Source organism: Planktotalea sp. (assembly GCF_965659345.1).
GTDB lineage: Bacteria > Pseudomonadota > Alphaproteobacteria > Rhodobacterales > Rhodobacteraceae > Planktotalea.
In genome coordinates, this window is sequence record NZ_CBFHVK010000009.1 from 54,450 (window position 1) to 112,120 (window position 57,671).

Annotated in this window: 52 protein-coding genes and 3 tRNA genes (2 of these 55 cut by a window edge); 19 read left to right on the top strand and 36 right to left on the bottom strand. The window is 53.0% G+C overall.

The genetic code is table 11. From position 1 onward, the window contains the following. Nucleotides 1-703 carry the 3' portion of a YeeE/YedE family protein gene (locus ACTG3Z_RS08975; RefSeq protein WP_375265830.1) on the top strand. It extends 350 nt beyond the left edge of the window, so the window shows 703 of its 1,053 coding nt (coding positions 351-1,053); its start codon lies beyond the left edge, outside the window; its stop codon occupies nt 701-703. Nucleotides 704-754: 51 nt separating this feature from the next. Here the strand turns inward: ACTG3Z_RS08975 and ACTG3Z_RS08980 are convergent. Continuing rightward, nucleotides 755-839 (bottom strand) — tRNA-Leu (locus ACTG3Z_RS08980). A gap of 196 nt (nt 840-1,035) precedes the next feature. On the opposite strand from ACTG3Z_RS08980, the gene ACTG3Z_RS08985 reads away from it, so the two are divergent. The 7 genes from ACTG3Z_RS08985 to ACTG3Z_RS09015 all read left to right on the top strand — a co-directional run bounded on the left by ACTG3Z_RS08985 (nt 1,036) and on the right by ACTG3Z_RS09015 (nt 6,395). Beyond that, entirely contained in the window at nt 1,036-1,527 is a 492-nt protein-coding gene (locus ACTG3Z_RS08985; RefSeq protein WP_375265829.1) for a Hint domain-containing protein, read from the top strand. Nucleotides 1,528-1,736: 209 nt separating this feature from the next. Next, nucleotides 1,737-2,075 (top strand): P-II family nitrogen regulator, encoded by a 339-nt coding sequence (locus ACTG3Z_RS08990; protein ID WP_375265828.1) that lies wholly within the window; start codon nt 1,737-1,739, stop codon nt 2,073-2,075. Nucleotides 2,076-2,121: 46 nt separating this feature from the next. Beyond that, complete coding sequence (glnA, locus tag ACTG3Z_RS08995) at nt 2,122-3,528, top strand: type I glutamate--ammonia ligase (RefSeq protein ID WP_375265827.1); 1,407 nt, start codon at nt 2,122-2,124, stop codon at nt 3,526-3,528. A gap of 176 nt (nt 3,529-3,704) precedes the next feature. After that, nucleotides 3,705-4,046, top strand: coding sequence for a hypothetical protein (locus ACTG3Z_RS09000; RefSeq protein ID WP_439142654.1), 342 nt, complete (start codon nt 3,705-3,707; stop codon nt 4,044-4,046). A gap of 71 nt (nt 4,047-4,117) precedes the next feature. After that, entirely contained in the window at nt 4,118-4,927 is an 810-nt protein-coding gene (locus tag ACTG3Z_RS09005; protein ID WP_375265825.1) for a lytic murein transglycosylase, read from the top strand. A gap of 156 nt (nt 4,928-5,083) precedes the next feature. Continuing rightward, entirely contained in the window at nt 5,084-5,785 is a 702-nt protein-coding gene (locus ACTG3Z_RS09010) for a hypothetical protein (protein WP_439142655.1), read from the top strand. 163 nt (nt 5,786-5,948) lie between these two features. Beyond that, nucleotides 5,949-6,395 (top strand): glyoxalase superfamily protein, encoded by a 447-nt coding sequence (locus ACTG3Z_RS09015; RefSeq protein ID WP_375265823.1) that lies wholly within the window; start codon nt 5,949-5,951, stop codon nt 6,393-6,395. 57 nt (nt 6,396-6,452) lie between these two features. On the opposite strand, the gene ACTG3Z_RS09020 is transcribed toward ACTG3Z_RS09015, so the two are convergent. The 12 genes from ACTG3Z_RS09020 to ACTG3Z_RS09075 all read right to left on the bottom strand — a co-directional run bounded on the left by ACTG3Z_RS09020 (nt 6,453) and on the right by ACTG3Z_RS09075 (nt 15,199). Further along, nucleotides 6,453-6,529: transfer RNA gene (locus ACTG3Z_RS09020), tRNA-Arg, on the bottom strand. Between the two features lie 157 nt (nt 6,530-6,686). Continuing rightward, nucleotides 6,687-7,907, bottom strand: coding sequence for a cysteine desulfurase (locus ACTG3Z_RS09025; protein ID WP_439142657.1), 1,221 nt, complete (start codon nt 7,905-7,907; stop codon nt 6,687-6,689). Further along, nucleotides 7,900-8,487, bottom strand: a complete 588-nt coding sequence (locus tag ACTG3Z_RS09030) for a YIP1 family protein (protein WP_439142658.1) — start codon at nt 8,485-8,487, stop codon at nt 7,900-7,902. Before ACTG3Z_RS09030 ends, ACTG3Z_RS09025 begins: the two co-directional genes overlap by 8 nt. Further along, on the bottom strand, nt 8,487-8,969 hold the full coding sequence (locus tag ACTG3Z_RS09035; RefSeq protein ID WP_439142659.1) for a YIP1 family protein: 483 nt from the start codon (nt 8,967-8,969) through the stop codon (nt 8,487-8,489). The genes ACTG3Z_RS09030 and ACTG3Z_RS09035 overlap by 1 nt, the downstream gene beginning before the upstream one ends. Continuing rightward, nucleotides 8,969-10,249, bottom strand: a complete 1,281-nt coding sequence (sufD, locus tag ACTG3Z_RS09040) for a Fe-S cluster assembly protein SufD (RefSeq protein ID WP_439142660.1) — start codon at nt 10,247-10,249, stop codon at nt 8,969-8,971. Before sufD ends, ACTG3Z_RS09035 begins: the two co-directional genes overlap by 1 nt. After that, on the bottom strand, nt 10,250-11,005 hold the full coding sequence (gene sufC / locus ACTG3Z_RS09045) for a Fe-S cluster assembly ATPase SufC (protein WP_375265818.1): 756 nt from the start codon (nt 11,003-11,005) through the stop codon (nt 10,250-10,252). 32 nt (nt 11,006-11,037) lie between these two features. Beyond that, nucleotides 11,038-11,628: a hypothetical protein gene (locus tag ACTG3Z_RS09050; RefSeq protein ID WP_439142661.1), complete on the bottom strand. Its 591-nt coding sequence runs from the start codon at nt 11,626-11,628 to the stop codon at nt 11,038-11,040. Between the two features lie 11 nt (nt 11,629-11,639). Beyond that, the gene (locus ACTG3Z_RS09055; protein ID WP_375265815.1) at nt 11,640-11,954 is read right to left on the bottom strand and encodes a heavy metal-binding domain-containing protein; all 315 of its coding nucleotides are present in this window, start codon (nt 11,952-11,954) and stop codon (nt 11,640-11,642) included. Next, nucleotides 11,951-12,127 carry a hypothetical protein gene (locus ACTG3Z_RS09060; protein ID WP_375265814.1) on the bottom strand — a complete coding sequence of 59 codons (177 nt, stop codon included), beginning with the start codon at nt 12,125-12,127 and terminating at the stop codon, nt 11,951-11,953. Before ACTG3Z_RS09060 ends, ACTG3Z_RS09055 begins: the two co-directional genes overlap by 4 nt. A 10-nt stretch (nt 12,128-12,137) precedes the next feature. After that, nucleotides 12,138-13,673 carry a Fe-S cluster assembly protein SufB gene (gene sufB, locus ACTG3Z_RS09065; RefSeq protein ID WP_439142663.1) on the bottom strand — a complete coding sequence of 512 codons (1,536 nt, stop codon included), beginning with the start codon at nt 13,671-13,673 and terminating at the stop codon, nt 12,138-12,140. A gap of 24 nt (nt 13,674-13,697) precedes the next feature. Beyond that, complete coding sequence (locus tag ACTG3Z_RS09070) at nt 13,698-14,741, bottom strand: cysteine desulfurase family protein (protein ID WP_439142664.1); 1,044 nt, start codon at nt 14,739-14,741, stop codon at nt 13,698-13,700. Beyond that, a complete protein-coding gene (locus ACTG3Z_RS09075) occupies nt 14,741-15,199 on the bottom strand; it encodes an Rrf2 family transcriptional regulator (protein WP_375265811.1) in 459 nt (152 codons plus the stop codon). Before ACTG3Z_RS09075 ends, ACTG3Z_RS09070 begins: the two co-directional genes overlap by 1 nt. Nucleotides 15,200-15,391: 192 nt before the next feature. Here ACTG3Z_RS09075 and ACTG3Z_RS09080 point away from each other — a divergent pair, with 192 nt between their 5' ends. The 3 genes from ACTG3Z_RS09080 to ACTG3Z_RS09090 are packed head-to-tail and all read left to right on the top strand — an operon-like array spanning nt 15,392 to nt 16,863. Beyond that, entirely contained in the window at nt 15,392-16,045 is a 654-nt protein-coding gene (locus ACTG3Z_RS09080) for an alpha/beta hydrolase (RefSeq protein ID WP_439142665.1), read from the top strand. A gap of 9 nt (nt 16,046-16,054) precedes the next feature. Then, nucleotides 16,055-16,291 (top strand): hypothetical protein, encoded by a 237-nt coding sequence (locus ACTG3Z_RS09085; protein ID WP_439142666.1) that lies wholly within the window; start codon nt 16,055-16,057, stop codon nt 16,289-16,291. Next, entirely contained in the window at nt 16,288-16,863 is a 576-nt protein-coding gene (locus ACTG3Z_RS09090) for an HD domain-containing protein (protein WP_439142668.1), read from the top strand. The genes ACTG3Z_RS09085 and ACTG3Z_RS09090 overlap by 4 nt, the downstream gene beginning before the upstream one ends. Nucleotides 16,864-16,920: 57 nt before the next feature. On the opposite strand, the gene mfd is transcribed toward ACTG3Z_RS09090, so the two are convergent. After that, a complete protein-coding gene (gene mfd / locus ACTG3Z_RS09095) occupies nt 16,921-20,373 on the bottom strand; it encodes a transcription-repair coupling factor (RefSeq protein ID WP_439142669.1) in 3,453 nt (1,150 codons plus the stop codon). 30 nt (nt 20,374-20,403) lie between these two features. After that, the gene (locus ACTG3Z_RS09100; protein WP_439142670.1) at nt 20,404-20,931 is read right to left on the bottom strand and encodes a component of SufBCD complex; all 528 of its coding nucleotides are present in this window, start codon (nt 20,929-20,931) and stop codon (nt 20,404-20,406) included. 131 nt (nt 20,932-21,062) lie between these two features. Between ACTG3Z_RS09100 and hemB the strand changes: the two genes are divergently transcribed. The 5 genes from hemB to ACTG3Z_RS09125 all read left to right on the top strand — a co-directional run bounded on the left by hemB (nt 21,063) and on the right by ACTG3Z_RS09125 (nt 26,901). Next, nucleotides 21,063-22,064, top strand: coding sequence for a porphobilinogen synthase (hemB, locus tag ACTG3Z_RS09105; protein WP_439142671.1), 1,002 nt, complete (start codon nt 21,063-21,065; stop codon nt 22,062-22,064). A 123-nt stretch (nt 22,065-22,187) separates the two neighbouring features. Beyond that, nucleotides 22,188-22,763: a YSC84-related protein gene (locus tag ACTG3Z_RS09110; protein ID WP_439142673.1), complete on the top strand. Its 576-nt coding sequence runs from the start codon at nt 22,188-22,190 to the stop codon at nt 22,761-22,763. 106 nt (nt 22,764-22,869) lie between these two features. Further along, nucleotides 22,870-25,632, top strand: a complete 2,763-nt coding sequence (gene gyrA / locus ACTG3Z_RS09115; RefSeq protein WP_439142674.1) for a DNA gyrase subunit A — start codon at nt 22,870-22,872, stop codon at nt 25,630-25,632. A gap of 11 nt (nt 25,633-25,643) precedes the next feature. Beyond that, on the top strand, nt 25,644-25,820 hold the full coding sequence (locus ACTG3Z_RS09120; RefSeq protein WP_439142675.1) for a hypothetical protein: 177 nt from the start codon (nt 25,644-25,646) through the stop codon (nt 25,818-25,820). Nucleotides 25,821-26,178: 358 nt separating this feature from the next. Continuing rightward, entirely contained in the window at nt 26,179-26,901 is a 723-nt protein-coding gene (locus ACTG3Z_RS09125) for a LysR family transcriptional regulator (protein ID WP_439142676.1), read from the top strand. Between the two features lie 569 nt (nt 26,902-27,470). Here the strand turns inward: ACTG3Z_RS09125 and ACTG3Z_RS09130 are convergent. The 3 genes from ACTG3Z_RS09130 to ACTG3Z_RS09140 form a co-directional block, all read right to left on the bottom strand. Then, a complete protein-coding gene (locus tag ACTG3Z_RS09130; RefSeq protein WP_439142677.1) occupies nt 27,471-28,940 on the bottom strand; it encodes a carboxypeptidase M32 in 1,470 nt (489 codons plus the stop codon). Beyond that, the gene (gene ctaA, locus ACTG3Z_RS09135) at nt 28,940-30,079 is read right to left on the bottom strand and encodes a heme A synthase (RefSeq protein ID WP_439142679.1); all 1,140 of its coding nucleotides are present in this window, start codon (nt 30,077-30,079) and stop codon (nt 28,940-28,942) included. The genes ACTG3Z_RS09130 and ctaA overlap by 1 nt, the downstream gene beginning before the upstream one ends. A gap of 82 nt (nt 30,080-30,161) precedes the next feature. Beyond that, nucleotides 30,162-30,905 (bottom strand): RNA methyltransferase, encoded by a 744-nt coding sequence (locus ACTG3Z_RS09140; protein ID WP_439142680.1) that lies wholly within the window; start codon nt 30,903-30,905, stop codon nt 30,162-30,164. 237 nt (nt 30,906-31,142) lie between these two features. On the opposite strand from ACTG3Z_RS09140, the gene ACTG3Z_RS09145 reads away from it, so the two are divergent. After that, a complete protein-coding gene (locus ACTG3Z_RS09145; RefSeq protein WP_439142682.1) occupies nt 31,143-31,778 on the top strand; it encodes a thiamine phosphate synthase in 636 nt (211 codons plus the stop codon). On the opposite strand, the gene ACTG3Z_RS09150 is transcribed toward ACTG3Z_RS09145, so the two are convergent. Then, complete coding sequence (locus ACTG3Z_RS09150; RefSeq protein ID WP_439142683.1) at nt 31,775-32,593, bottom strand: DUF2059 domain-containing protein; 819 nt, start codon at nt 32,591-32,593, stop codon at nt 31,775-31,777. The two genes, ACTG3Z_RS09145 and ACTG3Z_RS09150, sit on opposite strands and share 4 nt — an antisense overlap. A 167-nt stretch (nt 32,594-32,760) precedes the next feature. Here ACTG3Z_RS09150 and ACTG3Z_RS09155 point away from each other — a divergent pair. Beyond that, nucleotides 32,761-32,851 (top strand) — tRNA-Ser (locus ACTG3Z_RS09155). Between the two features lie 777 nt (nt 32,852-33,628). Here the strand turns inward: ACTG3Z_RS09155 and ACTG3Z_RS09160 are convergent. The 7 genes from ACTG3Z_RS09160 to ACTG3Z_RS09190 form a co-directional block, all read right to left on the bottom strand. Next, complete coding sequence (locus ACTG3Z_RS09160) at nt 33,629-35,980, bottom strand: bifunctional DNA primase/polymerase (protein ID WP_439142684.1); 2,352 nt, start codon at nt 35,978-35,980, stop codon at nt 33,629-33,631. Beyond that, nucleotides 35,977-36,330, bottom strand: a complete 354-nt coding sequence (locus tag ACTG3Z_RS09165; protein ID WP_439142686.1) for a hypothetical protein — start codon at nt 36,328-36,330, stop codon at nt 35,977-35,979. Before ACTG3Z_RS09165 ends, ACTG3Z_RS09160 begins: the two co-directional genes overlap by 4 nt. A 1-nt stretch (nt 36,331) precedes the next feature. Continuing rightward, nucleotides 36,332-36,517, bottom strand: coding sequence for a helix-turn-helix transcriptional regulator (locus ACTG3Z_RS09170; protein WP_439142687.1), 186 nt, complete (start codon nt 36,515-36,517; stop codon nt 36,332-36,334). A 57-nt stretch (nt 36,518-36,574) separates the two neighbouring features. Continuing rightward, nucleotides 36,575-37,021 carry a hypothetical protein gene (locus tag ACTG3Z_RS09175; protein WP_439142688.1) on the bottom strand — a complete coding sequence of 149 codons (447 nt, stop codon included), beginning with the start codon at nt 37,019-37,021 and terminating at the stop codon, nt 36,575-36,577. After that, the gene (locus ACTG3Z_RS09180) at nt 37,018-38,313 is read right to left on the bottom strand and encodes a tyrosine-type recombinase/integrase (RefSeq protein WP_439142689.1); all 1,296 of its coding nucleotides are present in this window, start codon (nt 38,311-38,313) and stop codon (nt 37,018-37,020) included. Before ACTG3Z_RS09180 ends, ACTG3Z_RS09175 begins: the two co-directional genes overlap by 4 nt. Nucleotides 38,314-38,672: 359 nt before the next feature. Further along, nucleotides 38,673-46,106: an Ig-like domain-containing protein gene (locus ACTG3Z_RS09185; RefSeq protein WP_439142690.1), complete on the bottom strand. Its 7,434-nt coding sequence runs from the start codon at nt 46,104-46,106 to the stop codon at nt 38,673-38,675. Then, on the bottom strand, nt 46,106-46,294 hold the full coding sequence (locus tag ACTG3Z_RS09190; RefSeq protein ID WP_439142691.1) for a hypothetical protein: 189 nt from the start codon (nt 46,292-46,294) through the stop codon (nt 46,106-46,108). Before ACTG3Z_RS09190 ends, ACTG3Z_RS09185 begins: the two co-directional genes overlap by 1 nt. A gap of 627 nt (nt 46,295-46,921) precedes the next feature. Between ACTG3Z_RS09190 and ACTG3Z_RS09195 the strand changes: the two genes are divergently transcribed. Beyond that, nucleotides 46,922-47,965: a LytTR family DNA-binding domain-containing protein gene (locus tag ACTG3Z_RS09195; protein ID WP_439142692.1), complete on the top strand. Its 1,044-nt coding sequence runs from the start codon at nt 46,922-46,924 to the stop codon at nt 47,963-47,965. A gap of 152 nt (nt 47,966-48,117) precedes the next feature. Here ACTG3Z_RS09195 and lpxB read toward each other — a convergent pair whose 3' ends face one another. From lpxB to ACTG3Z_RS09245, 10 genes are all read right to left on the bottom strand, one after another. Then, nucleotides 48,118-49,275, bottom strand: a complete 1,158-nt coding sequence (gene lpxB, locus ACTG3Z_RS09200) for a lipid-A-disaccharide synthase (protein WP_439142694.1) — start codon at nt 49,273-49,275, stop codon at nt 48,118-48,120. 3 nt (nt 49,276-49,278) lie between these two features. Further along, on the bottom strand, nt 49,279-50,079 hold the full coding sequence (locus ACTG3Z_RS09205) for an LpxI family protein (RefSeq protein ID WP_439142696.1): 801 nt from the start codon (nt 50,077-50,079) through the stop codon (nt 49,279-49,281). 1 nt (nt 50,080) lies between these two features. Then, a complete protein-coding gene (gene lpxA, locus ACTG3Z_RS09210; RefSeq protein WP_439142697.1) occupies nt 50,081-50,881 on the bottom strand; it encodes an acyl-ACP--UDP-N-acetylglucosamine O-acyltransferase in 801 nt (266 codons plus the stop codon). Further along, on the bottom strand, nt 50,878-51,336 hold the full coding sequence (fabZ, locus tag ACTG3Z_RS09215) for a 3-hydroxyacyl-ACP dehydratase FabZ (RefSeq protein WP_375266984.1): 459 nt from the start codon (nt 51,334-51,336) through the stop codon (nt 50,878-50,880). The genes lpxA and fabZ overlap by 4 nt, the downstream gene beginning before the upstream one ends. A gap of 81 nt (nt 51,337-51,417) precedes the next feature. Then, nucleotides 51,418-52,065 carry an OmpH family outer membrane protein gene (locus ACTG3Z_RS09220; RefSeq protein ID WP_439142699.1) on the bottom strand — a complete coding sequence of 216 codons (648 nt, stop codon included), beginning with the start codon at nt 52,063-52,065 and terminating at the stop codon, nt 51,418-51,420. A gap of 34 nt (nt 52,066-52,099) precedes the next feature. After that, nucleotides 52,100-54,448 carry an outer membrane protein assembly factor BamA gene (gene bamA / locus ACTG3Z_RS09225; RefSeq protein ID WP_439142701.1) on the bottom strand — a complete coding sequence of 783 codons (2,349 nt, stop codon included), beginning with the start codon at nt 54,446-54,448 and terminating at the stop codon, nt 52,100-52,102. 116 nt (nt 54,449-54,564) lie between these two features. Continuing rightward, nucleotides 54,565-54,714, bottom strand: a complete 150-nt coding sequence (locus ACTG3Z_RS09230; protein WP_439142702.1) for a hypothetical protein — start codon at nt 54,712-54,714, stop codon at nt 54,565-54,567. Nucleotides 54,715-54,821: 107 nt separating this feature from the next. Beyond that, complete coding sequence (gene rseP, locus ACTG3Z_RS09235) at nt 54,822-56,165, bottom strand: RIP metalloprotease RseP (RefSeq protein WP_439142703.1); 1,344 nt, start codon at nt 56,163-56,165, stop codon at nt 54,822-54,824. 49 nt (nt 56,166-56,214) lie between these two features. Next, complete coding sequence (gene dxr / locus ACTG3Z_RS09240; RefSeq protein ID WP_439142704.1) at nt 56,215-57,381, bottom strand: 1-deoxy-D-xylulose-5-phosphate reductoisomerase; 1,167 nt, start codon at nt 57,379-57,381, stop codon at nt 56,215-56,217. A 9-nt stretch (nt 57,382-57,390) separates the two neighbouring features. After that, nucleotides 57,391-57,671, bottom strand: the 3' portion of a protein-coding gene (locus ACTG3Z_RS09245) for a phosphatidate cytidylyltransferase (RefSeq protein WP_439142705.1). The gene runs 538 nt beyond the window's last position; the window shows 281 of its 819 coding nt (coding positions 539-819); its start codon lies off the right edge, out of view — the gene reads right to left on this strand; it ends in the stop codon at nt 57,391-57,393.

Consider the following 57,671-nt stretch of genomic DNA (forward strand, 5'->3'; position numbering starts at 1 on the left):
CGATCTGAGGTCCTTTGTTATTGTGATTGTGATGGGCTTGTCCGCATATTTCGTGATGTCGGGTCCGCTTGCACATTTGCGCGTCTGGGCCTTCCCCGTTGAAACCGGCGCAGCATCGCCGCAAGGGTTCACCCAACTCTTTGAGCGGTCTGGAATTCCACCGCTTGTGACAGGTTTGCTATTCGGCGGTGCGCTTTTAGGTGCAGCGCTTTGGCAAAAAGAAATGCGCGCGTCCTACGCCCACATCATTTGGGGATCAGTCGTAGGTTTGGCGATTTTTTCGGGCTGGCTCGGAACACATTGGATTGCCCAGAACGGATTTGCGGTCGAACCGATCGAGACACACTCTTTCGCGGCTCCTATTGGCGATACGATCTATTATTCAATGACTGCATCTGGGAACACGCTCTCCTTCAGTGTTGGCTCCATCGTTGGCGTTGTGATCGGGGCGATCCTTGGCTCCTATTCTAAAGGGCATTTCCGCTGGGAAGCCTGCGAAGACCCGCGCGAATTGCGCCGTCAATTGCTTGGTGCGTCCTTGATGGGGCCTGGCGCGATTTTGGCGGTTGGATGCAGCGTCGGCCAAGGCATTTCTGCGTTTTCTGTCCTAGCCTACAGCGCGCCTGTGGCCTTGATCGCTATTTTCTGTGGCGCAGCCTTTGGCCTGAAGCAATTGATCGTTGGATTCGCACCAGCGCAATAAGCTGACGCGCAACAAGAGCTTCACGACGTAACACATTGAAAATGAATGAAATGGTGCGGGTGAAGGGACTCGAACCCCCACGCCTCGCGGCGCCAGAACCTAAATCTGGTGCGTCTACCAATTCCGCCACACCCGCACTTAAGCGCCTCATAGCAAAGCCAATCAGATATGGCGAGCGGAAAATGCAGCTTTACCAAATCTCAATGTGTCACTGCGATACAACGCTCATGGATTCGCCTATTTATAAGAGACTAGCCGCGCACAAAAAAACGCGTTACGTTTGCAGCCATAAGGTCGAAAATGACCATCAGAGCAGACATAGGATACCGCCAATGGAGCCGAAACTGGCCCGGCGCATTCACGAGGAACAGGCCTCGAAAGATCAAAACGCGCGGGCTGTTTCCGCGCAATCGGGTCTTTGCGCAGATACAATTATTCTTACGATGGACGGCGAATTGCTGGCACGCGATATCGCGCCTGGTGATCGCATTATCACCCGCGATGCGGGAATGGTGAAATTGCTTGGCGTCCGGCGCAAGCGTGTCGTGTGCGACGCGGTAGAAATCAAAGCAGGATCGCTTGGTCATACACGCCCTTCGCATGACATAACCCTGCCCTGTGGAACTGAAATCCTTATCCGCGACTGGCGCGCAAATGCGATCTACGGCACGGCTCAGGCGCTTATTCCTTCGCACGAGCTACAAGATGGTGAGTTCATAAGGCTCGTACATAAGCAAGAGCTGGAAATCATCGAGTTCATATTTGACACGCCGCATATCATCTATGCAGGCGGGCTCGAAGTTGGCTGTCAAAGCAAGTCCTAGCGCCACTTTTCGCCCCCAAAAGCACGCTTCGAAACACTGAAATCTGGCTTACAGTTTTTAATTAGCCTATTTTTTGTGCGAACTGCACACTTTTCAATCGCCAGATAATATCTACGCGCGAAGTTTGCGCGTAAAAAAGGCATTGTGTTTGTGACTTCTCACACAAAATGATCTGACCGTGGCAAGCCGTGCAACGGGAGGGATTAGATATGAAGAAAATCGAAGCAATCATCAAACCATTCAAGCTCGATGAAGTGAAAGAAGCGCTTCAAGACGTGGGTGTGCAAGGTTTGAGCGTAATCGAAGTGAAGGGTTTTGGCCGTCAAAAAGGTCATACAGAACTCTATCGCGGCGCAGAATATGTCGTGGACTTCCTTCCCAAGGTGAAGATCGACGTTGTGCTCGACGACGATCAAGTTGACGCAGCAATCGATGCAATCGTGAACGCTGCAAAGACAGATAAGATCGGTGACGGCAAGATTTTTGTCAGCTCGGTTGAACAAGCCATTCGCATCCGTACCGGTGAATCCGGTTCAGACGCGCTCTGAACTCCCTATTCCAACTCTATCTCTTAACTAAAAAGGACGAAGGCCCATGAGTATTGAAGCCGTTCTAAAACAAATCAAAGATGAAGACGTTGCTTACGTTGACATTCGCTTCACCGACACGCGCGGTAAAGTGCAACACGTCACGGTTGATTGCGATCTTGTTGACGAAGATTTTCTCGAAGAAGGTTTCATGTTTGATGGCTCCTCCATCGAGGGTTGGAAATCTATCGAAAACTCCGACATGAAATTGATGCCAGACACGACGTCCACATACTTGGACCCGTTCTACGCTGAGAAAACGCTTTGCATTCACTGTTCCATCGTTGAGCCAGACACAGGCGAAGCATATGAGCGTGACCCACGCGGCACAGCGCAAAAAGCTGAAGCATATCTCAAAGCATCAGGCATCGGTGATGTTGCATACATGGGCCCAGAGGCGGAATTCTTCCTCTTTGACGACGTGCGCTACTCAAACACGATGAACAAAGTGTCCTTCGAGGTCGACGCAACTGACGCGGCTTGGAACACAGATACAGAGTACGAAATGGGCAACATGGGTCACCGCCCTGGTGTCAAAGGCGGTTACTTCCCAGTTAACCCAATCGACGAAGCGCAAGACCTGCGCGGCGAAATGCTCTCCACGATGAAGCGTCTCGGCATGAAGGTCGACAAGCATCACCACGAAGTTGCATCCTGCCAGCACGAACTTGGTTTGATCTTTGACAGCCTCACAAAGCAGGCCGATGAGCTTCAGAAGTACAAGTATGTGATCCACAATGTGGCGCACGCTTACGGCAAGTCCGCAACATTCATGCCAAAGCCAATTTACGGCGACAACGGCACAGGTATGCACGTGAACATGTCCATCTGGAAAGATGGCAAGCCATTGTTCGCAGGCGACAAATACGCGGATCTGTCACAGGAAGCGCTGTATTTCATCGGCGGCATCCTGAAGCACGCGAAAGCCCTGAACGCCTTCACAAACCCGTCCACAAACAGCTACAAGCGTTTGATCCCGGGCTTTGAAGCACCAGTTCTTCGTGCGTATTCCGCACGCAACCGCTCCGGCTGTGTGCGTATCCCATGGACAGAAAGCCCGAAAGCAAAGCGCGTCGAGGCACGTTTCCCAGATCCATCTGCCAACCCATACCTGTGCTTCGCAGCACTGTTGATGGCGGGCCTTGACGGCATCAAGAACAAGATTGATCCCGGCGAAGCGATGGACAAAAACCTCTATGACCTTCCTGCGGAAGAGCTCGCGGATATCCCAACAGTTTGTGGTTCCTTGCGCGAAGCGCTTGAAGAGCTTCAGGCAAACGGCGATTTCCTTCTTGAAGGCGACGTCTTCACCAAAGATCAGATCGAAGGCTATGTCGCTCTGAAAATGGAAGAAGTCGAAATGTACGAGCACACGCCGCACCCAGTTGAGTATGGCATGTACTACTCCTGCTAATTCGCAGTAAATTTCTACAAAAGAGCGCTCTTCGGGGCGCTCTTTTTCGTTAATGATTTAGACAAAACTGCCTTAATCGCTCCATTTTGGGCGCACAAATTCCATTTTGGAAACAAAACTCGCCCTAATTGTTTGGCTAACCTTAGGTCATCAGCAGTTCTTTTAAGAGGTAAATTATGACGTATGCACCAAACATGAATTCTATTTCGCCCAGAGGCGGAGCCTATGCCGTTGATCAAAAAGAGATTGAACGGGTGCTTCGCAATCTTATGGCGCGACAAAGCGGTGGTATTGATGAAAAATCAGCGGGCCGCCTTCCTGATGCCGTTCAGCGCACTTCATTTGAAGGGTGGCAACGCGGTCAGCTTGAATTTGCACGCCGTGTCGCAGAGATCAGCATGAAGCATGCCGCACGTACCAAAGCCAAGTTTAGTTGGAAGCACCACTCAATCGGTCTTCTGCGTCGCCTCGCACTTGTTGTGATGGTCGCAACAATTTTGGTGGCACAATATATTTGAACGTTTTTTATTGCTCCCAAATCATGCAACGGTAACATAGCACCCAAATAAGCGTGGTTTGGGAGAGTATTATGAAACGGTTTTTGGCCGCAGTCGTATTATCATTGGCGGCACAAAGTTCTAGCGCAGCTGAATGCATTACGAACAAAGCGAATTTTAACAACTACAAGCAAACCCTCGCTGGGCTGGCGCAGTCACAGGGTATAGGGCAACGCGGTTTGAACGCGTTAGGCGCAGCAAGATTGTCTGGCATAACATGGCGATTTGAATCCAATCCACGAAATCAAACTGGAACACTACAAAGCGATCCCGCCCGTTTTCTGTCTAAACGCTCAGGTGGCTCTGCCGATGCCTTTATCAGTCGCACACGTAACAAGATCGCCAGCAATAAAAATACGTTTGCAGCTTTAGAGAAACGATTTGGCGTGCCATCCAGTCTTTTGGCCACGATTTGGGGTCTAGAGACAAGTTGGGGTGGTTATCTTGGCAAAACACCAATCGTTGACGGCGCGGTCACCTTGTCTTCGTATTGCCGACGTCACCCAAAGTTCCAGTCACATTCAATCGCCGCTTTGAAGATGATCGATGCTGGCATGGTGCCCGCTCAGAAAGGTGGTGGGCCCTCTGGAGAGCTTGGCCATATGCAGTTTTTGGCAGGCAACTGGCTTCGCTTTCGCGTGGACGGCAATGGCGATGGACGCACAGATCCCTATAATGCTGTAGATGCTTTGGCCACGGCAGCAAATATGCTGCGCCAAAACGGCTGGCGCGCGGGCCAGCCTTTTGGTGAAGGCACCGCAAACTACAATGCACTCAAAAGCTGGAACGACAGCGGTAATTATTTGCGTGCCATTGTATATGCAGCACAACGCGCAGGATAAGCTGAAGACGTGTGATATTGAGGGAGGATGCGATCGCGGTCGCGCCCTCCAAATACAACCCAAAGCGTTTATATTTATCAAATTGCACCCCAAGACATAATCCCGCCATCTTCGTTAATCATATGCTTTACCAGGCAATTAACTGGTGAGGGACAGATGGCATTTAAATCTTGCACAACTATTGCAGCAATTGTTTTGAAAGACACAACAGAACTTACGCTGGACAAACTCGCAGATGAGATTTTGCAAAGCAAAATCGCCAAACATGCAGGATCTCGTTCGTTAACTTGGGACTGCGATGATCTTGTTTTTCTGGATTTTGATGGCTTACGCATCGGGCTCTCTGAAATTCATGAAACGGCAGATACACCAAATACAATCTGTATCGCAGTAGGTCCTGTGAACTCCGACAGGCTCCCCAGACATCTCGATTCCGGCCATGTAGCGCATGAGCTTGTCAAAAAAATCACCCGTGTTCTGAATGCGCGGGCTGTCCTTTGGCAAGAGTATGAACGCCCATTAAACAACGCAGTTATTGATGATTTCCACTTCGAGCTAGACAAAATGTTAGGGTATCTAAATCTACAGATGCACGGCACACAAACGCCAAAGCACCAAGAGCAATCGATACCAACGAAAAACCGCGCGGAGTTGTTAAAAGATGATCTGGCTTTGGAAAAACTGCGCAACACCCTTCGTAAGCGTGGATTGGTTGGAGATCCGGTAAGTCTGCCATTGCACGTTTCGCTCTATATCTTTGCGGTGACGTTCTTTTTCATGATCCCTGCCCTTGGCTCAACTTTGTTGTCCTACATTTGGTTGCGCGGCGGGGTAGACAAACCAACACAGTCTACTTAAGTGAGCTTTCAAGGAGCGCTGCCTCCTGCCGTTCGCGAGGTTGACCTTTTGGTAAATGCAGCACATCGAACTATACCGCCCTTTTGACTTCTGGTCACAAGCAGGTGGCAATGCGAACACCCCCGACGCAGCCGTGACCCATAGATCAAATGGGAAAAGAACGATGAAACAAGCAGAAATTGGCGCAGCTGTGCCAAACGTTGACGCTCTTAAAGCGCAGGCAAAACGACTTCGCGCTGCGATGAACGAAAAACAAACCCCGATCACCCAAAGCATGGCGCTTGAAGCCATCGCGCGACAATGGGGCTTTCGTGATTGGAATACGCTTAGCGCAAAAGCCAAATCAAACTTGCCACGCGCATGGTTTGTTGGACAGCGGGTCACGGGACGTTACCTTGGTCACGCGTTTGACGGCCATCTCAAAGCTGTGCGCAGTGCGAGCGGCGGGTATTGGTACGTAACGGTCATTTTTGACCAGCCTGTTGATGTCGTCACATCCGATGCGTTCAGCTCATATCGCAAACAGGTGAATGTGGTGCTGAATGAGGATGCGGTGACACAAGCCAAAACATCCGACGGCGTTCCACATATGGAACTACGCGCTGCGTAAATATAGGCTGAGCATAGCTGAAAAGTTGTGCTCAGTTTACTTGCATTTTCAAAGAGTTGGCGCACCCAGCAGGATTCGAACCTGCGGCCTCTGCCTTCGGAGGGCAGCGCTCTATCCAGCTGAGCTATGGGTGCGTACACCGCGCGTGTATAGCTTTGCTGCACCAGTCCCGCAATGCCTAAAACCTTGCCCGTATTGCACTAAAGTCCTAAAGGACCTTATCATCTCTAGCGCAGTTTAAAGTAACATAAGCGCTGCAATGGCCGGCTCATTCATCATCGCTAACGAGCCTTAACCAAACAGATCATGGGCAAGCTCTAGCGCGTCGACCAATGTGTCAACTTCCGCACGCGTATTATACATCGCAAAAGATGCGCGGCATGTTGCGGACTCGTCCAAAAACTCCATCAAAGGTCCGGTGCAATGCTGGCCTGCACGCACGGCGACACCCTTTTTATCAAGGATCGTCGAGATGTCATGCGCATGCGCAGCACCGTCCATGGTAAAGCTGAAAATTGCGCCCTTATTCGCAGCATTGCCCTGAACAGAAAGCCAGTTAAGCCCATGTAGCCGTTTGCTTGCATAGTCGCGCAGATCGTTTTCATGGGTGGCAATCGCCTCCATTCCGACGTTCATCATATACTCAAGCGCGACGCCAAGGCCGATCATCTGAACAATGCCGGGTGTTCCCGCCTCAAACATCATTGGCGGATCATTGTAGCTTACTGCGTCCTTGGTGACCTCACGGATCATATCGCCCCCCCCGATAAAGGGACGCATCTCAGCCATGCGCTCGCGCTTCATAAAGATCGCACCAGACCCTGATGGCCCATAAAGCTTGTGCCCGGTGATGGCATAAAAATCGCAACCAATATCGTCGACATTTACAGGCATATGAACAGCAGACTGCGACCCATCAACCAAGACGGCAATACCGCGTTCATGCGCAGCCTGCGTGATCGTTTTCACGTCGACAACAGTGCCAAGTACGTTGGACATATGGGTCACGGCAACCAGCTTTGTTCGCGGTCCCATAGCGTCAATGACAGCCTGTGGATCCAAAGCTCCGCTTGCATCAACATCCACCCATTTTATCACCACGCCCTGACGCTCACGCAAGAAATGCCACGGCACAATGTTTGCATGATGCTCCATCACGGAGAGGATGATTTCATCGCCTGCATGTAGGTTTGGCATCGCCCAGCCATAGGCAACCGTATTGATCCCTTCGGTCGTGCCCGAGTTGAAAACGATCTGTTCCGCGTCAGCGACGTTAAGAAATTTGGCAATGGTGCCACGCACAGCTTCATATTTGTCCGTGGCAAGGTTGCTCAAAAAATGAAGTCCTCGATGTACGTTCGCGTATTCCTCGCTGTAGGCGCGCGAAATCGCATCGATCACCACCTGCGGTTTTTGCGCAGATGCGCCATTGTCCAGATACACCAACGGCTTGCCGTTTACTTCACGCGACAAGATTGGAAAATCAGCGCGGATCGCGTCAACATCAAACATACGGTGTCAGTCCCATATTCTGCACACCAAGCATCGACAGCAAAATCGCGAGTCCAAGCATTATTCCAAGCCCAGACAAAACAAGTGCGCCAAAACTGGTGAACAGATTGTTAAATTCATGTGCAACATCAATGAAGTGCAACAGCAGATACATGCCATATAGCGTGGCACCCAGAACGAGCAAACCCGCAATGCCAGGCACGATGATCATCAAGACAAATGCGGCTAGCTGCACCGCAAAGCGCAGGAACTGAAGCCAAATGAGCAGCACCATGACGCTCTCAACATTTGCTTTGCCACCGATGAAACGCCCTGCATATGTCAGCGAATAGATGCTCAGAATAAGGCCCGCGCCGATAAACCCCGCAAAAATGATTGGCGATGTAAACATGACCGGCAGCGGCCCCTGTGGCGGCGTTAAAACCAATGACAGCTGATAGACGATTGTATTCAATACAACCGCCAATGCTAAAGCGCTCCAAAGGATACTGCGCTCTGGACGCATCGACAAAATTTCTGCGGCAGCTTCACGTGGTTGGGAAATCGTGCGCATCGCTAAAGGAAGTAAAACGTTCAGCATCAATTGCCTCTTTCTGCTTCGATCAGACCGGACAGCCAAAACCACATAAAAACTGCGAACCACAAAAAGCCAACGATTTGTAGGCCCGGTCCAGGCCCGACAAAGCCCTCGATCAAGCCATTCAACAACAACAACGGGCTGGCCGCCAGAAACGACCAAAATAGTGCGATACGTGCCCCGTACCAATCGCCCTGCCCGCGCACGAGTTTTGCGATCAGATGGCTAAGGGCTGCAAGCGCGTAAAACACCAATGGTGCAATGAACAGCCACGCCATGAGCGTGCCGCCCAGAAGCATGTTCAGCTCAACACCCTCCAAATGCGCTTGGCGCGCCAAGGCAGGCCAGCGAGCAACAAAAGCGATCGTACAGCCGACCATCAAGATCATGATCGCACGATCCTCGCGTTGACCCGCGCCCAAGATCCGCGCAAACGCCCTGCGCGGCCCCTTATAGGTCGCAACAATGTCTGTTGTTGCAGGCATCAGCTACGACGTCTTGCCAGCCAAGCGGCCAATCGCTCGTTAATTTCATCTGCAAGCGCTTCGTTCTCGATCTCTTCTACCGCCTCAGCGAGGAAAGACAGCGTCAACATATCTGTCGCTTCACCATGCGGCACTCCGCGCGAGCGCAGATAAAACAGAGCATCTTCATCAATCGCACCGGATGTGGAGCCGTGCGAACACGCCACATCATCGGCGTAAATCTCAAGCTCAGGCTTCGCGAGAAACTGACTGTCCTCATCGAGCAAAAGAGATTGGCTAATCTGGTAACCATCGGTCTTTTGAGCACCCGCTTTCACGAGGATTTTGCCCTGAAACACGCCAGTCGCCCCATTGCGCAGCACTTTCTTGAACACCTGACGACTTTCGCAATTTACAGCGTCATGGGTGATGAACACCGTATCATCGTGATGAAAATCACCGTCCCCAAGCGCTGCCCCAGCAACCGTCGCATGCGCATCATCACCCGTAAGTTCTATCACGCACTCATTGCGGGTCATCACGCCATTTGCGGTCAGTGTGAAACTTTTGAAGGTCGATTCAGTGCCTAAACGCGCAAAGATATGTGTTGCAGCACGTCGATCATGATCGCGGCCTTGCGTGCGCACATGGTGGAACTTCGCGCCATCTGCGATCTCCACCTCCATGCACTTATTGAAACGTGCGGCCGCTGGACCGTTTTCTAAGACAGTCACCTCTGCACCCGCATCAAGTTTAATCACATGGTGCAACACCGCGTCAGAAGTATCTGATTTATGGTGATAAGTTAGCTGAATTGGCTTGCTTGGCGTACCAGTCACATGCAGTAGAACCCCATCCGTCGCGAACGCCGTATTCAGTGCTGCTAAAGGACGCTCAACAGGCGTTTGCCCATTGGCCTCCAGCGCGCCATACAGCCCTTGCGCCCAATGGATATCTGTATCCGATGTCGCAAGACGCTCGATTGAGATGCCCTCAAGCTCAAGATCATCCGAAGCTGTCGCATCAAACACACCATCAACAAAAACAATCTGAAGAGCGTCAATCGCGTCAAATACCGGCACTTCATCCGTAACCAAAACAGATGCCTGCGTCGCGCCAACTTGCGTCAACGTGTCAGGGCGCGTGTACTTCCAGTATTCATCACGACGGCTTGGCAAGCCCATGCTGCGCAGACGCGCCAAAGCCTCATTGCGCGCGGCACCACTCCACCCGCCCTGCGGCATGTCATGGGTTGCAATCCGCTCTTCGGTTGCGTCGAGTTTCGCTTGCAAAGCAGACATTTAAGCCACCTCTGCCAAGATGTCGGCATAGCCGTTTTGTTCAACTTCCAGCGCAAGCTCTGGTCCGCCTGTTTTTACAATACGGCCATTGGCCATAATGTGCACAACATCGGGTTTGATGTGATCAAGCAAACGCTGGTAGTGCGTGATGACCAAGAAGCCACGCCCCTCAGAACGCAGCGCATTAACACCCTCAGCAACCAGTTTCATCGCATCAACATCAAGGCCTGAGTCCGTCTCATCCAAGATGCACATCTTTGGCTCTAGCATCGCCATCTGCAAGATTTCGTTACGCTTTTTCTCACCACCAGAGAAACCAACGTTCACAGGTCGCTTCAGCATATCTGCGTCAATCTTCAGTGATTTCGCACGCTCGCGAACCACTTTCAGGAACTCAGTCGCGCTCATCTCATCTTCACCGCGCGCTTTGCGCTGAGAATTCACCGCTGTGCGCAGGAACGTCATGTTGCCGACGCCGGGGATTTCCACAGGATATTGGAACGCAAGGAACAAGCCCAATGCGGCACGCTCTTCAGGATCGATATCGAGAAGATCTTCACCCAGCAAATCGGCACTGCCTTCAGTCACTTCATAGCCGTCTTTGCCCGACAAAACGTAGGACAAAGTGGACTTACCTGAACCGTTAGGTCCCATGATCGCGTGTACCTTGCCAGCCTCAACCGTCAGATCGACACCTTTGAGGATTTGCTTGTCTTCTTCCTCAAGAGAGACGTGCAGGTTTTTGATATTCAACATTTAATTCATCCTCAGAGTTCTAATTAATGGCCCTAATAAGGGTCTTGCATAAGTGTAATGATCTCCAACAGATGCTCTGTCGGGATCGGTGTTGGGGTCAGCTCAAATTCAGCCATGCGACCAATGAGCTTTGGCGTACCGACGATCTTTTCAACCGCGTGATAACTTGGTCGCCGTTCATAGTCGTCCACAAGGACGCGTGTTGTCCGGGAGCAGTTGAATGCTGTCGCAAGCACACACCCCGCGCGAAACCGTCCATCCACAAGCACGACATCTGGGTGAACAAGGTCCTCTAAGGACCATATTTGTAAGGGATATTTCGAGTACTCTTTCCACTGACTTTCATCAGTTGGACGACCCCATTCTTTAGTTTTACCAATGTTTGCCCAAATTACGTCAGGCTGGCTCGCGACCTCGTTTTGCGCGAACCATTTGGCGATCATATCGACCCAGACCTTGTCAGTTTCGACAGATGTGATGGTTTTTCCTTCCATCTCCGCTGCCAACACGGTGGAGCCGCCAACACCATATTCCAAAATAACATCCGCCTGCGTGTAGGCTTCGCGCACATGCGCAGCTTCAGCATCAGGCATCGTCAACTCTGGACGTGAAATTATGGGCACGGCAACATTCATCAGTCTGTGATCACCGCTGTGCCGGACGCCGAGACCATCAACATGGAATTGCCCACTACTTCGTAGTCAAGATCAACCCCGACAACGGCGGTCGCACCCAAAGCAGCAGCACGCTCTTCCAGCTCTCTCATAGCTGTATCGCGCGCGTCTTGCAGCTTGCTTTCATACGCACCCGAGCGGCCACCGACGATATCGGTGATGGAAGCAAACACATCACGCACGACATTCGCGCCCATAATCGCCTCGCCCACAACGATGCCCTTGTAGGACAAGATTTTGTGGCCTTCGATGTTATTAGTTGTGGTAATAATCATGAACGCTCTTTCATCACATAGCCCGCTATCAGTGATCCCAAAAAGCCCGATACGAAAGCAATCAAAACGCCCGGGACGAGCGTGACCAACATCCCCAACGCCGTCACAACGACAGCGAATACCGCACAAAAACAACCGGTGATCACCGCGGATAGGAATATCTGCTTCGTCATCAGGACCGCCTTAACCTACTGAACCTTCCAACGAAATCGCAACAAGCTGTTGCGCTTCCATCGCAAACTCCATCGGCAGCGCTTGCAGAACTTCTTTGCAGAACCCGTTTACGACCAGAGCCACCGCATCTTCTTCGCCGATCCCACGCTGGCGGCAGTAAAAGAGCTGTTCGTCGTCCACTTTAGACGTCGTCGCCTCATGCTCCACCCGTGCAGAATTGTTCTTGACCTCAATGTAGGGCACCGTGTGCGCGCCACATTGATCGCCGATCAGAAGACTGTCGCACTGCGTAAAGTTACGTGCATTTTTCGCTTTGGGGTGCATAGAAACCAAACCACGATAGGTGTTTTGCGCTTTACCCGCTGAAATACCTTTAGAAACAATGCGCGACTTGGTGTTTTTACCAAGGTGAATCATCTTCGTTCCAGTATCGGCCTGCTGCATGTTGTTGGCGATGGCGATGGAATAAAACTCACCCTGGCTGTCATCGCCGCGCAAAATGCAAGACGGGTATTTCCAGGTGACGGCAGAGCCAGTTTCAACCTGCGTCCACATCACTTTGGCCCGATCACCGCGGCAATCCGCGCGTTTGGTCACAAAGTTGTAGATGCCACCTTTGCCGTCCTCGTCGCCGGGATACCAGTTTTGAACGGTGGAGTATTTCACTTCCGCATCTTCTTCGATGATGATTTCTACCACCGCTGCGTGCAACTGGGACTCATCACGCATAGGGGCTGTGCAGCCCTCCAAGTAGCTGACATAGCTGCCTTTATCGGCGATGATCAATGTACGCTCAAACTGACCTGTATTCTCTGCATTGATACGGAAATACGTGGACAGCTCCATCGGGCAACGTACGCCCGGTGGGATGTACACAAAAGATCCGTCAGAAAAGACAGCAGAATTCAGCGTCGCGTAATAGTTGTCGGACACCGGAACAACCGTCCCAAGATACTTCTTAACCAGTTCTGGGTGATCCTTGATCGCCTCAGAGATAGAACAGAAAATAACGCCAGCTTTCTTCAATTCATCCTGAAACGTTGTCCCTACAGAAACGGAGTCGAAAACAGCGTCTACCGCAACTTTGCGTGGCGCGTCGGCATCGATATCTTCCGCGCCCTCAACACCAGCAAGGATCAACTGTTCCTTCAAAGGAATGCCAAGCTTTTCATATGTTGCGAGCAGTTTCGGGTCGACCTCGTCCAAGGACTTCGGTTTGACCGCCATGCTCTTTGGACGCGCGTAATAGTATTGATCCTGAAAATCGATCTCCGGATAATCAACCATCGCCCAATCCGGCTCCACCTTAGTGAGCCAACGGCGATAAGCTTCAAGGCGCCACTCTAGCATCCACTCTGGCTCATCGTTTTTAGATGAAATCAAACGCACGATGTCTTCATTCAGACCCTTGGGCGCGTATTCCATTTCGATGTCAGTGGACCAACCATACTTGTATGCCCCACCTACCTCGCGCACAGCATCCACAGTTTCCTGATCGACGCCGTCTTTGACGCCAGAGTCCGTCGCTGTATCCAGTGCTACCATGTCGCTCTCCATCTCATCTTTTACTCACGCGACCCGCGCGCGAAATTTCTCGTGTTGTGCAAGCCATGCATCCGCAAAGCTAAGCACCTCTTGTTCTGTTGTGTTGGGCCCCAAAGAGACCCTGATCGCGCAAGCTGCGTCGCTTTCACTGTATCCCATCGACATCAAAACACCGCTCGCCTTAACCTTGCCGCTCGAACAAGCGGATCCTGCAGAGATCGAAAACCCAGCGAGATCCATCTGCATCACTTGAGTTTCGCCTTTCCATCCAGGCGTCAGAAGGCATGAGGTGTTCGGCAGGCGCTTGACGTCATTCCCGACAGAAATAGTGTGTTTAGCGCGATCTGCAATAGCGCTTTCTAGAATGTTTCTAAGTTTCTCAACTTTATCCCAAACACCACTGTCCAGATCTCGTTGTGCGGCTTCTGCTGCCGCACCAAACCCTGCAATTCCGATGATATTTTCTGTACCCGAGCGGCGCCCCATTTCCTGACCGCCGCCTTTGATCTGAGCCACCACATCAAGCCCGCGTTTAATGACCAAAGCACCTATGCCCTTGGGCCCGCCAAGCTTGTGCGCCGAAACAAGCGACATATCAGCGCCTGACCAATTAAACGCCAGCGGTATTTTCCCGAACGCCTGCGTCATGTCTGATACGGCCAAACCATCGGGTAAACGCTGCAGAATGCCGGTTTCAGAGTTGGCAAGTTGCAAAGCAGTTTGCTTGGGATCATCCAGCGCGACAGCGCCTAGGCTGTCCACCGCGAGGTCACCCGTTGTCCAACCAAGCAATGCATCATGTTCAATGCGCGCACTTGCCAAATTTCGATCGGCACAAGCAAGTGCCGCTGCTTCTGTCGCACTCGACGTGAAAATGACATCCGCGCCGTCCGCTCCCAACGCCGCAGACACCTGCGCACGCGCTTTTTCTATGATCGACTTGGCCGCACGGCCCTCCGCGTGTACGGATGAAGGATTTCCGAAATGATCCATCGCCGACATCATTGCAAGGCGCGCTTCATCGCGCAAAGGCGTCGTCGCGTTGTGATCAAGATAAACGCGCGCCATCACTCATCCACAATGTCAAAAAGGTTTGGAACCGCGGGACAAGGCGCAAGCCCATTGCTTACCACATCAGACAATCGCGTTTGATGCAGATACACGTAAACATGTGCGCTCAGCCCCTCCCACAAACGATTGGTCATTGATTGCGCGCGCGATCCGGACGACGCACCTGATGCGCCAGCCCCTTTGTGCATTGCATCAACGGTTTCATCGACGGCTGCAAGTATATCAAGCACACGAATCTCTGATGTCGGCTTGGCTAAACGATACCCGCCGCCTGGCCCACGCACAGACACGACCAGCTTGGCGCGCCTCAATTTTACAAACAGCTGTTCTAAATAGGGTAACGACACATCTTGACGCTTTGAAATATCACCCAAAGTCACCAAAGCATCGCTCGATTGCAGCGCAATATCCGTCAGCGCGACCATCGCGTAGCGCCCTTTTGTCGATAACTTCATGAGCGCCCCCGCTTGTGATGCTAAAACCGATGTCTCTTTGCAGCCAAAGACACTGATTTGATTGACCTTCGCGCATGCATTGCATAGATGCGTGTCGATGGCCGAGCCTTGCTCAGCTTAGAATGGTTCTAAAGTGCTCTGACTTATTCGTCAAGAATGGCCACGACGCTTTGCGCAGAGGAGTTTACGCATATGCCCGAGGTTATTTTCCCAGGTCCAGAAGGCCGCTTAGAGGGTCGTTATCATCCGCAAAAGGAAAAGGACGCACCGATCGCAATCGTGCTGCATCCGCATCCGCAATTTGGCGGCACGATGAACAACAAGGTTGTCTACAACCTACATTACGCCTTTTATAATATGGGTTTCACGGTTTTGCGGTTTAACTTCCGCGGTGTCGGTCGCTCGCAAGGCGAATACGATCAGGGCATTGGTGAACTTAGCGATGCCGCCTCCGCGCTCGATTACCTGCAATCCATGAATAACAACTCCAAGCATTGCTGGGTCGCCGGCTTCTCATTTGGCGCTTGGATCGGTATGCAGCTCTTGATGCGTCGCCCTGAGATCACTGGTTTCATCTCGGTAAGCCCACCTGCGAATATGTATGACTTCTCGTTCTTGGCCCCTTGCCCTGCTTCCGGCCTCATCATCAACGGCACTGCAGACCGTGTGGCACCGCCTGCAGATACTGTCGGCTTGGTAAATAAATTGCACGAGCAAAAGGGCATCACAATCACCCACCAAGAGCTGGAAGGCTCAGGTCACTTCTTTGAAGAGCCGCATATGGACACGATGATCGGCAACGTTCAGACCTATGTGAAACGTCGTTTGACCGAAACAACCCGCTAAGGTGCACCCATGAGCGCGATCATTGATAAAATGGCCGACGATCTGGCACGCGACGCGATTGAGGCGGCAGAGGCGATTGGCGATGAAGAGCTGGTCAACAACATCGGTAAGATGCTCGCCTCTTCCTCAACGACCGCCGAAGAAGCGTTTATGACAGCGGCTCGCGTGCGTATCGCTTTGAACCGCGCGCGCAAGTTTCTTGATGAGCGGATCGACAAAGCCGCCTCTGATTTGGACAATTCATGAGCACGCGTATCGATGCGCAAATGGCGTTTCTGAACGAGGCGGACAAGCTCAAAAACGTGATCCGCGCGACGACCCTGTGTGATGGCTCGCGCCACGAAAATTCTGGCGAACACAGCTGGCACATTGCGTTGTACGCTTTGGTTCTGGCCGAACACGCGCCAGACGGCGTTGATATCAACCGCGTGATCAAGATGCTGTTGCTACATGACCTGGTTGAAATTGATGCCGGTGATGCGCCGATCTTTGGCAATCATGATGTTGCTGCCATGGAAGCCGATGAAGCCAAAGCCGCTGATCGTATCTTCGGCCTTTTGCCTAAAGATCAAAACACAGAACTCCGCACCATCTGGGAAGAATTTGAAGCCGCGCAAACCCCGGATGCGATCTTTGCAAAATCCCTTGATCGCTTTCAGCCGCCCAACCAAAACCTGATGTCAAACGGCGGGTCTTGGACAGATTATGGCGTGAGCTACGAGACGATTGAATCCCGTGTCGGCTCCAAAATAGAACGCGGCGCGCCAACGCTTTGGGCATGGCTTGCCCCAAAGATCAAAGCGTGGTTTGCGCGCTAGTCCCTTCCTCTCTCTAAAAATATCCCCGCCGGAGGCCCGAATTTTTTAGAAAATTCGCTATCCCGCTCGACGCTTAATCGCACCCGCATGTTCAGCAAGATCACGTGCAATCGCGAAAGCCCCTTTGATCTTGTCCACATCCGTCTTCCACTCGCGCAGCACGACAATTTTGTTGTCACGCACCTTCGCTTGCCCTTTTTGGCTTTGGATAAAGGAAACAAGCCCTTCAGGGGAGGCAAACTTATCGTTGTGAAACAACACGGTCGCGCCTTTTGGTCCACCATCGAGCTTTGCAATACCCGCTTTCTTGCACATCGCTTTGATACGCACGACCAGCATCAACGTGTTCACCTCTTTGGGCAGCTTGCCGAAACGGTCAATCAACTCAGCGGCAAACCCTTCCAACTCCACTTTCGTCGTCAAAGAAGACAAGCGGCGATACAGCCCCAAACGAACGTCCAGATCAGGCACATAGTCTTCGGGGATCAAGACAGGCACGCCCAGATTGATCTGCGGTGCCCATTGATCGTCATTCACCGAAAGCCCATCCATTTCGCCCGACCGGATCTTGGCAATCGCATCCTGCAGCATGGATTGATAAAGCTCATACCCCACATCGCGCATTTGTCCTGATTGCTCTTCACCCAACAGATTACCCGCTCCGCGAATGTCGAGGTCCTGAGAGGCGAGCGTAAACCCTGCCCCAAGCGTGTCCAGTGACCCGAGAACACGCAATCGTTTTTCTGCGGTCGTCGTCAGTTTCGTGCGTGGTTTCGTTGTCAGATACGCATAAGCACGCGTTTTAGAACGACCAACCCGTCCGCGAATTTGATAGAGCTGCGCGAGGCCAAACATATCCGCACGGTGCACAATCATTGTATTGGCCGTGGGGATGTCTAAACCGCTTTCCACAATCGTTGTCGCAAGCAGAATATCGTATTTTCCGTCGTAAAACGCGTTCATTCTGTCATCAAGTTCACCAGCCGCCATCTGGCCATGCGCCACCATATAACTCAACTCAGGCAATTGTTCTTTAAGGAACGCTTCGATTTCTGGCAGGTCCGAAATACGCGGAACCACATAAAACGATTGTCCACCGCGGTAGTGTTCGCGCAAAAGGGCTTCACGCAAGGTCACCGCATCAAACTCACTGACGTAGGTACGAATGGCGAGGCGATCCACTGGGGGTGTACCAATAATCGAGAGATCGCGCACACCAGAGAGTGAAAGTTGCAACGTCCGCGGGATCGGCGTTGCCGTCAAAGTCAGTACATGAATGTCTGTGCGCAGCGCTTTCAAGCGTTCTTTATGGCCGACACCAAAGTGTTGCTCTTCATCGATAATCAGCAAGCCAAGATTATTAAACTTGGTGTTTTTCGCCAACAAAGCATGGGTCCCGACGACAATATCAACGATGCCAGCCGCCATGTTCTTGCGGGTTTCTTCCGCACTCTTTGCAGTAACGAAGCGCGACAATGGGCGCACTTCGATCGGGAACCCGCGAAACCGTTCTGCAAAGCTCTTGTAGTGTTGACGCGCAAGCAACGTCGTCGGCGCAATGATGGCCACCTGCACACCTGACATGGCCGCAATGAACGCCGCGCGCATTGCGACTTCGGTTTTACCAAAACCAACATCACCACAGACAAGGCGATCCATAGGTTGCCCTGACCCCATGTCAGCTAAAACATCGCCAATGGCTGCAAGCTGATCATCCGTCTCTTGATACGGAAAACGCGCAGAAAATGCGTCCCACATGCCGGGTGGCGGCTCCATAATAGGTGCGCGGCGCAAGGCGCGTTCTGCTGCGACACGAATGAGCTTATCAGCCATTTCGCGGATACGCTCTTTGAGCTTGGCTTTTTTGCTTTGCCAAGCGCCGCCGCCGAGACGATCCAAAAGACCTTCTTCATGACCGTATTTGCTAAGCAGTTCGACGTTCTCAACCGGCAGATAAAGGCGGGCATTGTCTGCATAATCGAGCAAAATGCATTCATGTGCCGCACCTGCTGCAGTAATCACTTCAAGCCCTTGGTAGCGCCCAATCCCGTGATCAACGTGAACAACCAAATCACCCGGGTTCAGGCTTTGGGTTTCGGTCAGAAAATTCTCTGCCTTGCGGCGTTTCTTTGCCGTTCGGATAAGACGGTCACCCAGTACGTCTTGCTCTGAGATAACCGTCATTTCGGGTGTTTCAAACCCATGTTCCAAAGCCCAAACCGCAAGGTACAGGCCGCGCTTGCCGATGCCTTTGCCGTCGCGCAGAGCAATTGTTTCGGCCAGACCTTCATCCTCGATCAAGCCTGCCAGACGTTCGCGCGCGCCCTCGGAATAGGACGCGATGACAACAGGCCCCTGCTCCATCTTAGCCTTAACATGCTGCGCTAAGACACCGAAAAGGCTAATGCTTTCCTGTTGACGTTCAGGTGCAAAGTTGCGACCGATCCGCCCCATTGCGTCCGTTGTGCCAAGTCCGACAGCTTGCGGCAGCGCGGCCAGTTGCAACACACGGCGGTCCGCCATCGTCGCGTCCCACGCCGCTTCATCCAGATACAGCAATTCCGCAGGAGCCGGTTTGTAGACAGAGTCCATCCGGTTTTTGGCACCCATCGCAATCTTGCGGGTTTCATACTGATCTGCGACGCTTTCCCAACGTGCAATGCGCGCAGCTGTGAGCGCATCATCACAGGTGATTGTCGCCTTTGGCAGATAATCAAATAAGGTCTCAAGGCGCTCATGAAAGAACGGCAACCAATGCTCAACACCTTGATGTTTACGCCCTGCACTAACCGCTTCGTATAAGGGATCATCAGTACCCGCTGCGCCAAACTCGATACGATAGTTTTGACGAAAACGCGTGATTGCTTCGTCATCAAGGATCACCTCAGAGACAGGAGCAAGCTCGATCACCTCAAGTTTTTCTGTTGTACGTTGTGTTGCCGGGTCAAACCGGCGCGCGCCGTCCAAGATATCACCGAATAGATCAAGCCGGATCGGCCCTTGCTCGCCTGGCGGAAAGATATCGATAATCCCGCCGCGCACAGCATAATCGCCCGGCTCCATCACTGTGGGGCTTTGAACGAAGCCCATACGCACCAAGAAATTGCGTAGCGCTTTTTCATCAACCCGCCCACCGACAGTTGCGGAAAACGCCGCTTCTTTCAGAACAGATCTTGCCGGAATGCGTTGTGTTGCAGCGCCGAGTGTCGTGAGCAGAATAAACTTGTCCGGCATCCCATGAACAAGCCCAGCAAGCGTCGCCATACGCGCCGCAGAAATATCAGCATTCGGGGATACGCGATCATAGGGCAGACAATCCCAACCGGGAAACACCACAACCGGCATATCAGGCGCGAAGAAACGCAGCGCATCTTGTACCGCCACCATTCGTTTGTCGTCGCGTGCTATGTGGCAGACAGGCGCGCCAGCACTTTCAAGCTCACGTAAAATGAGTTGGGCGTCATAGCCTTCGGGGGCACCTGAAACGGTGATATGGGAAGCGTTGCTCATAAGGCGAAGATGGTCCTTAAGGCGCGCGCGTCAAACGCCAAACGGGCCTAGCGAAAGATTAGTGTACATGCCCCACATTGCAGTGACGAAAATCGACACCATACCAATGACTTGAACAAAAACGCGGTGTCTGAACAAGCGCGTATAAAGCGCTTCCCCAGTGGCAGCTGTGTCATGGATAAGCCGCGCGGTATTAAGGGTAAGTAAACCCACAAAGGTCATGGGCAACATTAGCAAGAACAGAGCTTGTGCGAATTCAACCCAGTAGAAAAACCCGAGCAGGCCAAGACCCGTCAACACAAAACAGGTTATTCCCGCCAGCCACAGCCCTGACATCCGGCCGATGTACAAAAGACGGGTCACATTGATGCGCACCAGATCTTCCATATCCGCAACGGCGGAACCACCATCGCGGCGCGCGCGTAATACCAGATCATAGGGCACGCCAAGTACATAGTGCGACGCAGAAGACCACATCACAGCCAGCGCGATCCAGAACCAAAGGTTCGAGAACGAGCGCATATCAATGAGTTCAAAAAGGGCGTCTGTCAGTTCCAAAGCGACTCTTCTATCCAAAACGAGAGCAGTGATGCACCCTATAGCGGGCCTTTTATGCAATTCCCAGCCTTGTTCTGAAGCCATACACATGTCAGATTTGTCGCAACACAAAGTTTCAAAGTAGGACACGTATGACACCGACAGTCGCACCCTTCCCCGCCGCCCGTTTTCGACGCGCACGCCGCACCGCTTCCTTGCGCGCGCTCACTCAAGAAAACGCGCTGACACCGGGTGATCTGATCTGGCCAATTTTCGTGCGTGACGGCAAAGGTATTGAAGAGCCTGTCAGCTCCATGCCCGGTGTGATGCGTCGTTCCGTGGACAAGATTGCAGAGGCCGCAAAACAAGCGCAAAGCCTTGGTATTCCAGCGATTTGCCTGTTTCCCTACACCGATGACAGTCTTAAAACCGAAGACTGCGCGGAAGCTTGGAACCCCAACAATCTAAGCAATCAGGCAACCCGAGCAATCAAAGATGCCGCTCCTGATATCGCGGTCATGACTGACGTAGCGCTCGATCCGTATAATATAAACGGTCATGACGGGTTTGTTGAGGACGATGTCATCGTGAATGACCGCACGGTCGAAGCCTTGGTCAAAATGACCCTCGCGCAAGCCGAAGCAGGTGCAGATATCATCGGACCATCAGATATGATGGACGGGCGGATCGGCGCTATGCGTTCCGCTTTGGAGGCGGAGGGCCACAGTGATGTGATGATCCTGAGTTATGCTGCAAAATACGCCTCTGCCTATTATGGTCCTTTCCGTGACGCAGTTGGCGCGTCTGGCGCTTTGAAAGGTGATAAGAAAACCTACCAAATGAACCCGGCTAATTCTGACGAGGCAATGCGTCTGATCCAACGTGACCTTCAAGAAGGCGCGGATATGGTCATGGTCAAGCCCGGTATGCCCTACCTCGACATTTGTCGCCGCGTCAAAGACGGCTTTGGTGTACCGACCTATGCCTACCAAGTCAGCGGCGAGTACGCGATGATTGAAGCCGCTGCCCAGAACGACTGGATCGACGGAGAGCGCGTGATGATGGAAAGCCTCATGTGCTTCAAACGCGCAGGGTGTGACGGCATTTTAAGTTATTTTGCACCGCGCGTGGCAGAAATTCTGGCAAATGGGTAACAATCTACGCTGATCTCCGCCGGTCTGCTTTAGAAAGCCATGACTTTCACAACTCTTTGGGGTATCCACGCACCAACGCCCGCCGTCAGAGCTGGGTAGATGTGGCAAAAAGCAGGTATCTCCATGACGACTTTCTCCCGTCGCGCATTTGCGCTTTCTGGTTTAGCTGGTAGCGTTGTTGCGCTGGTTGCGTGTGACCGCATTAATGGCAATACTGCCCCCGACAGGCTTGATGCACGCGTTGACGCGACGCTGGCAGAAATGTTCGCGCAATACGGTAAAACAAGGTCGCTTGCCGCACGCTCTGCGGGCATGCTGGTTATGCCGTTGATCACCGAAGCCGGACTTGGCTTGGGCGGTGGCTTTGGGCGCGGCGCATTGCGCGTTGGCGGCGTGTCCGTTGAGTATTACAACACAACCAAAGCCAACTGGGGCGTTCAAATCGGCGCGAACCAGTATGCGCATGTGTTGTTTTTTATGACTGAGGACGCATTGACCAATTTCCGTGCCAGCGACGGCTGGGAACTTGGCGCTGACGTTGAAGCCGCCATCTATGATGACGGGCAAACCTTCAGCACCTCAACCACGACCAACTCTGCCCCGGTCATCAGCATAATTTTCGGCCAAGCGGGTCTGAAACTCGGTGTGACGATCGAGGGTACGAAATACTCAAAAATGGCTCCGGCTGAACGCTTTTAACGACGCGTCCCATTGCACCCCAGATCATGTTTCTGCTACAAACGAGCTAACTATATATAGCGGCTCGGACAAAACGAGTGTGCGGTGACAGGACTGGAAATTTCACGTGAACGACACACCAGAAACCCCTGAAAACGAAGACGAAAATCAAAACCCTGTTTCTGTTTACTCAGGGCCTTCGATTTCCATTACCTCGGAGATGAAAACCTCCTACCTCGATTACGCGATGTCAGTGATCGTCTCGCGAGCGATTCCCGACCTGCGTGATGGCCTGAAACCTGTCCACCGCCGCATCCTGTATGCGATGCACGAAGCGGGCAACACGCATGAAAAGAGCTACCGCAAGTCTGCCCGTGCCGTCGGTGATGTTATGGGTAAGTACCACCCGCATGGTGACAGCGCGATCTACGATGCACTTGTGCGAATGGCGCAGGATTTCTCCATGTCGCTGCCGCTGCTTGATGGTCAGGGTAACTTTGGTTCCATGGACGGCGATAATGCCGCTGCGATGCGTTATACCGAAGTGCGTATGGATAAGCCCTCTGCTTTCCTTTTGTCCGATATCGACAAGGAAACCGTCGATTTTCAGGATAACTACGATGGAAAAGACCGCGAGCCGACAGTCCTGCCCGCGCGTTATCCAAACATGCTGGTCAACGGCGCTGGTGGTATCGCGGTTGGTATGGCCACGAACATTCCGCCACATAACCTTGGCGAAGTCGTCACAGCGACCCTTGCGCTCATCGATAACCCTGATCTGACCACAGAAGAGTTGATCGAATATGTGCCGGGCCCAGACTTTCCGACTGGCGGCATTATGTTGGGCCGCAGTGGCGCGCGGAAGGCCTATTTGGAAGGTCGTGGATCCGTTGTTATTCGCGCAGCAACGCGCGTCGAAGAAATTCGTAAAGATCGCTACGCTATTGTTGTCGACGAAATCCCCTATCAGGTGAATAAATCCTCAATGATCGAAAAAATCGCGGAGCAAGTCCGTGAGAAGAAGATCGAGGGCGTCGCACACGTTCAAGACGAAAGCGACCGTAATGGCGTGCGCGTTGTGATCGAACTAAAGCGCGACGCAACGCCAGAAGTTGTGCTGAACCAACTGTTCCGCTTCACACCGATGCAAACCTACTTTGGCTGCAACATGCTTGCGCTGAACGGTGGGCGCCCTGAAACGCTGACGCTGCGCCGGTTCCTCACAAGCTTCATCGACTTTCGCGAGGACGTTGTTGCGCGTCGTACTGCATATGAACTGCGCAAAGCGCGGGAGCGGTCTCATATCCTATGTGGTCTTGCTGTTGCGGTCACCAACGTTGACGAAGTCGTTGCGACAATCCGTGCATCTGCAGATGCAGCCGAGGCGCGCCAAAAGTTGATGACCCGTCGTTGGCCCGCTATGGAAATCGCCGAATACATCAATTTGATCGACGATCCGACCCATACAATGAACGATGACGGGACCTATAATCTGTCTGAAACTCAGGCCCGCGCGATCCTTGAATTGCGTCTTCAGCGCCTTACTCAGATCGGTGTAAAAGAGGTCACCGACGAACTTAAAGAACTCGCTGCAAAGATCAGAGAATACTTGGAAATTCTTGGTTCGCGCGAACGCATCATGGGCATCATTCGAGATGAATTAACAGACGTCCGTGAGAAGTTTGCAGTTGATCGTCGTACAGAGATTGTCGACTGGTCTGGCGACATGGAAGACGAAGATCTGATCGAGCGCGAAGACATGGTCGTGACCATCACATCCGGTGGTTATATTAAACGCACACCTTTGATCGACTTCCGTGCGCAGCGTCGTGGTGGCAAAGGTGTTGCAGGTATGCAGACCAAAGATGAGGACGTGATCACCACGCTCTTTGTTGCCAATACGCACACGCAGCTCTTGTTCTTCACGACAGACGGCATGAGCTACAAGCTTAAAACCTGGCGCTTGCCGCTGGGGGGCCGGACATCAAAGGGCAAAGCGATTGTAAACATCCTGCCCATCCCGACGGGCGTCTCGATTGCGGCTATCATGCCGGTGGATCGCGACGAAAAAGAATGGGATGACTTACAAGTGGTCTTCGCGACCTCCGCAGGAACCGTGCGCCGCAACAAGTTGTCTGATTTCACCAACGTTATGCGTAACGGCAAGATCGCGATGAAATTCGAGGGTGAACACGAAAACACCACGCTTATTGATGTGCGCATCGCCAGCAACGACGACGATGTGATGCTGGTCACAGACTCGGGTCGCGCCATTCGCTTCCGTGCGACTGACGTGCGTGTCTTTAATTCGCGCGCTTCCACAGGTGTGCGCGGCATCAAACTACAGGGCGATGATACTGTCGTGTCCATGTCCGTTATTCGTCACTTTGAAGCGACGTCTGATGAGCGTGCCGCCTACCTCAAGATGCGCCGCGCGATGGCAGGCCTTGCGGATGATGCAGAGCTACCCGATGAGGAAGAAGGCGATGCAAACAGCCAAATCTCGCAGGAACGCTACGCAGAGATGTCGGCGATCGAGAACTTGATCCTCACCATTACCTCAGGTGGCGCAGGCAAGCTGTCCTCGTCGCATGATTATCCCCTTCGTGGACGCGGTGGTATGGGCGTTACCGCTATGGACAAAGCGATGCGCGGTGGTGAAGTTGTGGCCTCCTTTCCAGTTGAGCTGGATGATCAGATCATGCTTGCTACATCCAAGGGCCAATCGATCCGCGTCCCTGTTGAGGGGATTTCGTTCAGATCACGCTCTGCGGGGGGTGTGAAAGTGTTCAACACGGGCAAGAACGAAAGCGTTGTATCAGTTGCGTGGATCGCCGATCAAGGTGAAGATGAGCTTGCAGAAGACGCCGGTGAAACCACAGAAGAATAAAGGGACCTAAGATGAAGCATGTACCGAAAGACACAACCGATGACGCGCTTATTCAAGAGTTTCTGAAAAAAGGTGGTGAAGTTAAAAAAGGTGCCACCAAGCCGATGAAGCCCGAGCTTGGCATTTCCAAAAATGTTTGGAACCAGACCCTGACGAAAGATGAAAAAGCCGCGCGCGATAAGAAGTAAACCGTACAAGAGCGCGTCGAGCCACAATTGTACTTAATCTCCCACTACGAGGTTTTAGAAGCAAATGGCGTCGTATTTTGGTAAGCTCTGCTCACGTCGGCTAAAATCTGCCTAAGGCATATTAAAAACACAAAAATGCCACCATTGGTTGTATCTTTGAGTTGACTTTGTATCCTTTGATAATCAATATAATCTTTAAATACAGAGAACTATCGAACACTGACATGGCTGCGCTTTAGGACCCCTGTTAAGAAGACCGAGTATCGAAAAAGACTGCTTCGGTGCGTTTGATAATTAAAAATTACGTTTATTTTGAACACATCAAGCCTCACGAAGAGACAGGGTACACGGCTTTATAATGCAAAATTGGAATGACTTGATTTATTGCTTAGCGTTGGCCGAATACGGAACCATGGGCAAAGCCGCAAAAGCGTTACGTACCAACGCAACGACTGTATCACGTCATATTCAAAGCGTCTCTGAAAGGTATAACCAACCCATCTTTGCAAAAGAAGGTCAGGAGTGGCGACCAACTGCTTTTGGCGAAAAATTGGTTGAGATCGCGCAGGGTATTAAAGAAGACATTGATAGCGTTGAATCCAATGTTGCAACGAATGCGCAAGGCACGCTGCGTGTTTTTTGTGAAATACGCCTCATGCAAGGTTTTTTAGCCCCTCATTGGTCTGCGCTTTTAAACCAAAATCCTGATATCAACCTACATCTTACCCTCACTCCAGCGTCGCTCGCATACGGCGAGGTTGATATGGCCTTTACCTGCACGGAGCCGACTGAAGGGCGCTTGGTAAGAAAAAGGATTACAAGAACAGAGTATGCCGTTTTCGCGCGAACAGACTTTTTGTCAAACCTGCAAGGCTGGGTAGAGCTTGTCGATGATGCGGGCGGCAAAATGGATCAAAGTTTTCTGCAAAACCATTTTGATCAACCCGCAAGGCTGGCTTTGCAGGGACTGAATACTGCTTTGAACACAATACAAGAACTCCCGTACATGGTGATGTTGCCACGCTCGCTCGCAGGCGACCACCCAGAGCTCAGCGAAGTGCCAAATTCACCTGTATCTTAAGATGATGTATGGCTGTCCATTCATGAGTCTCGACGCAATGATCAACTTATTAGAAGCATTTTCAATTGGTTAGACGGTATTCCTAAGGCATAACAATTTTGCAGTATCACCTATGCAATCTTCTCTATTACGCATTTAGACAAAAAAATTTATCTTAAGATTATGATAAAGGAGGCAAAAGTATGAATTCGAACGCTGAATATCTAACCTTCGCATTGCGTTTTGTCGCGGTCCTTCATTTAGTGGCGTTAAGTGTTGTCATGTTGTTTTGTACCACTGTTGATTATGGATTCGGCACGATGCAAATTATGATCGCATTCTTTCTCGCGACATGTTCGGTTTGGCTAGTATACCTATCAGTCTGTGTGAGCTCTTCCGAGCAGCAGAGCCCACCAAGCCAAAGTCGCTTTCAATCCACTAACAGTGAACTTTGACCTTTAGAACAGCCAACCTTTTTCATCAAATTCAGCGATGGCGTCGCTCAACAAAGCAAAACACGCATAGTTGAGCGACATCGTAAATCTGGAAATATTGAAGTGCGAGCGCTCTTCGGCGCTCGCTTTTTTTCTTCAAAGCAGAAGCTCGGAAAACTTGGTTTGGAGATATGTCAAAAGCGGCCCTTCTGAGGGCTCGTTGCCAGAGCAAGCATGTGCGATTGTCGCGCGTGGTTCGCGTAGCCCCCCATGGCGTTGCAAGGCTTCGTTAAGCCATTCTGTCGCGGGTGTTGGGTCACCTTTTGCGAGTGCGTCGTCCAGATCAGGCAAATCCGCGCGCATCGCTTCATTCAAGCAACCCGCGTAGACATTGCCTAGACTGTAGGTCGCAAAGTAGCCAAACAAGCCGACCGACCAATGAACATCCTGAAGGACACCGTTTGAGGGTTTATCAACGGCAAAACCAAAGTCAGACGCAAAGCGATCGTTCCAGGCCCCCTCAAGATCATCAACAGCGAGATCGCCCGAGATCAAAGCACGCTCAAGATCAAAGCGCAGAAGAACATGAAGATTGTACTGGACCTCATCCGCTTCTGTGCGAATGAACCCTTTGCGCAGCTTGTTCACCGTGCGGTAGAATGTATCTTCGTCAGCAACCCCAAAATCACCAAAGCTGTCGCGCATTTGGCCGTATAGCCAACCACAGAACGGCTTTGAACGCCCCAGCTGGTTTTCATAAATGCGGCTTTGGCTTTCGTGCACGCCCATGGATACGCCATTCCCGAGCGGGGTGAGCAAATAGTCGTTGTTGATGCCCTGCTCGTAGCAAGCGTGGCCAACTTCGTGAATTGTTGAGTACAGGCAATTGAACGGGTCACGCGGACTGGTGCGTGTTGTAATGCGCACATCCAGACCCGAGCCTGATGAAAACGGATGCACCGCTTTGTCGACGCGGCCATGGCTCATGTCATAGCCGAATACTTTGGCAAGCTTGCGGGTCAGCTTCATCTGCTTGCCTTCATCAAACTCAAAGTTCAGGTCGGCTGGCTGCTCACAGTCCATCACCACGTCTCTAAGCTGGGTTAAGCGTGGACGCAAAGCTGCGAACATCGCGCTCAGGCTTTCAGCGCTTGCTCCTGGTTCATAGTCTTGAAGCATCGCGTCATAAACGTCACCGCCTGCGGCAAGCGCTTCACCCTCCTCGCGTTTCAGTTCGACGACCTCTTTCAAGGTCGGTAAAAACGCTGACACATCCTCGTCTGCGCGCGCTTGCGCCCAGATGCCTTGGCTTGCGGACGTTAGTTTTGCCAAACGCTGTGCCAAATCGGCAGGAACTTTTGATGCGCGTTCATAAGAGCGTGTGATCAAGCGCAGTTGCGCTTTACCGGGCTCATCGGGCGCGTGCGCTTCGGACAACCACTCGCCGATGCGCGGGTCCGTGCGGCGTGCATGTAGCACCCCTTCTAGGGCGGCCATTTCTTCTGAACGTTGCGGAGCTGCACCGCGTGGCATCATCGTTTCTTGATCCCACCCTAAACGACCCATCACCTGACCCAGTGCTTCAGTCTCTTTTTGAAAGGCCATTAGATCATCAAATGCACTCATTATGCTGCTCCTCGCAGTGTGTCTGGGGTTGGATAGCCCGCATAGAAACGCGCGCGCAGGATCAGAACCCAAAGCGCAACTGCACCAAGCTGGTGAATGATCGCGATTTCTAGCGGAGCTCCGTAGATCACGGTAAAGATGCCAAGGATCATCTGCAACGTCATCATTGCAAGAACCACTGTAAAGGCGCCGCGTGTTCCCGAGTTAGGCGAGCGTTTTGCTTGACGCCACAGGATGATGCCCAAGACAAACAATACATAGCCCGCAATCCGGTGCATAAACTGAACCAATCCCGCATTTTCAAAGAAATTGCGCCAAACAGGGTCTAAATCAAATGGAAAAGGCGGCATGAAACCACCTGCCATCAAGGGCCAATCTGTGTAAGTGCGCCCTGCATCTATACCTGCCACCAACGCGCCAAGCAGGATCTGGAAAAATGCGAGACCTGTCAGCCATGTTGCAGCAGTAAACAGACGCTGTTCGCGGTGGCGACGGCATTGCATCAGCTGGCGCTCTTCGCATTTCAGCTCAAACACAAACCACGCGATGAAACCAAGGATCACGAACGCAAGCCCGAGATGTGTGGCGAGTCGATAGGATGCAACATCCAGCATTGTGCCCGTCAAACCGGAAGAGACCATCCACCAGCCAACAGCCCCCTGAATGCCCCCTAATACACCGATGCCAAGCAAACGGCCCGTCCAGCCCGTGGGGATATTACGCGTCAAAAGGAAGCCAAAGAATCCAAGCGCCCAGACAAGGCCAATCACGCGACCAAGTTGACGGTGGCCCCATTCCCACCAATAGATGAATTGGAACTCGGCAAGTGACATGCCTTTGTTTTGCAACTGATATTCAGGGATTTCACGATACTTATCGAACTCGACTTGCCACTCAGCCGCACTCATGGGGGGCATAGCGCCTGTTACCGGCTTCCACTCAGTGATTGACAAACCGCTATCTGTGAGACGGGTCAAACCGCCCACTAAGATCATGACGGCAACGAAAGCAAAAAGAATGATCAGCCAAATGCGAATGCCACGTCGCGCACCGCGTTTGCCAGCATCAATTACGCCCGTGACTGGCGCCGCTTTTTCAACTGTACCGACATCTTCGAAAATACTGCGTTTCGTGCTCATGATCTGCCTCTTTGACCGTCAGATTATTTGACCAAATGTTAGGCCGCGCGCCCTGCCCCTTCAAGGGTCGCTCAGGAATTGTTTAGCCTTTTTCCTTCCAACGTACCATTTGCCGCAGCACGCCATGCAACATCTGCACGTCTGCCTTCGTCAAAGGCATACGCGACCACATGTTGCGCAAATTCACCTTCATGCTGTCGACCTTTTCAGGCGGATAGAAAAAGCCAGCCTCGTCAAGGCGAGCTTCATAGTGTTTGGCCAATGCCTCGCTTTCGCCTTGTGATGCCCAGACCGTTTTTGCCATCTCAACGCGTTCATTCTCATACTTACCCACTTGGCGTTGCCACTCATACCCAATGAGCAAAACGCATTGCGCGAGATTGAGCGAGCCAAATTCAGGATTCACAGGCACATTTATCACCGCATTCGCACGCGCGATGTCGTCATTTTCCATGCCTGCGCGCTCTGGCCCGAACAAAACGGCGACTTTTTCGCCCGCAGCAATTTTTTCTGCCGCAAGCGTCATCGCCCCTTCTGGCGAAAACGCAGGCTTGGTCAAACCACGCTGTCGCGCAGTCGTGGCAAAGACATAGGTGCAATCTTCCATCGCATCAGCCGTCGTTTCAAACAGTTGCGCCTCATCCAGCAAACGGCCCGCACCACTGGCCATGGCATCTGCCTTTGGGTTGGGCCAGCCATCACGTGGCGCAACTAGGCGCATACGATCGAGTGAAAAGTTCCACATCGCGCGTGCCGCAGCCCCGATATTTTCCCCCATTTGTGGACGGACAAGAACAAAGCTAGGTTGCTGGGTATCAGTTGGCATGAACGGCTCCATTGCAGCGATTTGACTGCTGATAAGCGAGCGCTGACTGGGTTTCAAGCGCTTGAACAGTGGTTCACTTATCGCCAATTTAGGCTGCGTACGAGGGGCCAACCCCTCGCGCTCCCCGAAATATTTGTAGAGAGAGGAAATCGATACCCCCAACGCCCTTATGTGACGTAGCCAAACCCTGTGAAGCACGCTATAGAGCGCCAAACAGCGATAAAAGAAGCCAGAGACATGTCAGACAAACAGCAAGAAATCGAACAGCCACAGCTTTATTTGATTACCCCGCCTGAGTTTGATCTAGATGTATTCCCTGCCCTTTTGGGTGACGTTTTGGACAGTGTCGAGATTGCGTGTGTGCGTTTGACCTTGGCAACGCAGGACGAAGACAAAATCTGTCGCGCCGCCGATGCACTGAGCGGGATAACCCAAGCACGCGATGTTGCTTTGGTCCTGGATGAACATATTTTGCTGGTCGAAAAGCTCGGGCTTGATGGTGTGCACTTGAGTGATGGTGCGCGACGGGTCGCAAAAACCCGCAAGATGCTTGGAGATGACGCTATTGTCGGGGCCTTTTGTGGCACCTCACGTCATGATGGTATGAACGCTGGTGAAGCTGGGGCTGATTATGTGAGCTTCGGACCAATTGGTGCAAACACACTTGGCGACGGCGAGCGCGCCGAGCATGACCTATTTCAATGGTGGACAGATGTTATCGAAGTACCAATCGTCGCTGAGGGCGCGCTAGATCGCGCTGCAATTGATGTATTTTCGCAAGTGACTGACTTCTTCGCACTTGGGGAAGAAATCTGGAGCAACGCCTCTCCTGTCGAGGCCGCAAAAGCGATTAAAGCACAGCTTACGATTTAAATATCTTCGACCTTCATCGCACGCGCAGCTGCAAGGCCCAAGGCGTAGCTGATATCTGAATACATGCTGTCAAATCCTTCAAAAAGTGCCGCATTCATTGCAGCCCCTTCTGCTGTTTTGCTGAGTTCTGTGTAGGTTTCGAGCTCACCCGGAGCCAAAGGCGAATAGGCCATGATCAAGAAACCATACAGCCAATCGCGCGTATCTGCGCGGGTTTCTTGTTCTTGTTCCCACACATCTGCAAGAATTTGCTCTTCGCTCAGCTCAAACGCACCACCATCGACAAGACCGCGGTAGAACTGAATGTTGGAATTCATCGCTCCAACAACGTTTGCCTCAAGCAGATCGCCAGCTTTAACGAAGTCATCAACCAGTACAAAAGCATCATCGCCCGCACGCTCATAGGCGCGCGCTTGCTCTTTGGCGTGTTCTTCAATGGCGGTGTCCATCATCGCATCGCGTGCGGAAAGCTCGAGGCTGACGATAGTTTTCCCCATCTGGGTTTCAAAGAATGCTTGCAATGGCGCGATGTCGACGTCCTGAAGGGCGTTTGCAAAACCGCGCCGTACAGATGTTTGCATTGCCTCTGTGCTGTAAATGCGCGCCACTACAGCGCCCCAGTTTTCAGTATAGCCGCCGGGCAACATTTCCTCGGCGAGTTCCACCGCATAGGTTTGCCCTTCTTCGCGCATTATCTCGATCATGCGCTCCATTCCCAAGCTCGTCAAAAGCCGATCCGTCGCGTCGCTTGCGAAAGACGTTATGGGAAGTAAAACAATGCAAAGACTAGCAACAGCGGAGCGGATCAAGGTCATACGCGTACTCGATTAATGGTTTCTGCGCCTATCCTACGGATGCTTCTCGCCATTGCCAATGCACGCTTTGCACAAGCTTGCGTGAAACGCTGCGATTAAGATCTTCGCGAAGAAAGCTGTTGCGCCGAAAGTCTTGAAATATTATCGCACGCTCACACCACACCGACGGAGCGATGCCGGAGTGGTCGAACGGGACGGTTTCGAAAACCGTTGAACCTCTAAAGGGTTCCCAGGGTTCGAATCCCTGTCGCTCCGCCAATTACTCTACTTAAGTAATTGATTTTAAAGGAAATGTGGAAATCACTTCCCCCTTTATTTCCCCCTCGTGATTGCGGCTGTCTCCGGATCAATGCGGATCAATGCGGATCGCGCCGGTCGATGCAGATGCGGCGAACGATCTGTCTTCTTTGACTCTAGCCTCCGCAAAACGACTGTCCATTAATGTGAAAAACTCAATACCGTGTAAAACAGTAGACACCCAGCAAGAGTGTACCCAAAAGAGACAGGGGTCAGGTGCGCTTACACAATGCGAGAGTGTTATATTATAACATAAATGTTGCGATAGATGCGGCCTTATGATACGCACGCTCGCCTGCGCGGCGACGTGTGCGCCAGACGCTGGTTTTCGCGGTTGGTGTTACGCGCTTGGAATATGACAATTGCCTTTTAAGTCATGTGCCGCTGGGTTGGCGTTGGTTATCCTGCGAGGGATGGCTGGCAGACCAAGATGTTGCAGGGGGCATTTGGCCAAAGGGGAGTGATTACCTCTTGATTACCTCAAGATGGCAAAAAAAGTCCTTTAAATTCAATATGATTACCTGATTACCTTGATTACCTGTATTTTCCAGTTGCCGCAGTGGCGGTACTACTCTTCTCTTATTTCTACTTCTTTTATCCCAAAAATAGAAATCAGAGGTAATCAGGTAATCATACTGTTTTTAAACGATTTTTCAGGTAATATGAAGGTAATATGGAGGTAATCATTGGCAACGAACTGAGCCACCGCGGCGGGTGGCCCAGCAGGCGCGGTGGGGCTTATTCCTTCAGGAGAAGGCACTTGACCGACTTCCGGTCTGATGTGAGCCGAACTTTAACTTCGCCATCCCTACTGGCGAGGGCAAGAACGTTCTTCGCCTTTTTCACGAACGTCATGCGCTCCGACTGGTCGTAATTGTCGGCCAGCCAATCTTCGAACAGTTTGCGCGGGCGGAGCAAACCAACTCCACCATTGGTTAGTTTTACGATATCAGGACAGAAATCGTGGTTGTGATCGAGCATCGCTGTGCGGAAGGCGTCCGCAATCTCGTGCAGGCTTTCAGATACCCGCCCCAGCTGCTTGCCGATCCCTCGGTTGGCATGAAAGTCTGTCACCGCTGCATCTGCAACAGTGACGGCCTCGCTGCTACCTAACTTGCGGTACTCCTCTACGTGCTGATTGAGGGTTAGACCTATCCAATTCCGCAGGCTTGCCGCGTAGGACGACTTGTTTGCAGAAAAAAGTTGGCGATCGTCAATCCGACCAGAATTCTGGATGAGGCTCATTCGGTTTGCAAACTGATCCTCGACCCCGTGGGAGGTCACTAGACTGGCCACGTTTTCCGCGCTCATGAACAGCTTTGTGTAGATCGCCGCCCGTTGTCGCAGCTGGTTTTTGGGCGACAACTCAATTTCATTCTGAAGCTGCTTCAGCTCGGATTTAACCGACTTGAACTCGTCCACAAGCAAGACAATCGCCCGCTTGAAGTTGTCGGCGCTCAAGCCCACGGGCTGGCCCTCCATCACCTTCTCGATTTCCTTTGTTGATGTTTCAACCACCACACCGAGGTCTTTGAGAAGCCCCGTAAACAGACCTTTCCCGAAGTCGGAGTCGGCTTGCCACCAAAGGTAGGCCTTCTTGCGATCCCCTGCAAAACGCGAATCAATGATGAATTTCAGCACCGCATCCACGTCAGGCCAGTGGGTGCGAAAGTCGTCTACGAAGAGCATGTCGATTGGTCCGGTTGTCCACGTTATGTGAGGCAGGACAATCTGGGCGTCATGTTCGCGCAACACGAACACCTCATGGGTGGCAAACATATCTACGCCCCATGCGATCATGTCTCGCTGCCGATACAGGAGGATGTGATCCATGACCGGTGTACGAATGGCAGCCATTAGGCTTTTCTCTGCCGCTTGCCGATCCTTTGGTATTACCTGAGATAACCACGCTGCTATCTCATCAGCACCGACTGGAGAGCCGAAAGTAGCCAGCATGAACTTCCAGCCCTCGCCCTGAGTGAATTTGACCAAATGACCCTCGCGGTTGAGAAAGTGAAGCTTCGATTGAGACGCGGACCAGAACGACCGACCTATCATCTTCCCGACGCGCTCGGCATCAACGGCAATGGCGTCAACCTTGATTCCGACTTCTGCCAAAACGTCTTTCAGGCCGTCTTTGATACGCTTAGCAATCCGATCCGCGTCCTTGGCCGTCTTGGCGTCCAGATGGGCTTCTGTTGCGCGTTTTTCGGGGTGCCTCGGCTCACTCTTCCCTGCGGTCAGACCACTCTTGATCGTGGGCAGGATCTCACAAGCCTCCAAACCCATCTGCAATGCCGCCTGTTTTAACGCGGCCACCGCTTTGTTCTCGTCCAAGTGACCACCACCGACGATCTGGCCCATGCGAAAGGCGGATGTATTCAGCGCGTTGTTTCGGTTGCCTTCGGGTGTTCTAACCAGTTCAGCAACCTCTTTGGACAGAGCGCTTCTACCCCACCCACCTGCGACAGGTGCTGGTATCGTTGGCATGGCCTGTTGTGAAAGCTTGCGTGGTTCACCGTATTCAGTTGTGACCCAGTCGACGAAATCATCCAGTCCTTCTTGTTTAATCTCAGGCAGTAAATCATCAACTTCACCCAGAAACGTGTCCCACGGGCTCACGCCTTTCCATGTATAGAGTTGGCCAGTGTCTGGGTGAACGCCGAAGGCCACGATTTGCTGGCCGTTGCCGAGCACTTCGAGCTGCTCTTGCTTGCCATTGGGCGCTTTGCCAGTTGGTTTGAGGATAATGTTGCTCTTCTTGATATCGAGGCCACGGTAAAACAAAGCAGTCTTAGGAGCTTCTCCAACGCGCTCTAACGTGTCCCCAAAGCGCTTAATGGCTTCGGCTGCAATAGCGGCGCTGACATCCTCACAATAAGCGTCCACATCTAAAGCAACGATGCCATGCCCCGTGACAATTCCGATGCCGCTGTCCGGCCGAAAATCCCCAAGGGTGAACTCGCGCTCTTGCCAAACCAGGTGGACAGGTCTTTTTTGTTTGGGCCGCAGCGGCACAATGCGCCACCCTCCTTCAATCATCGCTTTGGCTTTGTCGATTGTGGTCTCTATCGGTGATTGAGCTTTCATGCATCGCCCCCAATTCGATCAGGCAAGACCGAGAGAATGGCCATCACGGATGGGTCAGAGAGCGGTTCTAACCGTGCACAGGCGCGGATGAGGCTATCTCTGGTCGTCAGGTAGGTGTGCCCACGCCAAACGCCCCGGTGCAAAGGGTCAGCCGTGCGATGTTGGACGATCCACTGGGCACCGTCTTTACAGACGATGACGCGCCAGCGTGGCGCGAACTGTACGATCACCGAGCGATAGTTATCGTCCTTCTCTCGGTGTGAGGGGATGCCCGCCGCAGTCGCAAAGCAGTTATCCTGCTCCGGCTGCGCTTTCCCGCGCACCCGAATTTTTATCTGCTCGGCACTCATATCAAGTGACCTTGGTTTCGCGACTGGCCAGCCAGTTCTCGATATCCGAGCGTCGCCAGCCGACGGCACGGACCCCTAGCTTTACCGGTGCAGGGAAGTCCCCGCGCTTGATGGCTTCATACAGAGAGGTGTTCCCAATGCCGATGAGGGCGAGAACACGCGGCTTGCGTAGAATTTCGTCGGTCATATCCGTATCCTTTGACGTTCAAATATCGCCTCTGGACATTGTCGGATTTCTTTTCAGTTATTCAGGTTCAGAATTTCGTCTTTTCTGAACCACTGGTGGTGGCTCGCGGCCGACCGCCGCCTTGCTTGTGGCTTTTGCTCTTCTAATATACGTCCTTAAAGTGTCTAGATTATTGCCGCACTCATTGGGAAAGCGGTCCAAGAAAATCCCAAGTGCATGGTATTCGGTACATCCAAGTTCTAACTGAATCTCCCGGACCATTCCGAGGATTCCCAGCTCCTTGGCCTGCTGTGCAATTGTACGCTTATTTCCTCGTTGCTTTTTCTTGCCTTCGAGTCGATCCGCAACGAATTCCCGGGCCTCCCGCGTTTTTAGAGTTCCAACCGAGCGTATCAGATCTGCTAAAGTGTTAGGGTTCCCGTCCTGTGCATCGGTGAGCGCGCAATATTCAACTTCGTTGGCAGCCCACCAATCGATAAAAGTTGGGTATTCATCCCGGTTCATCCGACTACTCCCATTTTTACCACGTTACCGACCGCAGCTTCACCGCGCAGGAAGCCTGCCCAATCCGCCATCATCGCGCGCCGACGGTCCAGCATGTCAGAGCGCTGATAGGCCCGCTCCACTTCCGAGCCGATGAAGTGCGCCAAGGCCATTTCTGCCATTTCGCGGGGATAGCCACGTTCCGCTGCCCATTGCCGGAAGGACGAGCGTAAACCATGCGGCACGGCTGGGCGCTTGTTCTTGGAGTCTAGCCAGCCTGACCGACCTGCCTTAACTTCAGCTTCCTGCATCCGCCGCATAACGGCTGAAATACTCATGTCGGACAATGCTCCACCACGCGGGGCGAAGAAAACGAATGGGCTATCCTCGAGGCGGGGCAGGGCCTCTAGCAGTGCCACTGCCTCTTTTGTCAATGGGACGCGATGCTCACGCCCGTTCTTCATACGTGTCGCGGGGATTGTCCAAGCTCCACGTGGCGTCTTGTCGGTTTTGTCTTGCTCCCCAAAGTCGACCTCGTCCCATGTCATCCCCCTGACTTCACCAGAGCGGGCAGCAGTAAGGGTAAGGAACTGCAAGGCGCGGGCAGCCATGCCTTCGCGCGTGGCGAGAACAGACCACCAGCCCGCGACATCAGTCAACGCCAAGGCGGGCTGGTTGTCAGACTTTGCTACTTTCGTGGCCTTGGGGAGGAGTTCTGACAGGTTGCCCTTCCACCGCGCGGGGTTGGGGCCTTCGCGATGTCCGGCAACCGTTGCCCAAGACAACACGTTTTCAATCCGCCCGCGCAGCCGCGAAGCGGTTTCCGTCTTGTCTGACCAGATCGGTTGTACGGCACGCAGCACATCGGAGACGCCGACTGAGCGCACGGGCATATCTCCCAGCACGGGGCGGGCGTAGGTGTCGAGCGTCGCGCGCCACTGCTTGCGATGTTTGTCGTTCCTAAACTCGTCCAGCTTTATGGTGAGGTAGCGGTCAACCGCGTCCGCGAAGGAAAGCGTTTCGCGCGCCTTCCGACGTTCGGCTAGGGGGTCGCCACCGCTATAGGCTAGCTGCTTGTTGGCGAGTGCTGCCTTGCGCGCATCTGCCAGCCCGACGATGGGGAAGCCACCGAGGCCAATCTCTCGTCGCTTGCCATGAATGGTCAAGCGCTGAATCCAAAAGCGCCCGCCGTTAGGATCCACGCGCAAGAATAGGCCGGTTCCTGCGCCGTCGTGATACTTGCCGGGCTTGGCGGTCTTCACCTTGGCGACTGTCAGCCCGCCGCCCTTGGCTTCGACCGTATCTTTCCCCATTTAAGCTTCCCCCTTTTCTTCCCCCAATGCATTGCGGCTTGCACCGTACTGCAGCGAATGAAGGCGAACAAGAGAAAGCTTTAAAGTGATTGTTTTCAAGAGTTTGCGGATTTTGCCGATGCGTTGCGAATATAACGCTGGCGGTCTGTCTCTCCGCCAAAAAGCCTGTGCATGTCGGTTTTTCGCGCGCGCCCAAAAGAATAGACAAACAAATTCAGCGCATAAAATCACAAAGTTTGTTTTCATAACTGATGTTACCCGCCGACAAAAAGTCGCCAAAACAGACGGCAGTAAATGAACGACTAAGCCCGACACATTTCTGCGCCGGGCTTAGTCTTGTCAGGAAGAATTAGACGTTTTTAGATCGCATCAAACGCGAGGTCGTCTTCGTCGACCTCTTCTTCGGTCGGCATTGTCTCGTCAAGCGTTTCGCCGTTGGAGAGCAACGCCATGATGTCTTCTTCCACTTCGGGCTCTTCTTCGATTGTGAAGAAGATTTGCTCGAAGTTTTCGAAGCTGATCTCACCAACCTGACCCTCTTCAGTACCATCGCTGACGAAGTACTCGCCAGCAGGTCCGACCGCTGGAAGTTCGCCATCAGGCGATGTGCCGCTGAACAGATCAGACAAGGTGTAGTCATTGTCTGGACCAAAGTTCACGAAATCGCCCTCGACTGGGAAGAAGTAGCCGGTTGCATTATCGTCGAGCCCTTCGATGTCTTCCTCGATGCTGTTTGAGCCAACCGCAGTTGTGAAGGAAATCTTGTCCAACTCACCTTCAACTTCAGCACCAGAGAAATGCTCAACGCTGTTGACCGAGTCGATCTCTTGCGTCGGGTACTTTGTGACTTCACCGTTGCCTTCGTCGTCGACATAAACAACGACATGACCTTGATCATCGCCTTGGTAGGTGTCGTCGCCGTCACCGCCAAGGATGTCATCATTGCCTTGCGATCCTTCGATGGTGTCATTGCCGTCACCGCCTTGGATCACATCATCGCCGTCGCCGCCGTCGATGTCATCGTTGCCAAGACCACCGTCGATTGTGTCGTTACCACCATTGCCTTCGATGACATCATCGATGCCATCCGCGCCGTCGACCTGATCCCCTTCGCCGTCGTCAAAGCCAGGGTCCATGACCTCGCCACCATCAGTTCCGTCAACAACACCGTCGCCGCCATCAATCACTTCATCCACGGTAACCGCAACAGTTGCCGTCGAAGACGCACCATCAGGGTCAGAGACCGTATAGGTGATCTCGTCTACTCCGAAGAAGCCATCGTCTGGCGTGTACTCCAATGTACCGTCATCGTTGATAACAACTGTCCCGTTTGGCGCTGTGGCCTCTGTGACCGCCAGTTCCTCAGGAGTGTTGTCTGCATCACTGTCGTTGGCCAGCACATCAATGGTAACGCTGGTGTCTTCATCGGTTTCAGCAGTGTCATCCGTTGCAACAGGTGCATCGTTGACCGGATCAACCGCGATGGTGACAGTCCCAACCGCCGTGTTCCCCTCAGGATCAGAGACCGTGTAGGTGATCTCGTCCGATCCAGAGTACTCAGAATCTGGCGTGTAGGACAGCGTGCCATCGTCATTGATCTCAACTGTGCCGTTCGGAGCTGTGGCCTCTGTGACCTCCAACTCTTCTGGCGTGTTGTCAGGATCAGTGTCGTTGGCGAGCACGTCGATGACAACGGTTGTGTCCTCATCAACATCGGCACTGTCAGGGTTGGCCACGGGTGTGACGTCGCCTTCAGAAACAGTCACTGTCACAATCGCAGTATCCGTGTTCCCCTCAGGGTCGGTGATTGTGTAAGTGATTGTATCCTCACCACTAAAGCCAGCATCCGGCTCATAGGACAGTGTGCCATCATCATTGATGTCGATGATGCCATTCTCCGCCTCTGCGTCAATAACTTCGAGCTGATCAACCGGCGTGTCTGGGTCTGTATCGTTGGCCAGAACGTCGATGACAGTGACATCACCCGCTGTCGCACTTGCAACATCGTCGACTGCGTCAGGAGACAGATCGTCTACAACCGCAGCGCCTGTCACGTTGACAGTCACCGTAGCCGTATCGAAACCACCGTTGCCGTCAGACACGGTGTAGCTCACCGTTGTCTGTACAACCTCGCCGTCTGGCAGGTCAGCAAAGTCGCCTTCATCATCACGGAAGCGCACAGCACCGCTTGATGTGATACGAATTTGGCCACCATTGTCGCCGTCGACCCAAGTTCGCAGGTTTGAAGACCCATCAATCTCGGACACACGAAGTGGATCATCGTTTGGATCCGTATCGTTGCCGAGCAAGCCGTCGTCCCCAGAACCAAGACGCACATTGCCGCCCTCATAGCCGTCAAGATCAATGTCATAGACATCTGCTTGCGCAACTGGCGCGTCGCCAACGGGTTCTTCAGTCACTGAAACCGTCACTGTGGACGTCGCGGAGTTCCCCTCAGGATCGGTGACCGTGTAGGTGATCGTATCCTCACCAAAGAAACCGGCATCTGGCTCATAAGACAGCGTGCCATCGTCATTGATATCAACAATACCGTTCGGCGCGTCTGCGTCCGTGACCTCCAGTTCTTCGAGAGGTGTGTCAGGATCCGTGTCATTGGCGAGCACATCGATTGTGACAACCTCGCCTTCTTCCACGGTCGCGGTGTCAGGATTGGCAACTGGTGCTTCGTCTGGAATGGCCTCCACGGTTACGGCAACTGTTGCCGTGTCAGTGGCACCTGATGGATCGGAGACCACGTAAGTGATGGTATCCTCACCGACAAAGCCCGCGTCCGGCGTGTACTCCAACGTGCGATCGTCATTGATGACGACGGTTCCGTTCGGCGCAGTTGCCCCCGTGACCGTAAGGTCGTCTGGTGTGTTGTCCTCATCTTCGTCGTTGGCAAGCACGTCGATGGTAACAGGCGTTTCCTCATCGGTCGTTGCCGCGTCATCGTTTGCCACTGGCGCATCGTTGACAGGTGCCACGTCCAAAGTGACTGTCCCAACTGCCGTGTTCCCCTCAGGATCAGAGACCGTATAGGTAATCTCGTCTGATCCAGAATATTCAGGATCTGGCGTGTATGACAGCGTGCCATCGTCATTGATCTCGACAGTGCCGTTCGGAGCTGTGGCCTCTGTGACCTCCAACTCTTCTGGCGTGTTGTCAGGATCAGTGTCGTTGGCGAGCACGTCGATGACAACGGTTGTGTCCTCATCTGTGTCTGCTGCGTCAGGGTTTGCAACAGGTGTCACATCCACAGGACCATCTGTGAGGATATTCTCGATCTCTGAGAATTCGATCACAACTGGAAGGCCATCCGCATTCGGATATGTAACCGTGCCGCTTTCACCAATGCCTGTTTCAGGGTCAAACGTCGGATCAGTCTCATCATAAGCGATTTCAACAGGGCCAAGACCCGTTAGGTCAAGCGTATCACCGACCTGCCCGTCCGGGTTGTTGGTTGGATCAATCACGCCTTCTTCATCAGCCTCGCCGCCGACCACAGTGATCGGAGCCGTGCCAGCAACGGTTGGATCAATGGTGAATTCATCGTCACCACCACCGCCGAGACCTGTATCGCCTGCGCCAAGCGTGATGTCGTCATCGTTCAGGCCACCCTCAAGCGTATCTGCGCCTTCACCGCCGTCGAGCGTGTCGTTGCCGTCATTGCCCAACAGAACATCGTCGCCATCGTCGCCATCCAGCAGGTCATCGTCGTCGCCGCCATCAAGCGTATCATTACCCGCGCCGCCAAGGAGTGTGTCTTCGCCTTCGTTGCCGTCTGCAACAACAGGCGCGTCCGCATCAGAACCATCGATCAGATCATCACCGAGACCCGTTTCGATCTGCTCGATTTCGTCAAAGTTGATGTCGGGTGTATCGTCCGTGTCCAGACCATCTACTGTGCCGCTTTCAGGATCGGCTTCAAGAACCACGTCCAGATCACCAAGCTGATCGCTCAGATCAAGAACGTCGCCTTCGTCGCCATTCTCAGGGCCCGCAGGATCACCTGTGGTCCCGTCCGAGCCACCGTCGATGGTAACGTCTACATCAGGCGCGAAGTCGGTTGGGTCGACTGTAAAGACATCATCGCCCAGACCGCCAAGCGCCGTATCCGCGCCGCCAACAGCGATATCATCATCGCCGTCCTCGCCGTTCAGAACGTCATCGCCCGAACCGCCTGTCAGCGTGTCGGCCTCATCGCCGCCCAGCAGGGTGTCATCCCCCGCGCCGCCGTCGATGTCGTCATTGCCTTCGTTGCCGAGCAGCGTGTCGGCACCGTCGTTGCCGCCGATGACATCATCGTCCTCGCCGCCCTCAACAGAGTCGTCACCCAAACCGGCATCAATCGTGTCCGAACCACCATTGCCCAGGATCGTGTCATCCACGCCATCGTCGCCATCGATCTGGTCGCCCTGTGGATCGGTATAGCCAGAGTTCATCAGCTCACCCTCGCCCGCACCGTCCACGATGCCATCGGCCTGTGGGTCGGTCAGAACATCCTCGATTTCAGAGAAGTTGATTGTGACAGGCTCACCCGCGTCGTTGGTGTAGGTCGCCGTACCGCTTTCGCTGGCGCCGGTCGCCGGATCAAAGGTCGGGTCGTCTTCATTATAGACGATTTCCACTTCGCCCAGTCCGCGCAAATCAAGCGTGTCGCCGTCGCCACCATTGGTCGGATCGTTCAGGCTTTCATCCAACTCCCCGCCCACAACTGTGATCGGCGCATCGCCGGTCAGGGATGGATTGACGTAGAACTCGTCATCACCACTCCCGCCAAGCGCTGTATCACCCGCACCGACCATGATGTCATCGTCATCGCCGCCGCCGTCAAGCGTGTCAGCACCCGCGCCGCCAATCAGCGTGTCCGTGCCAGTTCCGCCGGTAATCTCGTCGTCTCCAGCGCCGCCGTCAAGCAGGTCATCGTCCGCGCCGCCATCAACAGTATCGTCGCCGCCACCAGAAGAGATTGTATCGTCGCCACCATTGCCGTCGATCACGTCAGCTTCATCCGTGATCAGATCTCCGCCGCCATCGGTCGGGGCATTGCTGTCGTCATAGCCAACACGCATCACCTCGCCGGTGTCTTCGCCGTCTACGATAGCGTTTGGCTCGGGCACATCCGTCACCGTCACAGCCACAGGCTGCTCGTCAGTCAAGCCACCGGTATCAGTCGCAACAACCGTAACGTCATAAACGCCGTCGCCATTGGCGTCAGTCGGGTTCTCAAAGTCGAGCGGATTGATCGGGCTCAACTCGCCTGTGGCCGGATCGATCTCGAACAGCGCCGCATCATCGCCGGTCAGCGTCAGCGCAACCGGATCACCATCGGGGTCTGTGGTTGCATAGGTTGCAATCGTGCCCGTGTCATCCTCTGCCATGTCCACGGCCGCAGGGCCGGTGACGTCAGGGGCTGTGTTATCCGGATCCTGAATGATCGTCTCGATGCCCTCGAACGTTAGCGTGGAGCCGTCTGCGAAGGTCACCGTGCCGGATTGCGCGCCTGCGTCGTTCGCATCAGCGGATGCATTGATCGTCACCGGACCCGCGCCTGTCAGATCAAGCACGTCGTTGTCTGTGGTATCATCAGGTCCAAATCCGCCAGAGATCACATCGCCCGCACCTTCAGCAGCAGAGCCAACAACAAAGGTGTCGTCGCCGCCTTCGCCGAACATCTGGTCAGCACCGGTCCCACCAATGATCGTGTCATCGCCGCCGTCGCCTTCGCCGGTTTCAAAGAACTGACCGTCGGCCCAGTTGCCTTCAATCGGGTTGATGCCATTGTCGTCACCGGACCCCGTCGCAATTGTAAAGCTGTCGATACCAGAGGAGTTATTAGACAACATGGCTCTGAACGAGTTAAACGCAGCCGGAGACGGACCATCGTCCGGCATCATATAGGTTTCACCATCCGGGCCGCGCACATAATGCACACGGATACCTTGGAACACTTCACCGTCATTCATGGTAAAGTCGGCGGTGCCGCTGCTTACAACGGTGGTGTCCTGAAATCCGCCGCTGATGGAGGACGAAAATTGGTCATTTGAGTTATACAAACCAGATTTCTGAACCGTCACCAGACCAACGAAGGAGCGCTGCGCGCCGGTGAATTCAAGTTCATCAAGACCAAACGAGCGGTCTGTTCCCTCGCCGTCTTGCGAGAACGAAACGCCCGTGATCGCATCTCTGTTTGCATCGTCCAGAACAGGAATATCATTGCCAAGATGGAACGCATCCGTGGAAAACGAATGGTTCCCATTATAGACGGTTTGCGCACTGATACGGTCATAACCGCCGCCTGTGGAACCGGGACCAGCACCCAGCGTATCGCCGGGGACACCTTCGCCACCCGCAGACAGGCTGTTGCCGCTGTCGCCATAGATAACGTCGTCGCCTGCACCGCCTTCGAGGATGTCATCACCCGCTTGAGTACCGGAATCGACCACAACATCGCTAACACCATCCGCGAAGTCACCTGAAATCGTGTCATTGCCCGCGTTGCCGTCGATGACATCATTGCCGGAACCGCCATAGACTTCGTCCGTGCCAAGGCCCGCATTGATCGTGTCGTCGCCGCCATTGCCGAGGATAACGTCGTTATCGCCGTCCGCACCGTCGATGATATCGCCGCCGCTGTTGGTGGCACCCGCCGCATCGTCATAGCTGCGGTTCATCACTTCGCTGGAGTTCTCCCCATCTACGATGCCGTCTGGCGTCGGAGGCAACGGAGCTGCTGGACCTTCAAAGTCATAAGCATTGAGACCGGGCGCGTAGACTGGACCGCCGTTGAACTGTGGACCCACTGATGACCACGTGCCGTCGCCATTTTCGACCCAGTCAGACCGTTCAAAACTTGCCAACTGATCCGCCCGCGGTGTAATGGTGATCCCATCCATATCGATGCCCTGCGCGAAGCCGCCATCGATATTCGTGAGGCCCGAGCTCTCTGCCTGCATCCCGAGGGTGATGTTGTCGTCGCCGAGGCCCAAGTTGACGTTGGCAAGGTTCCAGTTGTCGCCAATAACGACAACATCATCCGCATTACCTGTGTTGATGTTGCCCAACAATCTCACATCGTCGCCGATGGTCAAATTGGCAGGTGTGTTGGTTCCGGCGCCCATGTTGATCGCGTTGTTGATTGTCGCACCGTCACCGATGGTGAGGTTCTTTTCGCCACCGCCGCTGAGGACATTCAAAGGTGCAACCATTTGGAGGTTATCACCAAACGTGACGTTCACGTCCACGTTGCTGCCACTCGACGCATTGAAGCTGCCGTTAACATCGGCGTCGTCGCCGATTGTGACATCGGCATTGCCAACGGACGTCGCGGTCACGTTGCCGTTGAAGGTCGCGCCGGATCCAAAGTTGAAGTCAGCGTCCGCGCCGTAGTTGTTAATAGGGCCGTCGATTGTGACATCGTTGCCCGCGTTGATTGTCAATGTGCCCGTGTTACTCATGCCTGTGGCATCGATGTCGCTCAGTGTTGCACCGTCGCCGACGTTCAGGGTCAGGTTTTCACCGTTTGCGTCGATGTTATACCGAGAGAAATCAGTGCCCGCAGGGATGTTTACCGTCGGTTCGATGTCACTGCCAAAGCCGCCAAGTGTAAGTTGCCCGAATGTGCTGCCACCATCAGGGTCACCCAGAACGTTCACGGTGACATCAGGGCCGCCATTGATCGTGATGCTGCCCATCATCCCCGTGGGGATGTTGATCACGTCACCTGGTCCGGCGTTGATGGTGGTGTTGGCAAACTGGCTGCTTGGGATTTCTACGTCGATAACTGGCATTAGTATTTTCCTTCTACGAAGTGAACGCGGCCTTGCGCGCTATGATCATTGGTTTTCTCGCCGTCGACGAGTTGCCTGTTCTGTGGTTCGGTGAATAAGACGCGGCCGATCGTCCCGGCCTCGATGGAAAAGATTTCGCCCGAGGTTGCTGTATGGGTTTCGCCCGTAGCAGGAATTGTAATCGGCATAGTCAGGTCTCTTAGTCATAAGGCGGCGAGCCGGATTAAGGCGCGGTCCCGCGAGGTTAAGTTTGGTCCGAGAAGCACGGGTTTCGCGCGAGAGCCGGACAATACTTCTCCGGCCCGTCGAATGACGGATCAATTTAGAAAAATGCGATGAGTGGGGTGGTGAATTCGCTAAACGCGGGGTCAGGCGGCAGCCTGCTGTCTTATGCGTTAAGAAAGATAAGATCTGTCTTTTCGCGACCCTAACTTAAGCGAATTTAGTAGAATGTGGCATCCTCTACTCCCGTTTCTATTTTTGGCCTTAACTCGGCCATCATGTGGCCCCCACCACGTGATCAGACTTAGAACCAAGCGAGGTTGCTCTCGAAAGATATAGCAGCAATCCCGAAAGAACGCTCACAGGCCCATGGTCTATTTGCTGGAAGGAAGAGGCGCGCCCATGAACCCCCAGCGTCGCAGAGAGCCATTAGCCAATCAAAAATGTCGCGACGCACTCGCGACTGCCCGTAAATGTCTACTAGCGACGTAAATTTTCGTGAAATTGTGCGCGTTTGTCGTAAATTTTGCACATCAACGTCGTGAATAAACACTCACGTCACTTAACGCCTCGACTTTATAAAAGTTTTACCAATGCAAACTAAAACGAACAGCCTCAAGTCACTGGATTACGAGGCAGGTCAACACAGAGAAATGACGGACGTTTCAGCACAATCAGACTATTTTCGCGTCGTATCTTCATCTGGTCACGCCTTTTACACGCGTGCCGTTAGCGCATCACAGTACGTGCTTGACCCGGTCTTCATACAGTTCATCGTGCTTAGCATAGCGCTTTACTCTTCGCTGATGCTGGCTATGGACGTTCCCATCACGGCCCAGTTTATCCTTTCAGGAGCAGGCGTTGTCGCAACTTTTTTCTCTTTGGCTTTGGTCATAACCATATATATCGCCGTAGCCTTTTCGTTTGGAATTAAAACGATCTACACGCCTATCCTGCTGATCCCTATGCAGCTCTTGAACACCGTTTTCTTCGAATACATCTTGCATCTTTTCGAGCAAAGCACCGCTGAAAGTTTTAACAGCATGTGGGAGATCGCGCTGCGCACGTTCATTATTATTATTTGTCTCGACATTTTTCACGCAAAGTTTGTGGCGCCACTTCATAGCTTGTACATCCCCACAGAACAGTTTGAAAATGAGACGGCACGCGTAGGCAGCACGTCCAGCCTAGTTGCTGCACCAATAGGCACGCCAGAATCAGCGCCGGGCGTCGAGCACGTTAGCAAAACGGCAAAACCTCAGGTTGCGCTTGACACAAAGATAGAGGATGCTGCCAATGCTGTCCGCTCTGTTCTAAAGGTTGGTTCGAAGAGTTTTGACATAAACACGCTTCAGTTCATCCGCTCTGAAGATCACTATCTAGTGGTTCAGCATGGTGACCAAAGCACTATGGTACGCGGCAAACTTCGCGACATTGAGGCACAGATCGATGTCTCTTACGGTGTACAAGTGAACCGCTCAGCCTGGGTCGCTTATTCTGCGATAGCTTCAATCAACGAACCATCAAACGGCACGCTTGAAATCCTGCTCAAAGACGACACCGTGGCTCGTGTCTCAAAAGCAAGGCGCGTTTTCTTCACGCACAGTTATGAACAGTACCTTGCCAATTTAATGTGAAGAGATCTGTTTTGATGGATGGCCTCTGCCAATGTCAATACGAGCTAGATCGACTAACGAGAGAGATGATCTAAGAAGCGGCGAAAGGGGCATTCAGCGGATTTCAAGGAGTGTAATGCGCTTGCAATGATCCGAAATTCTGAGCCATGCGCTCAGTGGTGGCTTGCGTTTTGGCTAAGTCCGGAAAGCACTGCTTTTGCTGCGCGCACCCCCGGGGCTTCACCATCTTGGCCAAGGCGCTGCATTGTCATTTGCATTGCCGCTGCTTGCCTAGAGGGATCGTCAAATACATCAAGCAAACCCGTAGCAATACGTTCTGGCACACAGTCTGCACCAATAAATTCGGGGACCGCGCGCGTGTCAGAAACCAGATTGACCAAAGTCACTGTATCGACCTTCAGCATTCGCCCAATCACCTGACGTGAGAGCCAGTTCATATCATAAGCAATCACCATCGGTGTGCCTACCGCCGCCAACTCAAGCGACACGGTGCCAGAAGCGGCCAGGGCAACATTGGCGGCCTTGAACGCTGCGCGCTTTAGCGCCTTATCTTCCGAGCGTATAATCAACGGCGCAACAGACCAATCAGCAACCGAATTGCGCACAAGCTCTTCCACAGGTGCTGCGGCGGGAATAACGACTTTCAAATTTGGATGCGCCTCAAGTACCGGTTCCAAGGCTTTGCCAAATATCGGCGCAAGGCGAGAGACTTCTCCGCGACGCGACCCCGGCAAGACCAGCGCTAAAGGTGCAAGCGGCTCAATACGATGCGCTTCGCGAAACGCGTTCGCTTGATCTTGTGTGGCTTGCGGATCCATCACAACAGGATGCCCGACAAAGTCACATCGCATGCCAGCGGCTTCCATATACGGCGGCTCGAACGGGAAAAGCGCGAGCACTTGATCGATATGGCGCGCCATCTTCGCAGCACGCCCTGCCCGCCAAGCCCATACCGTCGGCGCAACATAATGCACACAGCGTACTTGGCTCTTTGCCTTTACAAGTTTGGCGACACGCAAAGAAAACTCTGGCAGGTCAATCGTAATTAGGACGTCCGGTTGGGTCTGCACGACTTGATCTGCCGTTTGTGCAATGCGCGTTTTCAAATGGCGATACTGCGACAGGATCTCAGAGATCCCCATGATCGAAATCTCTTCCATCGGGAAGCGGCTTTTCAGCCCAGCTTCACTCATGCGCGCGCCGCCAATACCATCAAACTCGACCTCTGGTACAAGGGCTTGCAAACCTTCCATCAAAGCCGCGCCAAGCTTGTCACCGGATGGTTCACCCGCAATGATAAACACGCGCATTGCTTAAAATTCCTGTGCAAACAGAGTGAGACCAGCAGCGTCAGCGATCCGAAGTGTTTCTTCTTTTTCCAGCACGATCACATTGCCAGCAGATAGGACAATGGCTGACGCACCAGCGGCGTACGCCGCCTTTACAGATTCAGGGCCAATTGTTGGCATATCAACACGCAAGTCCTGTCCCTTTTTGGGCGCTTTGACAAACACGCCACCGGTCTTGCGCAAATGCTTCGCAGTTCGGCTTACAAAATCAAGCAGAGCATCAGTGCCTTGAAGCGTTTCAATCCCAAGACAGAGGCCATGTTCTACAACAACGCCCTGCCCGACATCCAAAGGCGCAAGCGCATTCAAAATGTCGATGCCACGATCTGCATCCATCTTCGCCGTTTGGCTAAGGGATGGCCCTGCGAGCAAACCCGCTGTCGCTGTCAGACTCGGGTCAATCTCATGCGCGCCACGTACAGCAAAGCCTTGCTCTTCAAAAATCTCAATGACCAAGCGCAACAAGGTATCATCGCCCCCTTGCATCGCAGCAATCAAGCGCGGTGCAAGGGCCGTCATCACATCATCAAATGCATGAGGATCAAGCGGAGGGCGCGACATGGCACCGGCCATCACAACTTCGCTCACATCTTGCTTCTTGAGAGCGGCAAACAACGCGCCCATTTTCTCGAAGGCAAACTCTTGAGGGGCTTCCCCCAGATCATGCTCGACGCCTGAAAAGCTGATTTGAATCGCCTCAGGACGCTTCTGTGCGAGTCTTAACGGTAAACCACCTGAACCGGAAAGAATGGCCAATCGCGCCATATCAACCACCCGGAGTGAGGAAAGAACGATCCGTAGCGCCGGTAACAAATTCAACTATGTGGTGCACGTACTGACTGTCGCTGTCATCGCCCATGCGCTTTACGCGATCTTGAAAGGTGCCATCGCCTTGCGCCATCATTTGAAAGGCTGCACGCAATGCCATAATGTCTTGCCGCTCTACGCCGCGACGTTTCAGACCGACCAAGTTCAGCCCATCCAGCTGACCACGCGGCGCTTGAACAAGACCGTAAGGGATCACATCATTTGTCACCATCGTAACAGCGCCAATGATCGCGCCTTTACCAATTCGCACAAATTGATGAATTCCCGCAAGTCCGCCAATAATAACGTCATCCTCGATGATGCAGTGACCTGCGACAGCGGCGCTATTCACAACAATCACGTTGTTGGCCAAAATAACATCATGGGCGATGTGACAGCCGGCCATCAACAAACAATCATCGCCAATCTTGGTCAAACCACCGCCACCTTCAGTGCCCGTATTCACAGTAACATGTTCGCGAATGCGGTTACGCGCACCAATCTCGAGGCGCGTTATCTCACCACCAAATTTCTTGTCCTGAGGAATCTCCCCCACGACGGCAAAGGAAAAAACGGTGTTCTCATCGCCAAGCGTTGTTTGACCTTTGATGATCGCATGGCTCATCAATACGCATCGCGCACCCATCTTTACGTCAGCGCCTACAAAACAGAATGCGCCAATCACGCAGTTCTCGCCGATGACAGCGCCATCTTCGATCACGGCACTGGCGTGAATGTTTGCGCTAGGATGAATGCTCATGCAGGCAAGTCCATCATTGCTGTGAACTCAGCTTCAGCCGCCATTTCACCATCTACGCTTGCGACGCCCGAGAACTTCCAAACCTTACCACCAGGTTTGCCACGCACGGTCGTCAAATCCATTTTAAGGACATCACCAGGGCCGACTTTGCGACGGAATTTGCATTTGTCGATGGCCATAAAATAGACCTTCATCTCTTTATCAGCCATATCGAGCGCCGTTCCCACCATGACTGCGGCAGTCTGCGCCATCGCCTCAACGATTGTAACGCCCGGCATGATCGGCAGACCTGGGAAATGACCCTGAAAATGTGGCTCATTCATCGTGACATTCTTTATGCCAACCGCAGTTTTCGTACCATCAATGTCTTGAACTTTATCCACCAACAAGAACGGATAGCGATGCGGCAAGATGCGTTGGATCAGCTGGATGTCAGCACTGAGAAGATCGCTCATAAAAAGGCCCTTATGGTTTAATTTGGCGTCCCATTGGTCCTAGCAACTGCGCGAAAGCGGGGCAAGGCTCCAGCAGGTTTGTTAGTTGTCGATAGGGACTTGTTCTTGGCCCAGATTAGGCACCGGCAAGGGTTCGGGCATCTGTTCTGGCAAAAGTTCAGTCTCTGGTGTGTCATCCTCAATAGGTGCGAGCAATTCCTCAAGCGGCATACCCTCGCCCAGCCCTTCGTCAATGCGCGCGATGGCTTCAAGCGTTACATCAGACGCATCAGCACTGACAAACACAGCGCGACGATCCAGAATGACACTTGCGCCCTTTTCTATCATCAAACGCTGCATATACGGAGCAATCGTGAACAAAAAACGACGCTCAGCTTGCTCTGAGAGCTGTGTTAGGGTCCGTATTTTCTGATCTTGCTCATTACGCGCGCCTGTGACTTTGACGTCAAACGCATCTGCCAGATCGCGAAACTCCTCGGGCGTCATCGTTTCGCGTATATCTGTCAGCTCGCCTTCTTCGATAGCTAACTCTTGCTCAATGCGACGGTTTTCAGCAGCCAACCGGCGGCCACGTTCCGCAATCTCGCGCGAGAGGCTTTGGCCAAACTGCGTTTCCGAATACAAACGCTCACGTTGAATAGTGAGAACTGGAATTTCGGGTAAGGAGAACGCGTTGAGTTGCGCTGACAACCCGCTTGGAGCCATCACAGCAATGGATAAAGCCGCCAAAAGAGACCGGCACACTCCAACCTTGCTGCGTCTATTAGAACTTTGTTGAGATCGTAAGGTCAAAGGTTTGCTCCCTGTCGCCAACTTCCTTGGAGAGCGCTTTGGTAAAGTTAAAGCGCAAAGGACCGATCGGTGTTTCCCAGAACAATGATGCACCCACCACCTGACGTGCGGCAAAGCCTTCGTTGATGACATTCGCATTGGTTTGATCAAGCGACCAGAGCGAGCCTACGTCATAGAACACACCGCCAGAAATGCCATACTCTTCAGGCAAGCCAAGTGGGAACTCCGCTTCGAAACGCGCCACTGCAAACATGTTGCCACCAAGCGCATCATCCACATTGCCTGTTACTTCGCGTGGGCCGATTCCGCTCGGCTCAAAGCCGCGCATGACAGAGGAGCCCATAAAGAAACGTTCCGTCGAGCGACCAGAGCCACTGAGGAAGTTGATCGCTCCACCTTCTAGCGTCGCGCGCAACGTCACTTCTTCGCTCAAGACTTTTGTCTGAGCAATGGCTTTCGCAGTGGTTTTTACAAAGCGATTGCTCTGATCCAGAACGCCAAAATCTTGGCCAAACTCAAGCAAAACACCTGCGTTCGGGTTCAAACCCGTGCGGCGTGTGTCAAAGCTATAGCTGTAGCCAATCGAATTTGAATACTCGATCCCGCGCGCCACCTCATTGGAAATCAGCGCGCCGGCATTTGCCCCTAGGTCTGTCATTTCTGTCAGATCGAGCGTGTAGCGCACTTCCATTCGGCCATTTTCAGACACCGGAAAGTTGAAAGACGGCTGGAATTTACCAAGATTGGTATCGTAAGTCGCGTTCAGGTTGTCTGTCTCGATATAATTCAAAACAAACCCAAAACGCAGATCACGACCCAAGAATGCGGGTTCGCCAAAGGTAAGTGAATACTCGCGATTATCGACGCCCGTGGTCACGCTTAGGCCCAATTGCTGGCCGCGCCCCAAGAAATTGCTTTCATTATATTTGATCAAAGCACCGGGACCCGTGGCACTGGAATAGGTACCACCAAAGCTCAGCGAGCCGGTGGTAGTTTCTTCCACATCCACATCAATGACAACTTGATCCGGTGCAGAGCCTTCGCGCGCTTCAACATCTGCTTGACCGAAGAAGCCAAGGGCCCGCACGCGTTCCGCGCTTTCGCGGATCTCACGTGGGTTAAATGGATCACCTTCGACAATTTTGAATTGGTTGCGCACAACACGGTCAAGCGTTGTCGCGTTACCCTCAATGTCGATACGCTCGACAAAGACGCGCGGACCACGGACCAATGCAAACTCAACATCCAACGTCAAATCGCGATCATTTCGCGTAACGCGCGGCTCTACTCGTACAAAATCAAGTCCAAGTCTAATGGCCAAACGTTCTAGACGCGCGATGGAGTTTTCCACCAGCGATGGTGAATACACAACTCCGGGACGAATCTTTAGCGCAGCTTGGAATTCTGCCTCATCAGCATCGGCAATTTCGGAAACAGTCGTGATTTCACCGAATTTAAATTGTTGGCCTTCTTGTACGTTGAACGTCACAAAGAAACCGTCACGTTCTCGCGCCAGTTCCGCGTTCACGCTTGTTGTTCGAAAATCTACGTAGCCACGGCTCAGATAAAAATCACGTAGGACTTGCTTGTCGAACTCAATTCGGTCCTCGGCAAATGTATCGCGCTTTACGAATGCGCGCAGCAAGCCAGCTTGCTTGGTATCCAAAACACGGCGCAAACGGCGGTCAGAATACACTTGGTTGCCAACAAAACCGAGCCGTTCGATTTCGGTCAAACCGCCCTCAAAGATTTCAAACACAAGATCAACGCGGTTGTCAGAGCGGCGAATAATACGTGGAGTGACTGTCGCGGTGAGACGACCCTGCTGAGAATACGCTGTCGCGATCTCTGCGGCGTCACGTTCTGCGGTGCTCGGATTAAACACGCGGCGCGCTTGGCTTTGCACGACAGTTGCCAAATCGTCGTCCTTCAAGCGGCGGTTGCCTTCAAAATTGATCCGGTTGATCGTTGGGTATTCTGTTACTTTGATCACAAGACGGCTGCCTTGTGGTTCGATGTCTACGCTTTCGAACAAACCGCTTTCCTGCAAACGCTGAAACGCGCCGTTCAGATCCGAGCCAGAAACGCTCTGCCCGCGAGCGATTCCCGCATATGACAGAATAGTCGATGGTTCGATGCGCTGGTTGCCTTCGATCGAAACAGAGTTGAAGCGAAACTGCTGCGCCTCAGCGATGCTCGGCAAAGCGACGTAAGCCACTGAAAACCCTAAGGCAATCGTCGCGATACCAGACCGAAGGGCATTTACTTTACGTGCTCGCATTGCGCGGCGTTTTTCACCGCTTGCTTTTATATTGATCATTATACCGATCCAACAGACATCCCAGATAAGATCTGAGTAGCTCTATTGGTCGATATTGTCAAAAGCACATAGGCCAAATTTCGCAAACACTCGAAACGGTTAGCGCCTAGACGGTCCTACAAGATGAAGGGGTTGGCAAAGCTCACTGACGCGACATAGGCCGAAAGCGCGAGACAAAGCGCAAGCATCCCGAAATACAAGAAACGGTCCCAATTAAGCGACAGCAAGAAGCCAAGACTACGTGTGCCAGAATGGATTAGTTGCATGTCATCACTCGTTTTCAAAACGCTTTTGCGCAGGGTTTTCTTGCTCTACCTCACAAATATTCGACAAATATGGCGAAAACTGGGCGGAAAGCAGCTTGTTTATTGTCCTACGGACAGAACAAGTCATTCCCCAAGGCAAACAGCATGAGCGACAGGATGACCATCAAACCAATCGACATGAATACGCGCAGGACTTTGTCACTTGGTGGCTTTCCCGTCACCGCCTCATAGGCGAAGAACACAAGGTGTCCGCCATCAAGCACTGGAACGGGGAAAAGGTTCAAAAGACCAACCGCTGTTGATAGAACCGCGATAAACCAAATGAAGCTCATTGCGCCTTGGCTCGCCATTGCGCCAGACGTTTGCGCAATTCCAATTGGACCCGACAAATTACAAGAACTAATCGCCCCTGTCACCATGTGATACATGCCTGACAACGACCCCTCGATCACACGTTGGGTCTGCAAAGCACCATTCTTGAGTGCTGTGAGCGGGCTTGTTGGCTGGGTCGCTGGTTCAAAGAAAAAGCCACCCGCCACACCAATGCGCCACTGTGTGACGAACGTGTTGTCCGCCTGCGGTTCATCCACGCGTTTAGGGGCAAGCGTGACTTGACGCGTCTCACCTTTATTCCAAAGGTCCAAAAGCAGCGGAGCCCCCTCGCCTGTTTCGACGGCCTCTTTGAGTTGTGAGAAGGCAAAAACAGGCGCATCGTCAATAGCGGTGATCACATCATCGACCCTCAAGCCCGCACTGAGCGCCGCAGATTGTGGCATCACACTCGTCACCAAAGCCGGGTAAGGATAAGGGCCCATCACGTCTAGCTCTGCGCCATTACGTCCTACAGTGTAGGTGACAGAAGAAGTCTTACTGATAGCCTGTTCAAGCGCGTTAAACCCTGCGCCATCCTCAAAACTAGGGACTGGGATACCATCGATCGCAAGCAACTGATCACCAACTTGCAGTTCCTGCACTGCCGGCATCTCGCGGAGTGCGCCGACAGCAAGCGGATCAGCTTCCTCACCGCGCCACATCAAAACTGCTGCGAAAACGATGATAGAAAGGGCAAAGTTAAAGATCGGACCGGCCGCAACAGTCGCAGCGCGGGCCCAAAGCGGCGCACCAGGCATCGTGCGGCGTTTGTCCGCATCACTTAGCTCACGCACGGCTTCACCATCTGGCGCACTGGCTGCATTGGCGTCGCCCATGAACTTTACGTAGCCGCCAAAAGGAAGTGCCGCAAACTGCCAAACAGTGCCATGCTTATCCACACGACTGAACAAGACCGGTCCGAACCCGAGCGAGAAAACTTCCGCATGAATGCCAGACCAGCGCCCGACGATGTAGTGACCATACTCGTGGATTGCGACAATCACAGAAAGCGCCAGCACAAATGCCAGAAGTGTCCAGATGACACTGCCAAATTGCGGCAAAAGCCCCAGAATATCCATGTGGTTTACGTCCTTTTGCTGCTCACGCGTTTTATTTTACGATCGGGACCTAAGTCCCTACGATGATCTCATCCGCGCTCTTACGTGCGAGATGGTCCATCTCTAGCACGCTATCAAGGGTCATTTCGGCATTTGTGAGACCAGATTGCGCAGAAAGACGGGTCAAAACCTCTTCAACGACCTCTGCCATTTGCATAAAGCCGATCTTTTCTGCGATAAAGTGATCAAGCGCGCGCTCTTTCGCTGCGTTGAAAACTGCGCCAGTATGTCCACCCGCTTGCATAACTTCACGCGCAAGACGCAGTGCCGGCCAACGGGTTTCATCTGGTGCCCGAAACGTCAGTTGCGAGAGCGCGGCCAGATCAAGGCGCTCCACGGGAAGTTTGCGCCGCTCAGGCCAATGCAAAGCAAATCCAATCGCGTGGCGCATATCAGGCGGACCAACATGTGCCATAAGCGCACCGTCGTTAAACCCAACCAACGCATGGATCATGGATTGTGGATGCACGAGCACCTCAATGATATCTGGTGCAACTTCGAAAAACTCACGTGTTTCAATAACTTCCAGTGCTTTATTAAACATAGATGCACTGTCGATAGTGATGCGCTGCCCCATGTCCCAATTCGGGTGTGTGGCCGCTTGCGCAGGCGTGGCACCCGCAAGTTTTTCCATTGGCCAATCGCGAAAAGCACCGCCGGATGCGGTAATGATTATCCGCTCAACCGCTTTCATATCTTCGCCAATCAGGCCTTGGAATACTGCGGAATGTTCACTGTCGACAGGCAACACGCGTGCGTCGTTTTGTTTGGCGGTGGCTTTTACCAAAGCGCCGGCACAGACCATGGATTCTTTATTTGCCAAAGCCAATGAAGCGCCTTGCTTCAACGCTTCCAAGCCAGGAGCCAATCCAGCCGCACCTACGATAGAGGACATCACCCAATCGGCGTTTCGCGCACCCGCTTCGACAAGCGCCGCTTGGCCGGCAGCGGCTTCAATATCACTGCCGGCCAATGCATCTCGCAAATCCTCAAGCAAATATGGGTCAGCCGTCACAGCGACATCAGCCCGTAAGTCCTTTGCATCTTCAGCAAGTTGTTTAATATTGCGCGCACCGGTCAGCGCAACCACGTCATATTCGTCTGGCGCCCGCTTGATCAAATCAATCGTGTTTTGCCCAATGGAGCCCGTCGCCCCGAGTATTGAAACCTTGCGCATCGCCCTGCTCTACCCAACCACACTTGGCGGAAAGTCGAGGAAAAGCTCAACAATGATCAAGAGTAACGCTGCGCCCAACATGCCATCAAAGCGATCCAGCAATCCCCCATGTCCCGGGATAAGATTGGAACTGTCTTTCACCCCCACATGACGCTTAATCGCGCTTTCTGCAATGTCACCAAGTTGAGCCGCAAGCGCCGCAGCGACTGAAACCGCAATGACCGTAAAACTACCACCATACAGCGCCGCAAATATTGACCCCACGATTGCAGCACCAATCCAACCGGCAA

What these genes read in the sequence shown, in the direction of transcription:
- ACTG3Z_RS08985 (WP_375265829.1), top strand. Translation starts at nt 1,036, where the DNA reads ATGGAGCCGAAACTGGCCCGGCGCATTCACGAGGAACAGGCCTCGAAA.
- ACTG3Z_RS08990 (WP_375265828.1), top strand. Translation starts at nt 1,737, where the DNA reads ATGAAGAAAATCGAAGCAATCATCAAACCATTCAAGCTCGATGAAGTG.
- glnA (WP_375265827.1), top strand. Translation starts at nt 2,122, where the DNA reads ATGAGTATTGAAGCCGTTCTAAAACAAATCAAAGATGAAGACGTTGCT.
- ACTG3Z_RS09000 (WP_439142654.1), top strand. Translation starts at nt 3,705, where the DNA reads ATGACGTATGCACCAAACATGAATTCTATTTCGCCCAGAGGCGGAGCC.
- ACTG3Z_RS09005 (WP_375265825.1), top strand. Translation starts at nt 4,118, where the DNA reads ATGAAACGGTTTTTGGCCGCAGTCGTATTATCATTGGCGGCACAAAGT.
- ACTG3Z_RS09010 (WP_439142655.1), top strand. Translation starts at nt 5,084, where the DNA reads ATGGCATTTAAATCTTGCACAACTATTGCAGCAATTGTTTTGAAAGAC.
- ACTG3Z_RS09015 (WP_375265823.1), top strand. Translation starts at nt 5,949, where the DNA reads ATGAAACAAGCAGAAATTGGCGCAGCTGTGCCAAACGTTGACGCTCTT.
- ACTG3Z_RS09025 (WP_439142657.1), bottom strand. Translation starts at nt 7,907, where the DNA reads ATGTTTGATGTTGACGCGATCCGCGCTGATTTTCCAATCTTGTCGCGT.
- ACTG3Z_RS09030 (WP_439142658.1), bottom strand. Translation starts at nt 8,487, where the DNA reads ATGCTGAACGTTTTACTTCCTTTAGCGATGCGCACGATTTCCCAACCA.
- ACTG3Z_RS09035 (WP_439142659.1), bottom strand. Translation starts at nt 8,969, where the DNA reads ATGCCTGCAACAACAGACATTGTTGCGACCTATAAGGGGCCGCGCAGG.
- sufD (WP_439142660.1), bottom strand. Translation starts at nt 10,249, where the DNA reads ATGTCTGCTTTGCAAGCGAAACTCGACGCAACCGAAGAGCGGATTGCA.
- sufC (WP_375265818.1), bottom strand. Translation starts at nt 11,005, where the DNA reads ATGTTGAATATCAAAAACCTGCACGTCTCTCTTGAGGAAGAAGACAAG.
- ACTG3Z_RS09055 (WP_375265815.1), bottom strand. Translation starts at nt 11,954, where the DNA reads ATGATTATTACCACAACTAATAACATCGAAGGCCACAAAATCTTGTCC.
- ACTG3Z_RS09060 (WP_375265814.1), bottom strand. Translation starts at nt 12,127, where the DNA reads ATGACGAAGCAGATATTCCTATCCGCGGTGATCACCGGTTGTTTTTGT.
- sufB (WP_439142663.1), bottom strand. Translation starts at nt 13,673, where the DNA reads ATGGTAGCACTGGATACAGCGACGGACTCTGGCGTCAAAGACGGCGTC.
- ACTG3Z_RS09070 (WP_439142664.1), bottom strand. Translation starts at nt 14,741, where the DNA reads ATGGCGCGCGTTTATCTTGATCACAACGCGACGACGCCTTTGCGCGAT.
- ACTG3Z_RS09075 (WP_375265811.1), bottom strand. Translation starts at nt 15,199, where the DNA reads ATGAAGTTATCGACAAAAGGGCGCTACGCGATGGTCGCGCTGACGGAT.
- ACTG3Z_RS09080 (WP_439142665.1), top strand. Translation starts at nt 15,392, where the DNA reads ATGCCCGAGGTTATTTTCCCAGGTCCAGAAGGCCGCTTAGAGGGTCGT.
- ACTG3Z_RS09085 (WP_439142666.1), top strand. Translation starts at nt 16,055, where the DNA reads ATGAGCGCGATCATTGATAAAATGGCCGACGATCTGGCACGCGACGCG.
- ACTG3Z_RS09090 (WP_439142668.1), top strand. Translation starts at nt 16,288, where the DNA reads ATGAGCACGCGTATCGATGCGCAAATGGCGTTTCTGAACGAGGCGGAC.
- mfd (WP_439142669.1), bottom strand. Translation starts at nt 20,373, where the DNA reads ATGAGCAACGCTTCCCATATCACCGTTTCAGGTGCCCCCGAAGGCTAT.
- hemB (WP_439142671.1), top strand. Translation starts at nt 21,063, where the DNA reads ATGACACCGACAGTCGCACCCTTCCCCGCCGCCCGTTTTCGACGCGCA.
- ACTG3Z_RS09110 (WP_439142673.1), top strand. Translation starts at nt 22,188, where the DNA reads ATGACGACTTTCTCCCGTCGCGCATTTGCGCTTTCTGGTTTAGCTGGT.
- ACTG3Z_RS09120 (WP_439142675.1), top strand. Translation starts at nt 25,644, where the DNA reads ATGAAGCATGTACCGAAAGACACAACCGATGACGCGCTTATTCAAGAG.
- ACTG3Z_RS09125 (WP_439142676.1), top strand. Translation starts at nt 26,179, where the DNA reads ATGCAAAATTGGAATGACTTGATTTATTGCTTAGCGTTGGCCGAATAC.
- ACTG3Z_RS09130 (WP_439142677.1), bottom strand. Translation starts at nt 28,940, where the DNA reads ATGAGTGCATTTGATGATCTAATGGCCTTTCAAAAAGAGACTGAAGCA.
- ctaA (WP_439142679.1), bottom strand. Translation starts at nt 30,079, where the DNA reads ATGAGCACGAAACGCAGTATTTTCGAAGATGTCGGTACAGTTGAAAAA.
- ACTG3Z_RS09140 (WP_439142680.1), bottom strand. Translation starts at nt 30,905, where the DNA reads ATGCCAACTGATACCCAGCAACCTAGCTTTGTTCTTGTCCGTCCACAA.
- ACTG3Z_RS09145 (WP_439142682.1), top strand. Translation starts at nt 31,143, where the DNA reads ATGTCAGACAAACAGCAAGAAATCGAACAGCCACAGCTTTATTTGATT.
- ACTG3Z_RS09150 (WP_439142683.1), bottom strand. Translation starts at nt 32,593, where the DNA reads ATGACCTTGATCCGCTCCGCTGTTGCTAGTCTTTGCATTGTTTTACTT.
- ACTG3Z_RS09160 (WP_439142684.1), bottom strand. Translation starts at nt 35,980, where the DNA reads ATGAAAGCTCAATCACCGATAGAGACCACAATCGACAAAGCCAAAGCG.
- ACTG3Z_RS09165 (WP_439142686.1), bottom strand. Translation starts at nt 36,330, where the DNA reads ATGAGTGCCGAGCAGATAAAAATTCGGGTGCGCGGGAAAGCGCAGCCG.
- ACTG3Z_RS09170 (WP_439142687.1), bottom strand. Translation starts at nt 36,517, where the DNA reads ATGACCGACGAAATTCTACGCAAGCCGCGTGTTCTCGCCCTCATCGGC.
- ACTG3Z_RS09175 (WP_439142688.1), bottom strand. Translation starts at nt 37,021, where the DNA reads ATGAACCGGGATGAATACCCAACTTTTATCGATTGGTGGGCTGCCAAC.
- ACTG3Z_RS09180 (WP_439142689.1), bottom strand. Translation starts at nt 38,313, where the DNA reads ATGGGGAAAGATACGGTCGAAGCCAAGGGCGGCGGGCTGACAGTCGCC.
- ACTG3Z_RS09185 (WP_439142690.1), bottom strand. Translation starts at nt 46,106, where the DNA reads ATGCCAGTTATCGACGTAGAAATCCCAAGCAGCCAGTTTGCCAACACC.
- ACTG3Z_RS09190 (WP_439142691.1), bottom strand. Translation starts at nt 46,294, where the DNA reads ATGCCGATTACAATTCCTGCTACGGGCGAAACCCATACAGCAACCTCG.
- ACTG3Z_RS09195 (WP_439142692.1), top strand. Translation starts at nt 46,922, where the DNA reads ATGCAAACTAAAACGAACAGCCTCAAGTCACTGGATTACGAGGCAGGT.
- lpxB (WP_439142694.1), bottom strand. Translation starts at nt 49,275, where the DNA reads ATGCGCGTGTTTATCATTGCGGGTGAACCATCCGGTGACAAGCTTGGC.
- ACTG3Z_RS09205 (WP_439142696.1), bottom strand. Translation starts at nt 50,079, where the DNA reads ATGGCGCGATTGGCCATTCTTTCCGGTTCAGGTGGTTTACCGTTAAGA.
- lpxA (WP_439142697.1), bottom strand. Translation starts at nt 50,881, where the DNA reads ATGAGCATTCATCCTAGCGCAAACATTCACGCCAGTGCCGTGATCGAA.
- fabZ (WP_375266984.1), bottom strand. Translation starts at nt 51,336, where the DNA reads ATGAGCGATCTTCTCAGTGCTGACATCCAGCTGATCCAACGCATCTTG.
- bamA (WP_439142701.1), bottom strand. Translation starts at nt 54,448, where the DNA reads ATGATCAATATAAAAGCAAGCGGTGAAAAACGCCGCGCAATGCGAGCA.
- ACTG3Z_RS09230 (WP_439142702.1), bottom strand. Translation starts at nt 54,714, where the DNA reads ATGCAACTAATCCATTCTGGCACACGTAGTCTTGGCTTCTTGCTGTCG.
- rseP (WP_439142703.1), bottom strand. Translation starts at nt 56,165, where the DNA reads ATGGATATTCTGGGGCTTTTGCCGCAATTTGGCAGTGTCATCTGGACA.
- dxr (WP_439142704.1), bottom strand. Translation starts at nt 57,381, where the DNA reads ATGCGCAAGGTTTCAATACTCGGGGCGACGGGCTCCATTGGGCAAAAC.